At 71.0% G+C, this 55,490-nt stretch carries 55 protein-coding genes and 1 pseudogene (2 of these 56 cut by a window edge); 30 read left to right on the top strand and 26 right to left on the bottom strand.

From position 1 onward, the window contains the following. From trpS to ABT123_RS15605, 3 genes are all read left to right on the top strand, one after another. Positions 1-540, top strand: partial view of a tryptophan--tRNA ligase gene (gene trpS / locus ABT123_RS15615; protein WP_351313710.1) — the 3' portion only. Its footprint begins 474 nt before the window's first position; the window shows 540 of its 1,014 coding nt (coding positions 475-1,014); its start codon lies off the left edge, out of view; the stop codon is at positions 538-540. A gap of 105 nt (positions 541-645) precedes the next feature. Further along, the gene (locus tag ABT123_RS15610; RefSeq protein WP_351313707.1) at positions 646-1,233 is read left to right on the top strand and encodes a 2'-5' RNA ligase family protein; all 588 of its coding nucleotides are present in this window, start codon (positions 646-648) and stop codon (positions 1,231-1,233) included. A 137-nt stretch (positions 1,234-1,370) separates the two neighbouring features. After that, entirely contained in the window at positions 1,371-2,303 is a 933-nt protein-coding gene (locus ABT123_RS15605; RefSeq protein WP_351313704.1) for a YihY/virulence factor BrkB family protein, read from the top strand. Here the strand turns inward: ABT123_RS15605 and ABT123_RS15600 are convergent. Continuing rightward, positions 2,254-3,456: a D-alanyl-D-alanine carboxypeptidase family protein gene (locus ABT123_RS15600; RefSeq protein ID WP_502970964.1), complete on the bottom strand. Its 1,203-nt coding sequence runs from the start codon at positions 3,454-3,456 to the stop codon at positions 2,254-2,256. The two genes, ABT123_RS15605 and ABT123_RS15600, sit on opposite strands and share 50 nt — an antisense overlap. A gap of 121 nt (positions 3,457-3,577) precedes the next feature. Here ABT123_RS15600 and ABT123_RS15595 point away from each other — a divergent pair, with 121 nt between their 5' ends. The 3 genes from ABT123_RS15595 to ABT123_RS15585 all read left to right on the top strand — a co-directional run bounded on the left by ABT123_RS15595 (position 3,578) and on the right by ABT123_RS15585 (position 6,807). Continuing rightward, the gene (locus ABT123_RS15595; protein WP_351313701.1) at positions 3,578-3,832 is read left to right on the top strand and encodes an SCO4848 family membrane protein; all 255 of its coding nucleotides are present in this window, start codon (positions 3,578-3,580) and stop codon (positions 3,830-3,832) included. Further along, complete coding sequence (locus tag ABT123_RS15590) at positions 3,829-5,160, top strand: metallophosphoesterase (protein ID WP_351313698.1); 1,332 nt, start codon at positions 3,829-3,831, stop codon at positions 5,158-5,160. The genes ABT123_RS15595 and ABT123_RS15590 overlap by 4 nt, the downstream gene beginning before the upstream one ends. A gap of 90 nt (positions 5,161-5,250) precedes the next feature. Further along, complete coding sequence (locus tag ABT123_RS15585; RefSeq protein ID WP_351313695.1) at positions 5,251-6,807, top strand: ABC transporter substrate-binding protein; 1,557 nt, start codon at positions 5,251-5,253, stop codon at positions 6,805-6,807. An 18-nt stretch (positions 6,808-6,825) separates the two neighbouring features. Here ABT123_RS15585 and ABT123_RS15580 read toward each other — a convergent pair whose 3' ends face one another. From ABT123_RS15580 to ABT123_RS15520, 13 genes are all read right to left on the bottom strand, one after another. Next, the gene (locus ABT123_RS15580) at positions 6,826-8,004 is read right to left on the bottom strand and encodes a hypothetical protein (RefSeq protein WP_351313692.1); all 1,179 of its coding nucleotides are present in this window, start codon (positions 8,002-8,004) and stop codon (positions 6,826-6,828) included. Positions 8,005-8,065: 61 nt separating this feature from the next. Beyond that, positions 8,066-8,767 carry a TetR/AcrR family transcriptional regulator gene (locus ABT123_RS15575; protein WP_351313689.1) on the bottom strand — a complete coding sequence of 234 codons (702 nt, stop codon included), beginning with the start codon at positions 8,765-8,767 and terminating at the stop codon, positions 8,066-8,068. A gap of 11 nt (positions 8,768-8,778) precedes the next feature. Then, entirely contained in the window at positions 8,779-9,192 is a 414-nt protein-coding gene (locus ABT123_RS15570; protein ID WP_351313920.1) for a thiol-disulfide oxidoreductase DCC family protein, read from the bottom strand. Positions 9,193-9,201: 9 nt separating this feature from the next. Further along, a complete protein-coding gene (locus ABT123_RS15565) occupies positions 9,202-9,624 on the bottom strand; it encodes a hypothetical protein (RefSeq protein WP_351313686.1) in 423 nt (140 codons plus the stop codon). Positions 9,625-9,706: 82 nt separating this feature from the next. After that, positions 9,707-11,938 (bottom strand): hypothetical protein, encoded by a 2,232-nt coding sequence (locus ABT123_RS15560; protein WP_351313683.1) that lies wholly within the window; start codon positions 11,936-11,938, stop codon positions 9,707-9,709. 40 nt (positions 11,939-11,978) lie between these two features. Beyond that, positions 11,979-12,731 (bottom strand): alpha/beta fold hydrolase, encoded by a 753-nt coding sequence (locus ABT123_RS15555; RefSeq protein ID WP_351313680.1) that lies wholly within the window; start codon positions 12,729-12,731, stop codon positions 11,979-11,981. Between the two features lie 57 nt (positions 12,732-12,788). Continuing rightward, positions 12,789-13,349, bottom strand: coding sequence for a hypothetical protein (locus ABT123_RS15550; protein ID WP_351313677.1), 561 nt, complete (start codon positions 13,347-13,349; stop codon positions 12,789-12,791). A 50-nt stretch (positions 13,350-13,399) separates the two neighbouring features. Next, positions 13,400-14,014 (bottom strand): Uma2 family endonuclease, encoded by a 615-nt coding sequence (locus tag ABT123_RS15545; RefSeq protein ID WP_351313674.1) that lies wholly within the window; start codon positions 14,012-14,014, stop codon positions 13,400-13,402. A gap of 156 nt (positions 14,015-14,170) precedes the next feature. After that, the gene (locus tag ABT123_RS15540) at positions 14,171-14,938 is read right to left on the bottom strand and encodes a succinate dehydrogenase iron-sulfur subunit (protein WP_351313671.1); all 768 of its coding nucleotides are present in this window, start codon (positions 14,936-14,938) and stop codon (positions 14,171-14,173) included. Beyond that, positions 14,938-16,692, bottom strand: a complete 1,755-nt coding sequence (gene sdhA, locus ABT123_RS15535) for a succinate dehydrogenase flavoprotein subunit (protein WP_351313668.1) — start codon at positions 16,690-16,692, stop codon at positions 14,938-14,940. Before sdhA ends, ABT123_RS15540 begins: the two co-directional genes overlap by 1 nt. Before the next feature lie 26 nt (positions 16,693-16,718). Next, on the bottom strand, positions 16,719-17,201 hold the full coding sequence (locus ABT123_RS15530) for a succinate dehydrogenase hydrophobic membrane anchor subunit (RefSeq protein WP_351313665.1): 483 nt from the start codon (positions 17,199-17,201) through the stop codon (positions 16,719-16,721). A 5-nt stretch (positions 17,202-17,206) separates the two neighbouring features. Continuing rightward, on the bottom strand, positions 17,207-17,587 hold the full coding sequence (gene sdhC, locus ABT123_RS15525; RefSeq protein WP_351313662.1) for a succinate dehydrogenase, cytochrome b556 subunit: 381 nt from the start codon (positions 17,585-17,587) through the stop codon (positions 17,207-17,209). Positions 17,588-17,720: 133 nt separating this feature from the next. Next, positions 17,721-18,350: a 2-oxo-4-hydroxy-4-carboxy-5-ureidoimidazoline decarboxylase gene (locus tag ABT123_RS15520; RefSeq protein WP_502970963.1), complete on the bottom strand. Its 630-nt coding sequence runs from the start codon at positions 18,348-18,350 to the stop codon at positions 17,721-17,723. Positions 18,351-18,639: 289 nt separating this feature from the next. Here ABT123_RS15520 and ABT123_RS15515 point away from each other — a divergent pair, with 289 nt between their 5' ends. Beyond that, positions 18,640-19,368 (top strand): RNA polymerase sigma factor, encoded by a 729-nt coding sequence (locus ABT123_RS15515; RefSeq protein ID WP_351313914.1) that lies wholly within the window; start codon positions 18,640-18,642, stop codon positions 19,366-19,368. After that, positions 19,368-20,423: a hypothetical protein gene (locus tag ABT123_RS15510; RefSeq protein ID WP_351313659.1), complete on the top strand. Its 1,056-nt coding sequence runs from the start codon at positions 19,368-19,370 to the stop codon at positions 20,421-20,423. Before ABT123_RS15515 ends, ABT123_RS15510 begins: the two co-directional genes overlap by 1 nt. Positions 20,424-20,566: 143 nt before the next feature. Here the strand turns inward: ABT123_RS15510 and ABT123_RS15505 are convergent, their stop codons facing one another. Further along, positions 20,567-21,481, bottom strand: a complete 915-nt coding sequence (locus ABT123_RS15505) for a L,D-transpeptidase family protein (RefSeq protein ID WP_351313657.1) — start codon at positions 21,479-21,481, stop codon at positions 20,567-20,569. Between the two features lie 195 nt (positions 21,482-21,676). On the opposite strand from ABT123_RS15505, the gene ABT123_RS15500 reads away from it, so the two are divergent. After that, the gene (locus ABT123_RS15500) at positions 21,677-23,257 is read left to right on the top strand and encodes an acyl-CoA mutase large subunit family protein (RefSeq protein WP_351313654.1); all 1,581 of its coding nucleotides are present in this window, start codon (positions 21,677-21,679) and stop codon (positions 23,255-23,257) included. 43 nt (positions 23,258-23,300) lie between these two features. After that, a complete protein-coding gene (gene leuE, locus ABT123_RS15495) occupies positions 23,301-23,954 on the top strand; it encodes a leucine efflux protein LeuE (protein WP_351313651.1) in 654 nt (217 codons plus the stop codon). Here leuE and ABT123_RS15490 read toward each other — a convergent pair. The 3 genes from ABT123_RS15490 to ABT123_RS15480 are packed head-to-tail and all read right to left on the bottom strand — an operon-like array spanning position 23,947 to position 27,433. After that, the gene (locus ABT123_RS15490; RefSeq protein ID WP_351313648.1) at positions 23,947-25,092 is read right to left on the bottom strand and encodes an acyltransferase family protein; all 1,146 of its coding nucleotides are present in this window, start codon (positions 25,090-25,092) and stop codon (positions 23,947-23,949) included. The genes leuE and ABT123_RS15490 overlap by 8 nt on opposite strands. Beyond that, positions 25,089-26,459: a polysialyltransferase family glycosyltransferase gene (locus ABT123_RS15485; protein ID WP_351313645.1), complete on the bottom strand. Its 1,371-nt coding sequence runs from the start codon at positions 26,457-26,459 to the stop codon at positions 25,089-25,091. Before ABT123_RS15485 ends, ABT123_RS15490 begins: the two co-directional genes overlap by 4 nt. Then, positions 26,459-27,433, bottom strand: a complete 975-nt coding sequence (locus ABT123_RS15480) for a glycosyltransferase family 2 protein (protein WP_351313642.1) — start codon at positions 27,431-27,433, stop codon at positions 26,459-26,461. The genes ABT123_RS15485 and ABT123_RS15480 overlap by 1 nt, the downstream gene beginning before the upstream one ends. A 198-nt stretch (positions 27,434-27,631) precedes the next feature. Between ABT123_RS15480 and ABT123_RS15475 the strand changes: the two genes are divergently transcribed. The 12 genes and pseudogenes from ABT123_RS15475 (at position 27,632) to ABT123_RS15420 (ending at position 40,929) form a co-directional block, all read left to right on the top strand. Further along, positions 27,632-28,945 carry a DUF6716 putative glycosyltransferase gene (locus ABT123_RS15475; RefSeq protein ID WP_351313639.1) on the top strand — a complete coding sequence of 438 codons (1,314 nt, stop codon included), beginning with the start codon at positions 27,632-27,634 and terminating at the stop codon, positions 28,943-28,945. Beyond that, a pseudogene (locus tag ABT123_RS15470) lies at positions 28,942-29,676 on the top strand (acylneuraminate cytidylyltransferase family protein); the annotation flags it as partial. The gene ABT123_RS15475 and the pseudogene ABT123_RS15470, both read left to right, overlap by 4 nt. Positions 29,677-29,702: 26 nt before the next feature. Continuing rightward, positions 29,703-30,611, top strand: coding sequence for an N-acetylneuraminate synthase family protein (locus tag ABT123_RS15465; RefSeq protein WP_351313636.1), 909 nt, complete (start codon positions 29,703-29,705; stop codon positions 30,609-30,611). Positions 30,612-30,650: 39 nt separating this feature from the next. Beyond that, positions 30,651-31,853, top strand: a complete 1,203-nt coding sequence (locus tag ABT123_RS15460; RefSeq protein WP_351313633.1) for a hypothetical protein — start codon at positions 30,651-30,653, stop codon at positions 31,851-31,853. Between the two features lie 137 nt (positions 31,854-31,990). After that, the gene (locus tag ABT123_RS15455; protein WP_351313911.1) at positions 31,991-33,235 is read left to right on the top strand and encodes an amidohydrolase; all 1,245 of its coding nucleotides are present in this window, start codon (positions 31,991-31,993) and stop codon (positions 33,233-33,235) included. Positions 33,236-33,465: 230 nt separating this feature from the next. Then, a complete protein-coding gene (locus ABT123_RS15450; protein ID WP_351313630.1) occupies positions 33,466-34,518 on the top strand; it encodes a BMP family lipoprotein in 1,053 nt (350 codons plus the stop codon). A gap of 124 nt (positions 34,519-34,642) precedes the next feature. Then, complete coding sequence (locus tag ABT123_RS15445) at positions 34,643-36,361, top strand: ABC transporter ATP-binding protein (protein ID WP_502970967.1); 1,719 nt, start codon at positions 34,643-34,645, stop codon at positions 36,359-36,361. Further along, positions 36,358-37,473 (top strand): ABC transporter permease, encoded by a 1,116-nt coding sequence (locus tag ABT123_RS15440; RefSeq protein WP_351313627.1) that lies wholly within the window; start codon positions 36,358-36,360, stop codon positions 37,471-37,473. Before ABT123_RS15445 ends, ABT123_RS15440 begins: the two co-directional genes overlap by 4 nt. Continuing rightward, the gene (locus ABT123_RS15435) at positions 37,470-38,726 is read left to right on the top strand and encodes an ABC transporter permease (protein WP_351313624.1); all 1,257 of its coding nucleotides are present in this window, start codon (positions 37,470-37,472) and stop codon (positions 38,724-38,726) included. Before ABT123_RS15440 ends, ABT123_RS15435 begins: the two co-directional genes overlap by 4 nt. A 5-nt stretch (positions 38,727-38,731) precedes the next feature. Continuing rightward, positions 38,732-39,121, top strand: coding sequence for a cytidine deaminase (locus ABT123_RS15430; RefSeq protein ID WP_351313905.1), 390 nt, complete (start codon positions 38,732-38,734; stop codon positions 39,119-39,121). 110 nt (positions 39,122-39,231) lie between these two features. Next, on the top strand, positions 39,232-40,509 hold the full coding sequence (locus ABT123_RS15425) for a thymidine phosphorylase (protein ID WP_351313621.1): 1,278 nt from the start codon (positions 39,232-39,234) through the stop codon (positions 40,507-40,509). Between the two features lie 75 nt (positions 40,510-40,584). Further along, positions 40,585-40,929: a hypothetical protein gene (locus tag ABT123_RS15420; RefSeq protein ID WP_351313619.1), complete on the top strand. Its 345-nt coding sequence runs from the start codon at positions 40,585-40,587 to the stop codon at positions 40,927-40,929. Here ABT123_RS15420 and ABT123_RS15415 read toward each other — a convergent pair. The 3 genes from ABT123_RS15415 to ABT123_RS15405 all read right to left on the bottom strand — a co-directional run bounded on the left by ABT123_RS15415 (position 40,840) and on the right by ABT123_RS15405 (position 44,041). Beyond that, positions 40,840-41,829 carry a sigma-70 family RNA polymerase sigma factor gene (locus ABT123_RS15415; protein ID WP_351313616.1) on the bottom strand — a complete coding sequence of 330 codons (990 nt, stop codon included), beginning with the start codon at positions 41,827-41,829 and terminating at the stop codon, positions 40,840-40,842. The genes ABT123_RS15420 and ABT123_RS15415 overlap by 90 nt on opposite strands. 83 nt (positions 41,830-41,912) lie before the next feature. Further along, positions 41,913-42,596, bottom strand: a complete 684-nt coding sequence (locus ABT123_RS15410; protein ID WP_502970966.1) for a L,D-transpeptidase family protein — start codon at positions 42,594-42,596, stop codon at positions 41,913-41,915. Between the two features lie 137 nt (positions 42,597-42,733). Beyond that, positions 42,734-44,041: an MFS transporter gene (locus ABT123_RS15405; protein WP_351313613.1), complete on the bottom strand. Its 1,308-nt coding sequence runs from the start codon at positions 44,039-44,041 to the stop codon at positions 42,734-42,736. A 100-nt stretch (positions 44,042-44,141) separates the two neighbouring features. Between ABT123_RS15405 and ABT123_RS15400 the strand changes: the two genes are divergently transcribed. Then, on the top strand, positions 44,142-45,068 hold the full coding sequence (locus ABT123_RS15400) for a LysR family transcriptional regulator (RefSeq protein WP_351313611.1): 927 nt from the start codon (positions 44,142-44,144) through the stop codon (positions 45,066-45,068). Between the two features lie 308 nt (positions 45,069-45,376). After that, complete coding sequence (locus tag ABT123_RS15395) at positions 45,377-46,912, top strand: CehA/McbA family metallohydrolase (RefSeq protein WP_351313608.1); 1,536 nt, start codon at positions 45,377-45,379, stop codon at positions 46,910-46,912. On the opposite strand, the gene ABT123_RS15390 is transcribed toward ABT123_RS15395, so the two are convergent. Both ABT123_RS15390 and ABT123_RS15385 read right to left on the bottom strand, forming a co-directional pair. Continuing rightward, positions 46,863-47,600 (bottom strand): carbonic anhydrase, encoded by a 738-nt coding sequence (locus ABT123_RS15390; RefSeq protein WP_351313605.1) that lies wholly within the window; start codon positions 47,598-47,600, stop codon positions 46,863-46,865. The genes ABT123_RS15395 and ABT123_RS15390 overlap by 50 nt on opposite strands. A gap of 111 nt (positions 47,601-47,711) precedes the next feature. Further along, on the bottom strand, positions 47,712-48,446 hold the full coding sequence (locus ABT123_RS15385) for an alpha/beta hydrolase (protein WP_351313601.1): 735 nt from the start codon (positions 48,444-48,446) through the stop codon (positions 47,712-47,714). 113 nt (positions 48,447-48,559) lie between these two features. Here ABT123_RS15385 and ABT123_RS15380 point away from each other — a divergent pair, with 113 nt between their 5' ends. The 3 genes from ABT123_RS15380 to ABT123_RS15370 all read left to right on the top strand — a co-directional run bounded on the left by ABT123_RS15380 (position 48,560) and on the right by ABT123_RS15370 (position 50,986). Further along, positions 48,560-49,708, top strand: coding sequence for an adenosine deaminase (locus ABT123_RS15380; RefSeq protein ID WP_351313598.1), 1,149 nt, complete (start codon positions 48,560-48,562; stop codon positions 49,706-49,708). A 140-nt stretch (positions 49,709-49,848) separates the two neighbouring features. After that, on the top strand, positions 49,849-50,115 hold the full coding sequence (locus ABT123_RS15375; protein WP_351313596.1) for a hypothetical protein: 267 nt from the start codon (positions 49,849-49,851) through the stop codon (positions 50,113-50,115). 124 nt (positions 50,116-50,239) lie between these two features. After that, positions 50,240-50,986, top strand: coding sequence for a hypothetical protein (locus ABT123_RS15370; protein ID WP_351313593.1), 747 nt, complete (start codon positions 50,240-50,242; stop codon positions 50,984-50,986). Positions 50,987-50,996: 10 nt separating this feature from the next. On the opposite strand, the gene ABT123_RS15365 is transcribed toward ABT123_RS15370, so the two are convergent. The 3 genes from ABT123_RS15365 to ABT123_RS15355 are packed head-to-tail and all read right to left on the bottom strand — an operon-like array spanning position 50,997 to position 52,557. Then, positions 50,997-51,197: a PspC domain-containing protein gene (locus tag ABT123_RS15365; RefSeq protein WP_150209377.1), complete on the bottom strand. Its 201-nt coding sequence runs from the start codon at positions 51,195-51,197 to the stop codon at positions 50,997-50,999. A gap of 37 nt (positions 51,198-51,234) precedes the next feature. Then, on the bottom strand, positions 51,235-51,861 hold the full coding sequence (locus tag ABT123_RS15360) for a VanZ family protein (protein WP_351313589.1): 627 nt from the start codon (positions 51,859-51,861) through the stop codon (positions 51,235-51,237). A 60-nt stretch (positions 51,862-51,921) separates the two neighbouring features. Beyond that, positions 51,922-52,557, bottom strand: coding sequence for a PH domain-containing protein (locus tag ABT123_RS15355; RefSeq protein ID WP_351313586.1), 636 nt, complete (start codon positions 52,555-52,557; stop codon positions 51,922-51,924). Positions 52,558-52,678: 121 nt separating this feature from the next. Here ABT123_RS15355 and deoC point away from each other — a divergent pair, with 121 nt between their 5' ends. The 3 genes in view from deoC to ABT123_RS15340 are tightly spaced (at most 5 nt apart) and all read left to right on the top strand, a layout consistent with a single transcriptional unit that may run on beyond the window. Further along, positions 52,679-53,641 carry a deoxyribose-phosphate aldolase gene (gene deoC / locus ABT123_RS15350; RefSeq protein ID WP_351313899.1) on the top strand — a complete coding sequence of 321 codons (963 nt, stop codon included), beginning with the start codon at positions 52,679-52,681 and terminating at the stop codon, positions 53,639-53,641. 5 nt (positions 53,642-53,646) lie between these two features. Beyond that, entirely contained in the window at positions 53,647-55,083 is a 1,437-nt protein-coding gene (locus ABT123_RS15345; protein ID WP_351313583.1) for an aldehyde dehydrogenase family protein, read from the top strand. Continuing rightward, positions 55,076-55,490, top strand: the beginning of a protein-coding gene (locus tag ABT123_RS15340) for an aldehyde dehydrogenase family protein (protein WP_351313580.1). 485 nt of this gene lie beyond the right edge of the window; 415 of the gene's 900 nt are visible here — the first part of the coding sequence; the start codon lies at positions 55,076-55,078; the stop codon falls past the right edge of the window. The genes ABT123_RS15345 and ABT123_RS15340 overlap by 8 nt, the downstream gene beginning before the upstream one ends.

Below are 55,490 nucleotides of genomic sequence, written 5' to 3'. Positions count from 1 at the left end.
GAGCTGACCCGGGACCTCGCCGAGCGCTTCAACCAGCGCTTCGGCCAGACCTTCACCCTCCCCGCGCCGTACATCGTCAAGGAGGTCGCGAAGATCTACGACCTCCAGGACCCGGCGATCAAGATGTCGAAGTCGGCGTCCTCGCCCAAGGGCCTGGTCAACCTCCTCGACGAGCCCAAGGTCACCGAGAAGAAGATCAAGAGCGCGGTCACCGACACCGACACCGTGATCCGCTTCGACACGGAGAACAAGCCCGGCGTCAGCAACCTGCTCACCATCTACTCCACCCTCACCGGCACCGCCATCCCGGTCCTGGAGGAGAAGTACGAGGGCAAGGGCTACGGCGCGCTGAAGACCGACCTCGCCGCCGTGATGGTCGATTTCGTCACACCCTTCAAGCAGCGCACCCAGGAGTACCTGGACGACCCGGCGGAGCTGGACGCCGTGCTGGCCAGGGGCGCGGAGAAGGCGCGGGCGGTCGCCGCCGAGACCCTCGCCCAGGCCTACGACCACCTGGGCTTCCTCCCCGCCAAGCACTGACGATCCGAGGACCCTGGCAGGAACGGGGGTGCTGCCCCCACACTGGAGGGCGGCACACTCGGCACACTCGGGCCACAGCCGACACACAGACACGAGGAGACATACGTGGGGACCGTAACGCTCGGCGTTTCGATCGCGGTCCCGGAGCCGTACGGCAGCCAGCTCCAGCAGCGGCGGGCCGGCTTCGGGGACGCCGCCGCGTACGGCATCCCCACGCATGTCACCCTGCTGCCGCCCACCGAGGTGGAGGCGGACCGGCTCCCGGAGATCCGGGCCCACCTCACCGAGGTCGCCGCGGCCTTCCGGGCCTTCCCGATGCGGCTGGCCGGCACCGGCAGCTTCCGCCCGCTCTCCCCGGTGGTCTTCGTCCAGGTGGTCGAGGGCGGCGCGGGCTGCACCCGGCTCCAGGGCCAGGTCCGCGACCCCGAGGGGCCGCTCCGCCGCGAGCTGGCGTTCCCGTACCACCCGCACGTCACCGTCGCCCACGGGATCTCCGAGGAAGCGATGGACCTGGCCTTCGCCGAGCTGGCCGACTATGCGGCCGACTGGGTCTGCGAGGGCTTCGCGCTCTACGAGCAGGGCTCCGACGGGGTCTGGCGCAAGCTGCGCGAGTACCCGTTCGGGCGCGGCCCGGCCGGCGTCCCGGCGCAGCTCGGCTCCCCGGTCGACGAGCCGACCATACGACGCTCCTGAGGGAGCACACGCAGGGTCAGGAAGCGGAGTCGGCGCAGCACGAGCACGTGCATCGGGCGAAAAGTCACAGTGGACGACCGTAGCGCCCAAAAGCGGCAATCCCGGCTATTTCCGGCGTCTCACATTACGGTGCCCGCATGGACTGGCTGAAGAAGCTCCCCGTGATCGGCCCACTGGTGACCCGTGTGATGCGGTCCCGCCCGTGGCACGCGTACGAGCGTCTCGAACGGACGCACTGGAACCGGCTCGCCGCCGCCATCACCTTCATCAGCTTCCTCGCGCTCTTCCCGCTGATCGCCGTGGCCGCGGCGGTCGGCGCGGCGCTGCTCACCCCGGGCCAGCTGCAGAAGCTGGAGGACAGCCTCGCCGAGCAGGTGCCCGGGATCTCCGAACAGCTCAACCTCTCGGGCCTGGTCGACAACGCGGCCACCATCGGACTGGTGGCCGGCGCCCTCCTCCTCCTCACCGGCATCAGCTGGGTCGGCTCCATGCGGGAATGCCTGCGCGCGGTCTGGGAGAAGGACGACGAGGACGAGGGGAACCCGGTGGTCCGCAAGGGCAAGGACGCCCTGGTGCTGCTCGGCCTCGGTGCCGCCGCCCTGGCCTCCGCGCTCGCCTCGATCCTCGGTTCCACCGCCGTCGGCCGGTTCGGCGACTGGCTGGGCATCCCCGAGCGCGGCACCGGCGGGGTCGTGCTGCGGGCCGGCGCCTTCGGGGTCGGGGTGATCGCCGCCTTCCTGCTCCTGCTGTACCTGCTCACCCTGCTGCCCGGGGTGCACCCGCCGCGCCGCCGGCTGATCGAGGCGGCACTGATCGGCGCGGCGGGCTTTGAACTGCTGAAGCTGCTGCTCAGCGGCTATATGCGGGAGGTCGCGACGAAGAGCATGTACGGCGCCTTCGGCGTGCCCATCGCCCTGCTGCTGTGGATCAACTTCACGGCGAAGCTGCTGCTGTTCTGCGCGGCCTGGACCGCCACCGACGAGGGGCCGGTCGACGGGTCGGACGACGGGTCGGCGGAATTCACTCCTGAGGGCGACGGGTCCCCCGGCCGCGCGGCCAGCGCCGGTTGACCACGAGGACCCCGCCGGCCAGCGCCACCAGCGCGCCGCCGGTCACGGCCAGGGCGATACCGAAACCTCCCGACTCCTTCTCGGCCGCCGCCGGGGTGTTGTCGTGGGACTGGGCGGGCGAGCCGAGCGGGCCGGTGTCCGCGCTCTTCGGCGGCACCAGCTCGCCGACCGGCTTGACCTTGCCGATCGCATCGAAGCCCCAGTTCAGCAGCGCGGCCGTCTCGTGGTAAACGGCATTGCCGCCGCCCGCGCTCGGGTTCATCACGGTGACCAGCAGCTTCCGGTCCCCGCGCTGGGCGATCCCGGTGAAGGTGGACCCGGCCATGGTGGTGGTGCCGTTCTTCACCCCGGCAATGCCCTTGTACGGGGCGAGCCCGACCGCGCCGGTCATCAGCCGGTTGGTGTTCTGGATCTCGAAGGTCTCGCGCGGCTTGCCCGGCACCTGCATGCCGGGGAACTTCGCGCTCGCGGTGCCGGCGTACTCCCGGAAGTCCTTCTTCTGCATGCCCGAGCGGGCGAACAGCGTGAGGTCGTACGCGCTGGACACCTGGCCGGGCGCGTCGTACCCGTCCGGGGTCACCACATGGGTGTCGAGGGCCTGGAGCTCCTCGGCGTGCGCCTGCATGTCCTTGACGGTCTTGTCGATGCCGCCGTTCATCGCGGCCAGGACGTGTACGGCGTCGTTGCCGGAGCGGAGGAACACCCCGAGCCACAGGTCGTGGACGGAGTAGTCGAAGCCCTCCTTGATGCCGACCGTGCTGCTGCCCGCGCCGACCCCTTCGGTGTCCTCGTAGCCGACCTTGCGCACCTTGTCCTTGGGCAGCGTGGGGAGCACCGTGTCCGCGAAGAGCATCTTGAGGGTGGAGGCCGGGGGCAGCCGCCAGTGCGCGTTGTGTGAGGCCAGCACCTCACCCGACTCGGCGTCCGCGATGATCCACGACCGGCCGGTCAGGCTGGTGGGCAGCGCGGGCGCCCCGGGCAGCAGGTTGACCTGCGTACCGGGCTGGCCGAGCCGGGCCCCGCCGAGGGTGGACATCTGGGCCGGCGGCACCGGCCCCTTCTTGGGGTCGTCGGCGTGCGCGGGGGCCGCGAGCACACCGGGGAGCAGCAGCGCGGCGGACATGACCATCACTACGGTCTTTTTGGCAGACACGATGGTGAAATTACCTTCCTTTTGTCGGTCTGCCTTCGCGGTTGGGCCAACAAGCCGCAAGCCCCGTCGGGACAGCCCACCCCGGCGCGTCCGTCCCGGGGACCCGCCGGATACTGGAGGTATGAAACTCGGCCGCGCCGCCTCCTGGTTCCTGCTCGCCTTCGGCGTGTGGAGCTGGTTCATCTGGGTGTCCTTCGTCCGGAACCTCTGGAAGGACGGCAGTGGCCTGGCCTTCGACGACGCGGGTGACCCGACCGCGTATTTCTGGGTCCATCTGATCCTGGCGATCACGTCCTTTCTTCTGGGGACGGCGGTCGGCTGGATCGGGTTGCGCGGGGTGCGGGCGCTGCGTCGAGAATCACGTGACGCCACATGACCGTCCTGATCTTCGCCCTGGTCGCGCTGGCCGTCTTCGCGCTGCTGTTCCTGGTCCACCGCTGGCTGTGGATCCGGCTGGTCCGTGACACCACGACGGCCGGCTCCCGGGCCCGCCGCGTCCTGACCGTGACCGCGTGGGCGCTGCCGCTGCTCGCGGTGGCCGCGCTGGTGTCGGAGCGGGCCGGGGCGCCCTTCTGGTTCCAGCAGGCGGTGGCCTGGCCGGGCTTCCTCTGGCTGGCGGTCCTGCTGTACCTGACGCTGGCGATGCTGGTGGCCGAACCGGTCCGGGCGGTGTGGCTGCGCCGGTCCGGAGTCACGACCGCTCCGGCCAAGACCCCGGCGGAGATCCCTGCGGAGGTTCCGGCGGAGATCCGGGCGGAGGTCCCGGTCGAGGTCCCCGCCCCGGCCGTGGGCGCCGGCCCCGGTGCGGCGGAGCGGTCCGGAGCGGCGGAGGCCGCCGCCCCGGCCGAGGAGCCCGGCGAGGAGCCCGGCGGGCCCGGGGTCAGCCGGCGGGTCTTCGTCGCCCGGAGCATCGCCGCCGCCGCGGTCGTGGCCGCCGGCGGAACCGTCGGCTACGGCACCCACGGTGTCCTCCGCGGCCCCCGGGTCAAGCGCGTCACCGTCCCCCTCGCCAAGCTCCCCCGCGCGGCGCACGGCTTCCGGGTGGCCGTGGTCAGCGACATCCACCTCGGCCCGATCCTCGGCCGCGCCCACACCGAGCGCATCGTCGCGACGATCAACCGCACCCAGCCCGACCTGATCGCCGTCGTCGGCGACCTCGTCGACGGCTCCGTCGAGAACCTCGGGCCGGCCGCCGAGCCGCTGGCCCGCCTCCGGGCCCGGCACGGCGCCTTCTTCGTCACCGGCAACCACGAGTACTTCTCCGGCGCCGAGGAGTGGGTCGACCACGTCCGGGAACTCGGCCTGCACCCCCTGGAGAACGCCCGCCGCGAACTGCCGTACTTCGACCTTGCCGGGGTCAACGACGTCGCCGGCGAGAGCGAGGGCCAGGGGCCGGACTTCGCCCGGGCGCTCGGCGACCGGGACCGCACCCGGACCGCCGTACTCCTCGCCCACCAGCCCGTGGTCATCGACCAGGCCGTCGCCCACGGCGTCGACCTCCAGCTGTCCGGCCACACCCACGGCGGCCAGCTCTGGCCCGGGAACTACCTTGCCGACCTGGCCAATCCCACCCTCGCCGGTCTCGAACGCCACGGGGACACCCAGCTGTACGTGTCCCGTGGCGCGGGTGCCTGGGGACCGCCCGTGAGGGTCGGGGCACCGTCCGACATCACGGTGGTAGAACTCGCCTCATATCAGGCGTGACACCGCCGATTCGGTGGCGAATCGACCTTCCGCCGCGGAATTTTCCGTGATTGGGTGACCGGTATTCGGACAACGGGGGGAGAGTTCAGCGTGGGGTCGGTCGGTAGAAAGGTGATCGCCGGAGGCTTGGTGCTGGCCGCCGCCGGCGTCGCGGGCTGGCAGTTGCTGCCGTCCGACGACGAGAAGAAGGACGCGATCAAGGTCGGCACCACCGATGTCGCCTCCTCGCTGGACCCGGCCGGCGCCTACGACGCCGGCTCGTGGGCGCTGTACAGCAACGTCTACCAGTCGCTGATGACCGTCAAGGCGGGCTCGGAGACCCCGGTTCCGGACGCCGCGAGCTCCTGCGCGTTCATCGGCCAGAAACTCACCACCTACCGGTGCGAGCTGCGCCCCGGCCTGAAATTCGCCGGCGGGCGCGAGATCACCGCCGAGGACGTGAAGTTCTCCTTCGACCGGATCAAGGTGATCAGGTCCGAGCAGGGCCCGGTGTCCCTGCTCAGCACCCTGGAATCGGTCAAGGCCGAGGGCCGGACGGTCACCTTCAACCTGTCCGCCCGGGACGCCACCTTCCCCTTCAAGATCGCGACGGGTGCGGGCTCGATCGTCGACAAGGACAAGTACCCGGCGAACACCCTCCGCAAGGGCAACACGCTCGACGGCTCAGGCCCGTACACCCTGAAGTCGTTCAAGCCCGGCATCAGCGCCGAGCTCACCCCGAATCCCTCGTACACGGGCGAGGCCAAGCCGGCCCATGTCCCGGTCACCGTCCGGTACTACGAGAGTTCCGACGAGCTGAACCGGGCCTGGGAGACCCGCCAAGTCCACGTCGCCCACCGGGATCTGCCCCCAGCCGTGCTGGCCGGCCTCAACCCGAGCCTGAAGGACGTCCGGTACCAGCAGTCCGGCGGCACCGAGACCCGCAACATGGTCTTCAACGTCCGGCCCGGCAAGCCCATGGCCCAGCCGGCCGTCCGCAAGGCGGTGGCCGCCGTGCTGGACCGCGGCAAGCTGGCGAAGGGGACGTACAGCGGCACGGTCGCCCCGCTCTACTCGCTGATCCCGAAGGGCATCAACGGCCACAGCACGCCGTTCTTCGACGCCTACCAGCAGCCGAACGCCGAGGTCGCCCAGCAGATCCTCAAGGACGCCAAGATCACCACCCCGGTCTCCTTCACCCTCGGCTTCAATGTGCGCGGCGCGAACGTCGCCGAGGCGGCCGAGATCAAGAAGCAGCTGGAGGCCACCGGCCTGTTCCGGGTGACGACCGAGGCCGTGAAGGAGTGGCAGGACTTCCAGGCGGGCTATGCGGCCGGCGCCTACGACGCCTACACCATCGGCTGGATCGCCGACTTCCCGGACGCGGACAACTTCACCGCCCCGCTGGTCGGCGCCGGCTCCAGCATGAACAACGGCTTCTCCGACAAGGCCATCGACGAACTCATCACCCGGACCCAGTCGTTCGGCAACCGGGCCGAGGCCGCCGCCGACTTCCGCGAGGTACAGCGCCTGGTCGCGGACCGGGTCCCGATCCTGCCGATCTGGCAGAAGAAGGACTACGTCCTCAGCCGCGACGCCGTCACCGGCGGCCAGCACCTCTCGGACGGCACCGGTGTCTGGCGCCTGTGGGAACTCAACTGGCTCTGACCCGCCCCGGGATCCGGGTCAGGGCTTGCCCTCGTAGTTGGTGAGCACGCAGCCCTCGACCTTGGACCGCTCCAGCCGGTAGCCGCTCGGGGCGCTGAATCCGGGCCGGCATTCCAGCATCAGGAACTGGAGCTGGTAGAGGCCGTAGCGGACGCTCTCGTCGTTGGTCTCCACCGCGATGTTCTCGCCGACGAGCAGCCGGCTGGTGGTGGCCGACCGCCGGCCGTCCTTCAGGTCCTCCTGCTGGGCGGCCTTCGTCTGCCGCTGCAGGGTGGTCATATCGCCGACCACATCGAGCCAGTTCAGGTTGCCGGCGCGCTGCGCCCCGCCGGTGTTGCCGCAGATCGCGCGCTGCGTGATGCCCAGGGTCCGCGGGTCACCGGTCACGGCCGGCCGGTAGTCGATGGATTCGACGGCGACCTCGTCGGACGCCGTGGACATGGTCGTGCAGTCGACGGTGTGCGGATGGACGAGCTTCTTCAGCTCCGCCATCGTGGCCGCGCTGGGCAGGCCCAGGCTGCCGTGTGCCGGCTGGCCGGGCTTCTCCGGTCCGCCGGTGCCGGCCCCCGGGTCCGTCGGGGTTTCGAAGTTCGGGCTGCCCGTGCCGTCATCGGCGTGCACGAAGTCGCTGAGGGTGCAGTGCTCCACCAGGGCCTTCTCCTTCTTGTAGCCCTTGGGCGGGCCGAAGCTGGGATGGCAGGTGAGGATCCTCAGGTCCGAGCGGGAGAGGGCGAGGGCCGTCTTCGGCCCGGTCGGGGTGACGGCGAAGTTCTTGCCGACGAACACCCGGCTGAACAGGCCGTACGTCTCGTCCCCGGCGGCCCTCTTCTCCATGACGCGCTTCTTGTAGCCCGCCTGGAACTCCTTCATGTCCGAGACCATGTAGAAGACGAGCTCGGCGCGCTCGGTGCGGTCGCTGCACACGCCGCGCTCGGTCACGGACCACTTGCCGACCGTCGTCAGATCGGTCGATGGCAGCCGGCGGTCGCGGGGGTCGGTGCTCATGTCCTCGCAGGAGGCGTACTTCTGTACGTACCGCTGCGCCTCGGCCAGGCCGGTCGGTGCCGCCGCGGGTGCACTCGCCGCCGGGGAGGCAGCGGCACCGGCCGGCGCGGGTTTCTTGGTGTCCTCGCACGCGGACAGCGTGGCGAGACAGAGCAGGGAGGCCAGGACGGCGGAGAACCGCTTGATATGCATGTGTCGCTTTCGCCGGGTGACGGAAGTGGGGAGTGACATGCCCATGCTACGGCTGTGATCGTCAGGCCTTGCGGGCGCTTGCCGCCTGGGCCATGCCCGGGAGGAAGTCGGTGAACAGCTCGTGCACCTCGCGGACCAGCGGGCGCAGCACCCGGAAGCGGGCCAGCACGATGCCGCGGGTGGTCAGCTGGGCGCCGCGCTGGGCGAGCCTGCGGGTCTTCTCGCTGTTCTCGGAGCGGTCGAAGACCCAGTACAGGACCAGGCCCATCTGCGAGAGCCACATCAGCTCGGGGAGCAGGTCCGCCAGTTCGGCCGGCACCTTGGTCTTCGCTCCCGCCAGTACTTCCCGGTGCATGTCGATCGCCTGCTTGCGGGCGGGCTCCGACTCGGGGGAGAAGGGGCTGAGCGGGCTCTCCGGGTCCGCCGCGTTCTTGAAGAACTGGGCCGCGAACTCGTGGTAGGGCGCGGCGATGTCCAGCCAGGCGGTCAGGACTCCGGCGAGCCGGGTCTGCAGGTCGGTCTCCTGGTCCAGGATGGGGCGGACGGCTGCCTGGTGGGCCACGCCGATCCGGTCGTAGAAGCCCTGGACCAGGTGTTCCTTGGACTCGAAGTAGTAGTAGGCGTTGCCTACCGAGACCCCGGCCTCCTTGGCGATGGCCCGCATGGTCGTCTTGTCGTAACCGCGCTCCTGGAAGAGCCGGAGCGCGGTTTCGAGGATGAGCGTCCGGGTCTGTTCGCTCTTGGGGGCCTTCTGTTCCGTCACGGTATCCGAGCCTATCCGGGGATCTCGCACTGCTCGTCACAGGCTGCCGATCCGCCGCGGGTGGCCCCGCGCCAGGCGGCGGCGGCCAGCATCGTGGCCCGGGCGAAGGGCCGGCCCGCCGCGGTGGCCAGCCAGTTGGCCTTCGGCCGGTGTTCGGCCAGGGCCCACAGGCAGACGATGAACGCGTCGGTGCCGGTCCAGATCTGCCCGCGGTTGCCGATCACGGTGATCTCGCGGAGGGTCGCCGCATGGTCCAGCCCCGGATACGCCTGCCGGGCCGCGACCGACCCGGCCGGGATCAGCCGGAGCGGGACCAGCCACCGCTGCCCGAGCAGCCAGTGCCGGATGTGCACGCAGAGCGAGCAGTCGGCGTCGTAGAGGACGGTCAGCCGGTGGACGGCTCCCGTTGCCGCGGCCGTTGCCATGGCCATGGCCTAGGCACCGACCGGAGTGGCCCAGCCCTGCGGGGCGACCGGCGGGATCGGCGGGACCGGCGGGGTCTGCATGCGTTCCGCGATGCTCCGGCGGCGGATCTTGTTGAGCACCCAGACGTTGCCGAGGTGCATCACCCCGAGGACCAGCAGGACGACCCCGAGCTTGACCGAGAGCGCCTCGAACAGCGAGCGGGTGTCGGCCACGGCTTCCGCGGCCTTCAGGTAGAGGGCCACGAAGCCCAGGTTGACCAGGTAGAAGCCGACCAGCAGCAGGTGGTTGACGGCGTCCGCGAGCTTCTCGTCCCCCTGCAGGACGCTGGAGATGAAGATCCGCCCGTTGCGGCTCAGGGTCCGTGCCACCCAGACGGTGAGACCGATGCTGACGAGCAGGTAGATGACGTACGCGACCACGGTGAGGTCCATGCCCCCCGCCTCCTTGAACGTGTTCAAACGCTTGGCATGACTGACTGTAGGGCGGTTTTTGAACAAGTTCAAGCTTCTGTTGTCAGGGCCGGCGGAGCCGGTCCAGCAGCTCCTCCCGGACCGGCTCGATCCGCGGGTCCACCCGGTAGAAGTCGTGCCGCTGCAGCGGTACGAAGACCGGCTGGGCCGGAGCCCGGGGGCCGGCCGGAGTCCCCGCCGGAGCCGCCGGATCCACCCCGTCCGGCCACTCCGGCAGGTCCAGCCCGTGCCCGACCGGCCCTGCCAGCACATCCGTGTCCCGCCGTACGTTGGCCCAGCCGGCCAGCCCCTCCGGACCGCCCGCCCCGGCCCCGGCCGCCAGCTCCGCCACCGACTCCTCGGTCAGGTACGCCGGGTAGTGCCGCCGGAAGAAGCTCGTCAGCGGGCAGCCGGTGGTCAGCAGGGCGATCTGCGGCCGGTAGCCGGCCTTCGCCTGCAGCAGCGCCAGCACCGAGATCATCGACCCCATCGAGTGCCCGTGCAGCAGCACCCGCGCCTCCGGCCGCCCCTCCAGCAGCACCCCCAGCCGGTGCGTCAACTCCGGCACCCCGCGCCCGGTCCAGGTCGCGGGGGTGAACGGATGCCCCGACCGCGGCCAGAACGCCCCGAACGCCCACACCATCCCCGGATACCGGCGGGACTCGGCCCGCAGCACGATCGTCCGCGCCGCCAGCAGCACGGCCACGATCAGCGCCACCAGCATGAACGAGCCCAGCGAGGTCAGCAGCCGCAGCCCGTCGGCCATCAGCTCCTGGTACCGCAGCGACAGATAGTCCGGGCTGTCCAAGGCCAGCGACCCGAACACGCAGAGGACGAGCGTGACCAGCACGGCCGCCGCCGCCAGCCCCTGGTCCACATGGGTCAGCAGCTTCGGCGGATCCCCGGCCGCCCCCGCCCGGGCCTGCGCCAGCGCGAGGAGGTGCCGCCGCTCCTCGTACTCCTCCCTCTCCGCGTCCGACCGCGGCCCCGGCCGGCTCGCCCACCACCGCCGGGCCGCGAGCAGCGACATCAGCAGCGCGGTCAGCCCGGCCGCCGAGACGGTGACGATCGGCAGCGCAGCGGCGTTCGCCTGCACCGCGGCCGGCAACTGCACCCGCTGCCGCTCCGGTTCGGCGGTCAGCCAGTCCTGGGTCCACAGCAGGACGGCCGTCGAGCACAGCCAGGCACTGAAGCAGGCCAGCACGCCCATCGCCACCCCGGCCAGCCCGCGCAGCGGCACCCGGTCCGCCGGATTCCCCGGGGTCCACAGGCACAGCACGGCCAGCGCCAGCAGCAGCACCCCCTGCCCGAGGAGCAGCAGCGCGGTCAGCATGCCAATCCCCGGCAGCATGGCCTGGTTGGTCCGCGCCCCGCCCGAGCTGCCGTAGTACGCCGCCGCGCCCACGAGGGCGAGCAGGCAGCAGATACCCACGGCCCGCTCCCCGAGCCGCCCCGGCCACCACCAGGACCCGGCCGAGACCAGCACGGCCCCCGCGCCGATCACCGTGAACAGCAGCCAGGCCGTCCCGTCCCCGGCCCCGCTCTGGTACGCGGGCACGGTCAGCAGCATGGCCAGGGTCAGCACCCCCGCGCACAGGTGCCGGGCCGTCAGCCCCCGGGCCCGCCAGTTGTATTCCCAGAACAGGGGCGTGGCGAGCGGCCGGTCCGCCTTCTCCTCGTGTTTGACGGCCTTCCAGGGATCACCCGTCACCTCGGCCGTGCGCCGCACCGACCGGTACTCCTGCCGTTCGTCCCGGGCGCTGAACGACATCGACCCCAGGCCGATCACCGGAACCAGCGCGGCCAGCAGCATCCCCGTCACGGTGCCGTGCTGCCGGACGAAGTGCACCAGCGGATTGGCCTCCTTGCACACGCCCCCGGCCGACCCGCCCGTCCCGCACTGCCAGACCAGCTGGTCCATCGCCCCCTGCGCGAACGCGGCGACCGCCAGCATCGTCAGCGACAGCCCCAGCATCTGCGCCACCCACCGGTGCAGGGCGCTGGCCTTCCTCCGGTCCAGCCGGAAGGGCTGCATCCAGGCCACCTGATTGACCAGCAGGAAGGGCAGCAGGAACAGCCACAGGGCCCGGGTCGCCCCGCCGATGGTCAGCCGCGCCCAGTCGTAGACCTCCCGTATCACCCCGGGCCCGTGCTCCCGCACTCCGGCCGTCCGGTACACCCCCGCGCGTTCGTCCCCGCTGACCCGCTGGAGGCCGGAGGGTTGTAACGCCTCCTGCCGGTCCACGATCCCCATCCCCGGAACGACCACTTCGACTATGCCCACCCGCTGGTCCATCGGACCAGGCTGACAGCACGGGTCGCGGGCCCGCCATGCGTTATCGCAACTGACTCAGGATCAATTGCGTGGTCTCATTCTGGCGTTCGAGTGCAGGCAGGTGGCCGGCCCAGGAGAGTTCGGTGTACGTGGCCGCCGGCAGCCGTTCGGCCAGGGTGCGGGAGATCTCCCGGAACCCGGGCAGGTCGTGCGCGCCGCCGAACACCGCGGCCGGGACGCGAACGGCGCCCAGGTCGATCTCGGGCTCCGGCAGTTCGAGCTCCCCGTCGGCTTCCGCACCGGCCTCGAAGTTGTGCAGCTGCATGTCCCGGACCAGCGCCCGGGTCGCGTCGTCCGCCTCCGGCCCCAGCCAGGTCCGGGCGTTCAGCTCGGCCGCTCCGCGCAGGTCCCCGGCCTCCAGCAGGGCATCCTCGGCGTCCCCGAACTCCCGCACGTCCGGCGACGGTTCGTACCCCGGGACGGCGGAGCAGAGCAGTACCAGCCGGGTCACCCGGTCGGGGTGGGCCGCGGCGACCCGCAGGGCGACCGCCCCGCCGTACGAGGAGCCGACGAGCGCGGCCCGCTCGATCCCGAGCGTGTCCAACAGGGCGAGTACGTCGCCCCCGTCGCTGTACGGGGCGGTCGCCGCGGGGGAGTTCCCGCAGGTCCGGAAGTCGAGCCGGACCACCCGGTGTCCGGCCTCGGCCAGGGGCGCCCACTGGGCGTCCCACATCCGGCGGTCGCAGACGGAGGAGTGCAGCAGGACCACGGCGGGGCCGTCGGCCGGCCCGTCCACATCATGAGAAACGATCATCCGGCGATGATGCCACCGGTCGGCCGGCGGTGGCCCTCCGATTTCGGGCCCGCCGTCTCAGATGCTCAGCGAGCGCGCGTAGTTGAGCTGGTTCATCACCCACGGGAAGACGGCCTGGTTGGTCGCCGGGATCATCGTCGAGTGGTGCCGGCCGCCGCTGCTCACCGTCACCTGCACGTATCCGGTGGTGACCCGCTCCTTCATCAGCAGGAAGAACAGGCCGATCAGGCAGAACCAGGCGAAGATGATGGCCAGCACGATCGCATGGGTGGGGATCTTCTCCTCGGTGCGGGAGAAGTCCGTGGCGTTCCACATCGCGCCCTTGAGCGGCATGGCACCCGAAGGGGTGATGATCTGGTCCCCGGCGATGGTGATGTCGCCGAGGGAGAACCCCGGTCCGCCCGCGTACGCGGCCGGGCTCGCCCCGTACCCAGCCGCCGGCAGGGTCAGGCCGCCCCCGGCCATCGTCGGCGGGTGCTGCGGGGCGGCCGGATACGGCTCCGGATACGGCTGCGGATATCCGTAACTGGGGTTGCCGGGCCCCCACTTGTAGGCATCCTGGCCACTGCCGGCCGGCCCCGGGTCGCTCGCGTACGGATTCGGCTGCTGCTCACTCATGCCGCAGATCCTACGACCGTCCTGGAACGCGGCAGCACGCCGCTGGTCGGCTACTCGGCCTCCGGCTTGCGCCGGGCCGCCGCGAGGACCGCCTCGACGTCCAGGGTCACCTTGGCCCCGATGGACTCGGGCAGGGTGACGAGCTCGCCGGGGGCGTGGACGCGGTGGGTGTCGTACCCGTCGGCGACCGGGTCGGTCAGGAGGTGCAGGCGGTTGTGCTTGCGGTCGACGATCACGTAGACGGGGATCTTGGCGTTACCGTAGGCGACGACCTTGCTGCGCAGGTCGTTCTGGTAGTTACTCGACGTCACTTCGAGGACGAGCCGGAAGATCGAGGGGTCGTAGCAGTTGTTCTCGATGAGGTACTCGTCGCAGTCGGCATCCACGATGCAGAGATCGGGGATGGCGTAGTCCGACGGGCCGGCGGGCAGCCACAGACCGATGCCCTGATGCACCTCGGTCTCGCCTTCGTCCAAGCCTGCGGTCACGAAGGGACGGTCGATGCTTTTGATACCCCGGGAATGAGCCATGTCCGCTGGTGGAGTCACGACGATGACGCCTCCGATGATTTCGACGCGGTAGCCAGGGTTTCGCTCCATGAGCCGGTTGGCCTCGTCGAGTAGAGACCGGTCGCCAAGGGGCTGCTCAGCGGGTGCTGCGGACATCACGTGCCTCCCGTGGGCTGCTGTCGAGAGCATCATCGTAGGACGGGAACGGGCCCCGCGGCCCGATGCCGCGCGGTCACCCGAACAGGCGAAGGCCCCGCCCCCGGGTCCGTAGATCCGGGGGCGGGGCCTTCGTACAGCCTGCGACCGGCAGGGTCAGAAGCGGCGCGTGATCAGGGCGCGCTTTACTTCCTGGATCGCCTTGGTGACCTCGATGCCACGCGGGCACGCGTCGGTGCAGTTGAACGTCGTGCGGCAGCGCCACACGCCGTCCTTGTCGTTCAGGATCTCCAGGCGCTGCTCGCCCGCCTCGTCACGCGAGTCGAAGATGAAGCGGTGCGCGTTGACGATCGCCGCCGGGCCGAAGTACTGGCCGTCGTTCCAGAACACCGGGCACGAGGACGTGCACGCGGCGCACAGGATGCACTTCGTCGTGTCGTCGAAGCGCTCGCGGTCCTCGGCCGACTGCAGACGCTCGCGCGTCGGCTCGTTGCCCTTGGTGACCAGGAACGGCATGACATCGCGGTACGCCTGGAAGAAGGGCTCCATGTCGACCACGAGGTCCTTCATCACCGTGAGGCCCTTGATGGCCTCGACGGTGATCGGCTTCTCCGGGTTGATGTCCTTGATCAGCGTCTTGCAGGCGAGCCTGTTCTTGCCGTTGATCCGCATCGCGTCGGAGCCGCAGATGCCGTGCGCGCACGAGCGGCGGAAGGTCAGCGTGCCGTCCAGGTCCCACTTGATCTTGTGGAGACCGTCGAGCACGCGCTCCTTCGGGTCGATCTCGATCTGGAAGTCCTGCCACTCCGACTGGTCCGAGACCTCGGGGTTGAAACGGCGGATCCGGAAGGTGACCGTGATGTACGGGGAGGCCGCAGCCGCCGCCTCCATCTCGTCCATCTTGGACAGGGTGGGGGTTGCCATCAGTACTTACGCTCCATCGGCTGGTAGCGGGTCGTGACGACCGGCTTGTAGTCGAGCCGGACCGAGTCCGAGCCGTCGGCTCCGACCTCGCGGTACGCCATGGTGTGGCGCATGAAGTTGACGTCGTCGCGGTTGGGGTAGTCCTCGCGGTAGTGACCGCCGCGGGACTCCTTGCGGGCCAGTGCGGACACGGCCATGACCTCGGCCAGGTCGAGCAGGTTGCCCAGCTCGATGGCCTCCAGCAGGTCCGTGTTGAAGCGCTTGCCCTTGTCCTGCACGGACACGTTCTTGTAGCGCTCGCGCAGCTCCGCGATCTTCTCGACCGCCGTCTTGATGGTCTGCTCGGTACGGAACACCATCACGTTGGCGTCCATCGTCTCCTGCAGCTCCAGGCGCAGCTCGGCGACCCGCTCGTTGCCGGTGGAGTTGCGGAGCTGCTCGACCTGGTCGACCACCAGCTGGGCCGGGTTCTCCGGCAGCTCGACGTAGTCGTTCTCGGCCGCGTACTTCGCCGCCGCGATACCGGAGCGCTTGCCGAAGACGTTGATGTCCAGCAGCGAGTTGGTGCCCAGGCGGTTCGCGCCGTGCACCGACACGCACGCGACCTCGCCGGCCGCGTAAAGGCCCGGGACGACGGTGGTGTTGTCGCTGAGGACCTCACCCTCGACGTTGGTCGGGATGCCGCCCATGGCGTAGTGCGCGGTGGGCTGGATCGGGATCGGGTCCGTGTACGGCTCGATGCCCAGGTAGGTGCGCGCGAACTCGGTGATGTCCGGGAGCTTGGCGTCCAGCTGCTCCGGCGGCAGGTGCGTCAGGTCCAGGTACACGTGGTCCCCGGCCGGACCGCAGCCGCGGCCCTCGCGGATCTCGGTGTAGATGGAGCGCGAGACGACGTCACGGGACGCGAGGTCCTTCATGACCGGCGCGTACTTCTCCATGAAGCGCTCGCCGTCCTTGTTGCGGAGGATGCCGCCCTCACCGCGGGCGCCCTCCGTCAGCAGGATGCCCATGCGCCAGATGCCCGTCGGGTGGAACTGGAAGAACTCCATGTCCTCCAGCGGCAGACCGCGCCGGTAGCAGGCCGCCTGGCCGTCACCGGTCAGGGTGTGCGCGTTGGAGGTCACCTTGAAGAACTTGCCGGTGCCGCCGGAGGCGTAGATGACGGACTTCGCCTGGAAGACGTGGATCTCGCCGGTGGCGAGCTCGTACGCGACCACACCCGCCGACTTCTTGACGCCGTCGACCTCGGTGATGAGCTGGTCCAGGACGTAGAACTCGTTGAAGAACTCCACGCCCTCCTTGACGCAGTTCTGGTACAGCGTCTGGAGGATCATGTGGCCGGTGCGGTCCGCGGCGTAGCAGGACCGGCGGACCGGCGCCTCGCCGTGGTTGCGCGAGTGGCCGCCGAAGCGGCGCTGGTCGATGGTGCCGTCCGGGGTGCGGTTGAACGGCAGGCCCATCTTCTCCAGGTCGAGGACGGCGTCGATGGCCTCCTTCGCCAGGATCTCGGCGGCGTCCTGGTCGACCAGGTAGTCACCGCCCTTGACCGTGTCGAAGGTGTGCCACTCCCAGTTGTCCTCTTCCACGTTCGCCAGCGCGGCGGCCATGCCGCCCTGCGCGGCACCCGTGTGGGAGCGGGTGGGGTACAGCTTCGTCAGCACGGCGGTGCGGCTGCGCTTCGTCGCCTCGATGGCGGCGCGCATGCCGGCGCCGCCGGCGCCGACGATGACGGTGTCGTACTTGTGGATCTTCATGAGATTTGTCGCCTCAGCCCCGTTGCCTAGCGGATGTTCGGGTCGAAGGTGAAGATCACCAGCGTGCCCAGAAGGATGGTGAACACCGTGGCGGTGTAGAGCAGGCCCTTCAGCCACAGCCGCGTGTTGGCGCGCTCCGCGTAGTCGTTGATGACGGTACGCAGGCCGTTGGCGCCGTGCAGCATGGCCAGCCACAGCATCAGCAGGTCCCAGCCCTGCCAGAACGGGGACGCCCAGCGGCCGGCCACGAAGGCGAAGCCGATCTTGGAGACGCCGCCGTCGAGCACCAGCTGGATGATCAGGTGGCCGATGACCAGGACGACCAGGACGATGCCCGAGAGGCGCATGAAGAGCCACGCGGCCATCTCGAAGTTGCCGCGGGTCGACTTGGGCGTCTTGCTGGTGCGCTTGCGCGGGGCCTCGATGTACGGGGCCGGGTTGTCGACGTCATAGAGGGAGACCCCCTCCACGTCGCCGATCGCCTGGGCGGAAGAAGTGTCAGAAGACATGCGCGTCACTTCCCGAACAGTTCTTCGGCAGCGTGACCCAGGACGGGGAACACGGAATAGATCATGGTCACGGCCCAGAGCGCCACGACGGTCCAGAGCATCTGCTTCTGGTAGCGCGGGCCCTTGGACCAGAAGTCCACGGCGATGACCCGGAGACCGTTGAGCGCGTGGAAGATGATGGCGGCCACGAGGCCGTACTCCAGCAGCGCGACGATCGGAGTCTTGTAGGTAGCCACGACATCGTCGTACGCCTCAGGGGAGACGCGGACGAGAGCGGTGTCGAGGACGTGTACGAACAGGAAGAAGAAGATGAGGACGCCGGTGACTCGATGAGCCACCCAGGACCACATTCCTTCCCGGCCGCGGTACAACGTTCCAGCCGGCACGGAAAACCCTCCGGAAGCGGGGCGGGGGCCAGCCGGCTTCGTTGTCGGTCGGGCCCGGCCGGGTACGGTCCTCCGGCCCCGGACATCGTAGCGACGAGTTGTCGGTTCCTTCGCGCGGGGTCCATCGGTGTGATCAAACAGGCACGGACGGGCTATCCCACAAGGGCGAACAGGGTGATTCCGGGCGTACGGCGCCCAGGCATTCGGGCATTCGGGCCAGTTCGGACAACCGGGCTTGGGCGAGTCGCCGCAGCTCGTCGGCCGAGATGGCCCGCTCCTCGTCCTCCTCGTGCCCCATCCGGCGCCGGATCCCGGCCAGCACCTGGTCCGGATGCTCCTCCGCGGGGTGCCCGTCCAGGCAGATGACGAACGCGTGCCCGAACTTCCGTTCGTATTCGGCGTGGGCCGCGTCGAGCGCCAGGTGCGCGGCGTACGGGGCGTCCTCGTGCAGCTCCGTCGAGCACTCGACGGCCAGCGCCTCGGTCAGATCCGACTGGGCCATGTCGTACGAGGCTTCGTCCGCGGCGGCCAGCAGCGTGGCCAGATCCGGGTACGGTCGGTGCGCCGCCACCCGGTGGGCCCAGCGGTGGCTGCCGCAGCAGTGCAGCAGGACTCTCTCGGCGGCCTCGGTCGGCATCGCGTTGAACCGGGCGAGCGCGCTGCCGCGGACCTGGGCCGGGAGGGGGCTGGACAGCGGGGGGCTCCTCGGGACGTGTCTGGGGTGTGCCGCAACGCTATCGACGCGGGGGCGGGAGTGCCGCACGCGGAGGCGGATTTCACCCGGACGAGAAGAGCGGGGAAGGTGTAGGGAGACAGGAAGTCGGAGAAGGCGACCGAGGCCGCCACCCCCCACAGGAGAGGCCCCGGCCGCCGTCCGACACGGACTCGTGCGACAAGCCCGTATCCCTGTCAGCGTCGCGAGTGCGTTTTGTGTCACACCCCGCTTCGCACATGGATGGTTGCAGGTTGTACAACTCGTGGACGTGGGTGCGGGAAAGCCGTAACGTGCTGATTTGCGCAGGACGTACAGGACAGTGAACGGGTTGGGGACTTTGCTGGGGGACGACGCGGAGCTGACCGCCGCGGTGCTCGCGGCACAGCACGGCGACGAAAGCGCGTTCCGTACTGTGTACCGCGCCGTGCACCCGCGCCTGCTCGGGTACGTACGGACGCTCGTCGGCGACGCCGACGCCGAGGACGTGACCTCCGAGGCATGGCTGCAGATCGCCCGGGACCTGGCCTCCTTCTCCGGAGACGCCGACCGGTTCCGCGGCTGGGCCGCCCGGATCGCCCGCAACCGGGCCCTCGACCACATGCGCATGCGCGGCCGTCGGCCCGCCATCGGCGGCGACGAGACCGAACTCACCAGCCGCGCCGCGGACTGCGACACCGCCGGCGAGGCCATGGAGGCCCTCGCCACCGGCCGCACCATGGCCCTCATCGCCCGGCTCCCACAGGACCAGGCCGAAGCCGTGGTGCTGCGAGTGGTGGTCGGCCTCGATGCCAAGAGCGCCGCGCAGACCCTCGGCAAGCGGCCCGGGGCGGTCCGCACAGCCGCCCACCGTGGCCTGAAAAAGCTGGCCGAACTTCTCGAAACGGAGTTCGGAGCGGAGCCGGGAACGGAAGTCGGCCATAATGCCGGAGGCCACGCCGGGGGAGGCGGCGGCTCCGGGGGTGCGCGCGATCTCGACGCCGTGCCGGCGCAGCGCGGCCCCGGTGGGGACCTCGTACGGCGAACCGGTGTGACGGATTCACGTTGGCGGACGCAGAAGGACATGTGATGGCCGACGATCGCAACAGCTGGCTGGACGAGGCCGCGGCGGAGAAACTCCTGCGCGGCGAACCGGTCGGGCTCGTCGCCGATCACCCCGAGCAGGACGAGGCCGCCCGGCTGCGCCAGGCCCTGGAGGACCTCGCGCCGCGCCCGCTCGCGCCCGGCCCCGAACTGCCCGGCGAGGCCGCCGCCCTGGCCGCCTTCCGGGCCGCGCACCACCCCGCCGGCACCGCACCGGAAGCCGAAGCGGAATCCCCGCTGGGCCCCGCCGTGGAAGCGGAGCCGCTGGTGGCCCTCGGCATGCCCACGGTGGCCCGGCCCGCCCGGAACCGCACGTTCAGGTTTGGGCTGGCCGCCGCGGTGGCCAGTGTGGCGATCGGCGGGGTCGCCGCCGTGGCCGGCGGTGGACTGCTGGACCGCACCCTGCACGCGAGCGCGAGCCCGGCACCCGCGGTCTCGCTCACCACCGGCCCCACCCCGCTCCCGACCCCGGACCCGGCCGACGGTGCCGCCCGGCCCGGGACCACCGCGGGCGGCGGCCCCACCCCGTTCCGCGACGGCGCCGGCAGCCCCGGCGCCACGCCGTCCCCCGGCGGGGACGGCGCGGCCACCCCGGGCAGCGGCGGAGCCGCGAGCATCGGCGGCACCACCGGCGGCACCACCGGGGAGGACGGCCGCGGCCGGACGGGCGGCACCGACGGCACCCGCAAGGACCCGGACGGCTCGGCAACCACCGGCCCGGACGGGCACGGCGAGACCAAGGACCGGGACCGGAACCTCCGCATCGCCGACCTGTGCCGGGACTTCCGGGCGAACCGGCTCAACGACGACCAGCGGGATCGGCTGACCCGCGCCGCCAAGGGCGCCCAGCGGGTCAAGCAGTTCTGCGACCGGCTGCTGGACGGCGGCTCGGGCGGCACCGGGGGCGACCGCGACACGGGCTCGGACGGCTCGGCCGGGGGCGGCGAGATCCTGGAGGCGCCGACGCGGATGCCGGCCGATCCGGTCCCGCCGGCTGCGGCGGAGAACTCCCTGGGGCTGATCCAGGACACCCGGCTGTAACACTTTTCGAACCGGCGGCGCAGTACATATCGAGCCGACTGGTCATCGGCCGCGCATGAGCCGGGGTTCCCCCCGTACCTCTGGGCTCTGCGCACCCGGCGCGGGCGGGGCACGTTCCCCCGGCCCTGCCCGCGCCCCCTACGTCACCAGTAGACGACGACCTTGTCGCCGACGGTCACCTGGTCGAACAGCGCCGCGAGCTTGCCCTTGTCCCGGACGTTCACGCAGCCGTGCGAGGCGCCGTTGTAGCCGCGCGCCGCGAAGTCCGAGGAGTAGTGCACGGCCTGGCCGCCGCTGAAGAACATCGCGTACGGCATCGGCGTGTGGTAGATCGTCGACGTCCACTCCTTGGCCTTCCAGCCCACGTTGAACACGCCCTCACGGGTCGGGGTGTTCTCCGAGCCGAAGCGCACGTCCATCGTGGAGACGACCTTGCCGTCGATCATCCAGGCCAGGGTGCGGCTCTCCTTGCTGATGCACATCACCCGTCCCGTCATACAGCGCGGGTCCGGCGCGGCCACCTCGTTGGTGGTCGGCGGACGCAGCTCGTCCGCGGTGGGCTGGCGGGTGACGCTCTGCACCTTCTTCCAGGTGGCCTGGTCGACCCCGCCCGAGACGGTCAGAGCGTGCTTGCCCTGGAAGGACTTGACCGCGGCCGTGGTCTTGGAGCCGTAGAACGCGGTGGGCGCCGTCTTCAGGAGGCCGATCTGCCGGAGCCGGGCCTGGAGTTCGCGGACCTTCTCGCTCTCGTCGCCGTTCGCCATCACATACGTGACGGTGGGCGAGGCGGAGGCGGAGGGCGAGGCGGACTTCGACGCGGACGGCGACGGCGAGGAGGATGCACCGGACTTGTCGTCCGTGGAGGCCGAAGGCGAGGGCACCGGGGCCTCGGAGGAGGAGCCGCCGCCCGACGGGGACGGGGCGAGCGCCGCGGGCGCGGCCGGCTTGCTCTTGCTCTCCTGCGGGCCGCAGGCGGTGGCACCGGCGGCGAGCGCGACGGCGGTGGCGCCGGCGGCGAGCGTACGGGCTATGACTCTCTGGCGGTTGTGGCGGTGCATTCTTCATCCCCCGTTTTCTGCGGCTTCTACTGAGACGATGCTCGGCGGGCGTGGTTAGTTGCAGACAGTCCCGGGATGTTGCGCCATTGTGACCGACGGCCGTGGCCCGGCGGCCGGCGGACAAGGCTGTCGCGGGACGGCGCGGAGACGTTTTACCAGTGCCGGACCCGTCGGCACTACGGAGGTTTCTGTCGGATGTCACACACCGAAAGCGGACTGCCACTGCAACCGGTCTACGGGCCCGAGGCCCTGACGGGCTGGGACCCGGCCGTCAAACTGGGCGAACCCGGGAGCTATCCCTACACCCGGGGGGTCTACCCGTCCATGTACACCGGGCGGCCCTGGACCATGCGCCAGTACGCCGGATTCGGCACCGCCGCCGAATCCAACGCCCGCTACCGCCAGCTCATCGAGGCCGGCACCACCGGCCTGTCCGTGGCCTTCGACCTGCCCACCCAGATGGGACACGACTCGGACGCGCCGCTCGCCCACGGCGAGGTCGGCAAGGTCGGGGTGGCCGTGGACTCCGTCGAGGACATGCGCGTGCTGTTCGACGGGATCCCGCTCGACCGGGTCTCGACCTCCATGACCATCAACGCTCCGGCCGCCCTCCTGCTGCTGCTCTACCAGCTGGTCGCGGAGGAACAGGGCATCGGGGCCGACCGCCTGACGGGCACGGTCCAGAACGACGTACTGAAGGAGTACATCGCCCGAGGGACCTACATCTTCCCGCCCGGCCCCTCGCTGCGGCTGGTCGCCGACACCTTCCGGTACTGCCGGGCCGAGATCCCCCGCTGGAACACCATCTCCATCTCCGGCTACCACATGGCGGAGGCCGGGGCCTCGCCCGTGCAGGAAGTCGCCTTCACCCTCGCCGACGGCATCGAGTACGTCCGTACGGCCATCGGCGCCGGCATGGACGTGGACGAGTTCGCGCCCCGGCTGTCCTTCTTCTTCGTGGCCCGCACCACCCTGCTGGAAGAGGTGGCGAAGTTCCGGGCGGCCCGGCGGATCTGGGCCCGGGTGATGCGGGAGGAGTTCGGGGCCCGCGACCCGAAGTCACTGATGCTGCGCTTCCACACGCAGACCGCCGGGGTCCAGCTGACGGCCCAGCAGCCCGAGGTCAACCTGGTCAGGGTGGCGGTCCAGGGCCTCGCCGCGGTGCTCGGCGGCACCCAGTCGCTGCACACCAACTCCTTCGACGAGGCCATCGCGCTGCCGACGGAGAAGTCCGCCCGGCTGGCGCTGCGCACCCAGCAGGTGCTCGCGTACGAGACGGACGTGCCGCACACCGTCGACCCGTTCGCCGGGTCGTACGCGGTGGAGGCGATGACGGACGCGCTGGAGGCGGCGGCCGTGGAGCTGATGGACCGGGTCGAGGCCATGGGCGGGGCGGTCGCGGCGATCGAGCAGGGCTTCCAGAAGGGCGAGATCGAACGCAACGCCTACCGGATCGCCCAGCAGACGGACAGCGGCGAGCGGGTGGTGGTCGGGGTCAACCGGTACGCGCTCGAGGAGGAGGAGCCGTACGAGCCGCTGCGGGTGGACCCGGCGATCGAGATCCGGCAGCGGGAGCGGCTGGCCCGGCTGCGGTCGGACCGGGACGGGGCGGCGGTGGACGCGGCCCTGGCCGGGCTGCGGGCGGCTGCGGCGGGGACGGAGAACGTGCTCTACCCGATGCGGGAGGCGTTGCGCGCCCGGGCCACGGTGGGGGAGGTCTGCAATGCACTGCGGGAGGTCTGGGGGGCGTACGTACCGGCCGATTCCACATGGTGAAACGGGTGGCGCGACAGGTGCGTAGTCGGGGACACTCCTGCACATGCTGGGTGTCATCGACCTTCCGACTTACCTCGCCGCCCTGGTGCTGATCATCGTGCTGCCCGGGCCGAACTCCCTCTATGTGCTGTCCGTCGCCGCCCGGCGCGGAGTGCGCGAGGGATACCGGGCCGCCGCCGGCGTGTTCACCGGGGACGCCGTGCTGATGCTGCTGACCGCGGTCGGCGCCGGAGCGCTGCTCCAGACCAGCCCGGTGCTGTTCGGCATCGTGAAGCTGGTCGGCGCCGGGTACCTGGGCTGGATGGCCTTCGGGCTGCTGCGGGCCGCGGTGGCCATGTGGCGGGACCGCCGGGCCCGGCAGGAGGAGCTGCTGGCGGAACCGCAGCCGGCGGCCTCCGCCGCGGAGCGGCCGTACCGGCGGGCCCTGGTGGTCAGCCTGCTCAACCCGAAGGCGATCCTGTTCCTGCTGTCCTTCTTCGTGCAGTTCGTGGACCCCGGGTACGCCTACCCGGCGCTGTCCTTCCTGCTGCTCGGGACGCTCATGCAGCTGGGCAGCTTCCTCTACCTGAGCACGCTGATCTTCACCGGCACCCGGCTCTCGGCCGCCTTTCGGCGGCGCAAGCGGCTCTCCGCGGGCGCCACCTCCGCCGCCGGGGTGGTCTTCCTCGGCTTCGCGGCCAAGCTCGCCGTCAGCTGATTTCGCGATTCAGCGCGCGCCGCAGTTTCGGGGTGAGAGGGCGTTCCACCAGCCGGTGGATCAGCCAGGCCAGTACCAGCATGATCCCGATGGTCGCGGCGAAGGTGGCGACCGCCGGCACCTCCAGCCTCTTGTGCAGGGTGTGGATGACCACCCAGCCCAGGTGCTCGTGCACCAGGTAGAAGGGGTAGGTGAGGGCGCCGGCCACGGTCAGCCAGCTCCAGTTCATCCAGTCGAACAGGCCGACCGCCACCATGGCGATCAGTGCGAACGCCAGCGTGACGATCGCGATGATCACCCAGGACTCGCGGTACGAGAAGAACTTCGGGTTGGGCGCGTGCCACAGGCCAGCCACCGCGTAGTGCTGGCCCATCAGCCAGCCGAGTGCCGCGATGCCCCAGCCCGCCATGTCCCGGCGGTCCCGGTACACCAGGTAGAGGCCGATGCCGCCGATGAAGAACGGCGCGTACTCGGGCATCAGCGCCAGGCTGAGGAACTCGTTCTTCGAGGCGTCCGCGACCACCGCCGCAACGGCCCAGACCGCGCAGAACACCAGGGTGCGCTGCCGGCCCCCGCCGGGCAGGATCACAAAGAGCGCGAAGAGCACGTAGAAGCGCATCTCGGCCCACAGGGTCCAGCAGACCCCGAGCACCCGCTCCGCGCCCATCGGCTGCTGGAGCATGGTGAGATTGGCCAGGAAGTCCGTCGGCGAAACGGTCCGCCAGGCCACCATCGGCAGTGCGAACACGACCGTGACCAGCACGACCGCCACCCAGTAGGCCGGGTAGAGGCGGGCCACCCGGGAGGCCAGGAAGGACCGCAGCGGCCTGCCCCAGGCGCTCATGCAGATGACGAAGCCGCTGATGACGAAGAAGAACTGGACCCCCAGCGGGCCGTACGCGAACCAGGGCGCGGCATCGGGGAACAGGTCCCGGGGCGAGTCCCCCCACGCCTTGGACACATCCCCGTTGCGCCCGCCGAAGTGGTAGAGCGCGACCATCAACGCCGCCAGCAGCCGCAGTCCGTCCAGGGCCCGGAGCCGGGTGTGGGCAGGGGCGGGGGCGGCGGAATCGGTGGCACTGCCGCCCGCCCGGGAAGCCTTGCGGTCCTGAGCGGGTATGGCGGTCGTACTGCTCACTTGGTCTTCCCCCACGAGTGCTTCTGCAGCCGGCGGATCCGGCGCACGGCGCGCCGCAGGGCCGGACTCTTGGGGAGGAAGGACAGCTGTGCGGGAATCCCGCCGGGCAGTCCGAGCGTGGTCAGGCGGCGCCGTTTGAAGTACCGCCAGGTGTGGTCGTTCAGATGCTCCGCCAGGTAGCGCTCGGCCTCCGCGCGGCGGGCGGCGAGCACCTGGGACTGCATGGCGTACCCGACGGCGGTCAGCAGGCCGGAGAGCTCCGTGCGCACCTGCTCCGGGCCGGGCACGGTCCAGGAGCGCACCGCCGCGGCATCGGCCAGGTCGGGCAGCAGGGCGTCGACCACGGTCATCGGGACCCGGTTGCTGTTCTGGTACGGGGCGACCCGGTCCAGGAGCCGGCCGGTGCCGGTGCGGGCGACCGGGAGGCCGTACAGGGTGGCGGCGGTGAGCAGTCCGGTGGAGAAGCAGCCGACGACCAGGGCCGGGCGCAGCCGCTGGTAGACCACCTCGGCCAGGACCGGGGCGGTCAGTATGGTCAGCCGGGCGCCGAGCCGGGCGGCCTCCTCCTCCACGGTGCGGGAGTAGCGGGCGGGCGCGCTGGGGTGCGGCTTGAAGACGATCTCGGTGTGGCCGAGGGCGTGCGCCCCGCGGACCATCGCCAGGTGCAGCTCGTCCTCCTCCTCGGTGGTGAGGAGTTCGAGGGCGGACAGGTACTGCCCGAGCAGCAGGGCGGGCGCCTCGGGGAGGTCCGGCACGTCGGCGTCGGTGGTCTCGGCGGAGAGTTCGGCGAGCACCTTCAGGAAGGCGTCGCCGGGCACCAGCTCGGCCGGCACCCCGAACTCGGTGAGCAGCAGAGGCTCCAGGCCGGGCACCAGGTCGAGGTGGAGCACCCGCCGGATGCGCATGCCGAGCTGGGCGTCGAGCTTGAACCGGGTGGGCCCGTAGCTCATCAGCCCGTCGGCGTACACCTCGACGGAGGCGCCCGGGAAGAGCTGGCACAGCGCCTGCGCGGGGGAGACCTGGATGGACTCGACGATCAGCTCGATCCGGTCCTCGCCCAGCCCCCACACGGTGCGCAGCTGCCGCTCCCACAGCGGGACGTCCTCCGGGCGGGGGGACCAGGCGCTGGGGTGGAAGGGCTCGATGGTCCGGTTCCAGTCGAGGTGATCGTCGAACCGGGTGCGCAGGGCGCCGAAGCCGGGCATCGCGTCGAGCCCGGGGGCGACCTCCGGGATCACGGCGTTGTTGCTGGTCAGCAGGACCCGCCGGGAGGCCGGGCCGAAGCTGCCGGCGTCGATGGCGGCGGCGAGGGTGGCCATTCCGTACAGGGTGGAGGCCACAAAGATCTGAGTGGTGCGGCCGTTCATCAGGCGGCCGTCCCGTCGCCGGCCCGCCGGCGGAGCCGGCGCAGCAGCACCGACCGTTCGGTGTCCATTGCGTCGAGGGCGGCGTCGAGCACATCCTGCGGCATTCGTCCGAGCGCGGCCGCACTCATCGAACGGAGTTTTTTGGCCACGGCCGGTTCGAACCTTTCGATGGACCCGATGTGGTGCGAGATAATTGCACAATATGTGCGAACGGCTTTCGGGAGCAGCGTGTCGGCATCCCGGTCGGCCGCGGTTTCCGAGATCACCTGGTCGAATGCCCGGATGAAATCGAGCTGCCGGATGTCGCCGATCTGTGTCAAGGAGGTCGAAACCCCGCGTCGGTAGAAGATACCGGGCATTCCGACCGAGGCGAAGGACTCCGCCTCCCGGTGGAGCCGCCAGATCCAGGGCCGGTCCTCGGCCGTCCGCAGCCCGTCCGTGAAGTGCAGCAGCCCCCGGTCCAGCAGCCGCCGGTGGTACATCCCGGCCCAGGCGTACGGATAGTCCACCGAGGTGGGCCGCTCGGCGGGCAGGATTGCCGTCCGCGGATCCGCCGGCACCCCCTGCGGGCCGTACGGAATGCGCTGCACGGTCCGGGTCTTCCCGGTCACCTGGACATGGTCGTTGCGGACGAAATCACAGTTCAGCGCCTCGATGGCGGCCAGAACCCGGTCCAGGTGGCCGGCCGCCAGCCAGTCGTCCCCGTCCATGAAGGTCAGGTATTCGCCGGAGGCCGCGTCCAGTCCGGTGTTCCGGGCGGTGGCCAGACCGCCGTTCTTCTCGTGTCTGAGGTGCACCGCCCCGGGCAGCTCGCGCGCCGCCCGCTCGAGCAGCTCGGGCGTCCCGTCCGTCGAGCAGTCGTCGACGAGGAGGAACTCGAAGTCGTCCCGCGCGTTGAGTTCGAGGCTTTTCAGGGCATCCGGTGCGTATGTCTGCACGTTGTAGAACGGCACGACAACAGAGAGCTTGACCACCCCGGAGACATTAGGGCGTGGTGCGGCATTCATCATGGACCATGCGAAGATTTTACGTGAACGACGCATGGCGGAGGCGTTAACCTGCCCCACCATTTCGCCGAACCAGCCCGGATTCTCATTTCGTCGACGGGTTGTTAACCCTCCGTTGTGCGTTCGTTGGGCCGATCACCGGAATTCCGGCATAGCTTCTGGGCCGTGCCAGTAAGCAAGCGGGTAGCAGTGCTCGCCGATTCCGATACGCGATGGAAATGGGGCGCACTCACCGCGCACCGCATCGCTCCCGACTGCGCCGCGGAAGACGGCAGCCTGACCGGCTTCCTGCTCCGCGGCCGGGCCACCCCCACCGCCCGCCAGCTCGGCGAGGTGGGCGTGCAGGCCGACCGGCTGGACGAGGTCACCTGCGCGGAGTTCCTCGCCGAACTGCGCCGCGAACACTACGACGTGGTCGTCCTCGCCCTGGTCGGCGGGGCCGTCCAGGCCGTGCTGCACGGCATCCGCGCCCTCTGGCCCGACCCTGCCCGCCGGCCCGTCCTCGTCACCGGCTACGTGGGTGTGGTCTACGAGAAGCTTGCCGACGGCCTGCTGCTGCGCCACGGCGCCGATGTGGTCCTCGCCAACTCCCGCCACGACGCGGACCGGTTCCGCGCCGTCTACGAGGGAGCGGGCGCCGACGCCGGCGCCGTCACCGAAACCGCCCTGCCCTTCCTCGACGGCCCGCCCTACGCCCCGGCCGGCAGCCGCGCCCACACCGTGGTCTTCGCCGCCCAGCCCTCCGTACCCGCCGGCCCCGCCGAGCGCACATACCTGCTGCGCCGGGCCGCCGAGCACGCCCGGCTGCACCCGGACCGCGAGGTCCTGATCAAGCTGCGCAGCAAGCCGGGCGAACACACCACGCACATCGAGGAGCAGCCCTACCAGCGGCTCGCCGAAAAGCTGCCGAACGGACTGCCCCCCAACTGCCGACTGGTGTACGGGAACATGGGCGAGGTCCTGGACCGCACCGATCTGCTGGTGACCGTCTCCTCCACGGCCGCGCTGGAGTCCCTGGCCCGCGGCATCCCGACCGCGGTCCTCACCGACCTCGGCATCCGCGAGGCCCTCGGCAACCACCACTTCCTCGGCTCCGGCTGCCTGGTCTCCTGGGACGGGCTCGACGCGGGCCTGCGGCCCACCGGGGACCCGGCCTGGCTGGCCGCCCAGGGCGTCACCTCCGACGCCCCGTACGAGGCCGCCCGCGCCCGGATCGCGGCCCTGGCCGCGCTGCCCGAGCTCCCGCCGGTCGCCCCGTACTACACGGCCGCCACCGCCCCCGGCTACCTCCCCGGCATCCTGGCCCGCCACCACCTCGCCCCCGACGGCACCGTGCTGCCGGGCGCCGGCAAACCCCTCTCCGAGCGGTCCCGGCTGCGCCGCTACCTCCGCACCTACCTGCGCGAGGCGGCCCGCGGCACCTACCGCCACGGGGTCCAGCGGGTGGCCCCGGTGATCCGCCGGCTGGGGGAGCTGTGACCGCGCCCGCCGCAGTGCCGCCCGCGGTGCCGCGCGTGGTGGCCGTCATCCCGGCCCGCGGCGGCTCCAAGGGCGTCCCCGGAAAGAACCTGGCCGAGGTGGCCGGCATCCCGCTGGTGATCCGCGCGGTCCGGGCCGCCCAGGCCGCGCCCACGGTCACCGAGGTGCTGGTCTCCACCGACTCCGAGGACATCGCCGCCGCCGCCCGCGCCGCCTCCGCCGGCGTGGTCCGCCGTCCGGCCGCCCTCGCCGGGGACACCGCCACCAGCGAATCGGCCCTGCTGCACGCCCTGGACGCGTACGAGGAACTCCACTCCGTCCAGGTGGACGTGGTCCTGCTGGTCCAGTGCACCAGCCCGTTCCTCACCAGCTCCGACATCGAGTCGGTCGCCGCGGCCGTCGCCACCGGCCCGGCCGACTCGGCCCTCACCGTCGCCCCCTTCCACGGCTTCCTCTGGCGCACGACTCCCGAGGACGGCGGCGCCGGCGTCAACCACGACAAGGCCACCCGCCCCCGCCGCCAGGACCGCCCACAGGACCTGCTGGAGACCGGCGCCGCCTACGCCATGGACGCGGCCGGCTTCCGCCGCGCCCGGCACCGCTTCTTCGGGCACACCGTGCCCGTCCTCACCGATCCCGCCCGCGTGCTGGAGATCGACGACCCCCACGACCTGGCCCGGGCCCGTGCCCTGGCCCCGCTGCTCGACCCGAGCGCACCCGCACACGCACCCGTACCGACCGAAGGACGTCCCCTGTCATGACCGCCATCCCGAACGCCCGCCTCCGCCCCCTCGGATCGCGCACCGCCGGCCCCGGTCAGCCCGTCTACGTCGTCGGCGAGATCGGCATCAACCACAACGGCGACCTGGCCAACGCCATCGCCCTGATCGACGCCGCCGCCGAGGCCGGCTGCGACGCCGTGAAGTTCCAGAAGCGCACCCCGGAGATCTGCACCCCGCGCGACCAGTGGGACATCGAGCGCGACACCCCCTGGGGCCGGATGACGTACATCGACTACCGCCACCGCGTGGAGTTCGGCGAGGACGAGTACCGCGCCATCGACGAGCACTGCCGCACCCGCGGCATCGACTGGTTCGCCTCCCCGTGGGACACCGAGGCCGTCGCCTTCCTGGAGAAGTTCGACGTCCCGTGCCACAAGGTGGCCTCGGCCTCCCTGACGGACGACGAGCTGCTGCGCGCCCTGCGCGCCACCGGCCGGACCGTGATCCTGTCCACCGGCATGTCCACCCCGCAGCAGATCCGGCACGCCGTCGAGGTCCTCGGCAGCGCCAACATCCTGCTCTGCCACGCCACCTCCACCTACCCGGCCAAGGCGGAGGAGCTCAACCTGCGGGTGATCAACACCCTGCAGGAGGAGTACCCGAACGTCCCGATCGGCTACTCCGGCCACGAGACCGGCCTCCAGACCACCCTGGCCGCGGTCGCCCTCGGCGCCACCTTCGTCGAGCGCCACATCACCCTCGACCGCGCCATGTGGGGCTCCGACCAGGCCGCCTCCGTGGAGCCGGGCGGCCTCGCCCGCCTGGTCCGCGACATCCGCACCATCGAGACCGCCCTCGGCGACGGCGTCAAGAAGGTCTACGAGTCCGAGCTCGGCCCCATGAAGAAGCTCCGCCGCGTCCAGGGCGACATCGCCGCCGTCTGACCCGCCGGCCCCGACCTCCCCGGAATCAGGAGTCACGTGGTGAACGCTGTTGCTTCCACTCTGGCTTTCGTCGAGAGCCCGGTCCAGCTCCTCAACGTGCTGGAGTGGGCCCACGCCGATGCGGCTGCCGCGGCCGACGCCGTGCCGGACCCCGAGCAGGTGCTGGCCGGGGTGCCGCGGCAGCCCGAACGCCGGGTTGTGGCGGCCGGGGAGGCCGGGCTGCTGCCCGGGGAGACCGCGGCCGGCGACGGGGACGGTTCCGCCGCCGTGCCGCCGCTCCGGATCGTCGTACTGCCGCCCACCGACCCGATGTCGCGCGGCCAGCTGCGCCGGATCGCCGGGATCGCCCGGGACCAGGGGCACACCGTGCAGTGGCAGGAGGCCCGAGGCGGCTCCGGCGCACCCTTCAAGGCGCTGGCCTCCCTCGCCGGGGAGGTCCGGCGGGCCGACCGGATAGTGGTCGGCGACCCCTTCTCCCGGTTCGTCCAGCTGCTGCTGGTGCCGGCCCGCGCCAAGGAGCTGGTGGTGGTCGACGACGGCACCGCCACCATGGAGTTCCTGGCCCAGCTCGGCCGCGGCGAGCGACTGCGCCGCTGGCACCGCACCGGCACCGGCACCGTGGCCCGGATCAAGGAGCTGGTGTACGCGCCGGTCTCCGGCCGGGCCCGGCGCCGGCTGACGCCCGGACCGGGCCGCCGGGTGGAGGTGTTCACCTCCATGCCCGTCACCCCGCTGCCCGGCATGGACCTCCGGGTCAACGACTTCGCCTGGACCCGCTCCCGGTTCGGCCCGCCCCGCCTGACCAAGGGCACCGACCTGGTCGGGACCTCCCTGGTGGAGACCGGAGTGGTCGACGCGGACCGGTACCTGGAGGCGGTCGCCCGGCTGACCCGGGTGCACGGGGCGACCCGCTACTTCGCCCACCGCCGCGAGTCCCCGGAGAAGCTGCGCTCGCTGAGCGAGGCGACCGGGCTGGAGATCGTCCGGCCGGACCTGCCGCTGGAGCTCATCGCCCGCAGGGGGCCCATCGGCCGCACGATCGTGAGCTTCCCGTCCACGGTCGTCCACACCCTGCCCTATGCACTTGACGGAACCGGGGTCAAGGTCGCCGTCTGCGAGATCGACCCGTCCTGGCTGACCGCAACCGCCTCCTCCAGGGCCCGCGGCTTCCTGGCCGGGGTCGCCGACACGGCCCGGGACGTGCACAGACTCCCCTCACAGGCGGCGCCCGCGGCCGGATGAGCGGCGGAGTGTACCCCCGGCCATACGAGGTCATGCGTCCGGAGGACGGGATTTCTTCCACGAACGGGTTGAACTTTTGCTGATCTCCACCCAGTTGGCGGTTGGGTGCGCCTAACCTTCAACAGGTGAACCAGTTGATGTCCCGCGAGTCCCAGACCGCCATGCCCGGAGAGCCCGCCCAGCCCGAGCTGCCCGGCAAACTCCCGGAACACCTGCGCACCGAACTGATCGCGTTCCGCCGGGACTTGCACATGCACCCCGAGCTCGGTCACCAGGAGTTCCGGACCACCGCCGTGATCAAGGCACGGCTGGAGAAAGCCGGCCTCCGGCCACGGGTGCTGGATTCCGGTACCGGCTTGATCTGTGACGTGGGCAGCTGGGACGGCCTACGGCCCATGCTGGCCCTGCGCGCGGACATCGACGCCCTGCCCATTCCCGATGCGAAGACCCACGCTCCGTACCGGTCCACCGTCCCCGACCGGGCCCACGCCTGCGGGCACGACGTGCACACCGCCGCGGTGCTCGGTGCCGGCCTGGTGCTGGCCGAGCTGGACCGGCAGGGACTGCTGCCCCGGCCGGTCCGGCTGCTGTTCCAGCCCGCCGAGGAGGTGCTGCCGGGCGGCGCCACCGAGGCGATCGAGTCCGGAGTGCTGGACGGCGTAGGGAAGATCATCGCGGTGCACTGCGATCCGCGGGTGGACGCCGGGCGGATCGGCCTGCGGGTCGGCCCGATCACCTCGGCCTGCGACCGGCTGGAGGTCAACCTCAACGGGGCCGGCGGCCACACCGCCCGGCCGCACCTGACCACCGACCTGGTGACGGCCGCGGCCCGGGTGGCCATCGACGTGCCGGCCCTGCTGGCCCGCCGGATGGACGCCCGCGCGGGCATGTCCGTCACCTGGGGCCGGATCGAGGCCGGGCACGCCTGCAATGTCATCCCGATGCACGCGGAGCTGTCCGGAACCGTGCGCTGCCTGGACCTGAACGCCTGGCACGAGGCGCCGGACCAGATCCATGCGGCGATCGACGAGGTCGCCACCATGCACGGGGCCAAGTTCGAGATCAACCATGTGCGCGGAGTGCCGCCGGTGGTCAACGACCCGGTGGTCACCGAGCTGCTCCGGGAGGCGATGGCGGCCCGCAACGGCGCCGACTCGATCGAGGACACCGAGCAGAGCCTGGGCGGCGAGGACTTCTCCTGGTACCTGGAGCACGTCCCCGGTGCCATGGCCCGCCTCGGGGTCCGCACCCCGGGGGACACCGCCAAGCGGGACCTGCACCGCGGGGACTTCGACGTGGACGAGTCCGCGATCACTGTCGGCGTGGAGTTCTTCACCGCCGCCGCACTGCTCGACGGGCACCGTGCGAGGCCGCTCGGGTAAAGATCCGCACAAAGCTCTGTACAACATCGGCGCGTCGGCTGCCGGACGTGTCCAGCCCTTGGTACACCTGGGCGGCGCATGTCCGGCGTCACCGTTCGGTCACTGTCCGGTTCGCGACGATCCGATAACGACTCATGAACGGGCCTTTAACTGACATCTACGCGCGTTACGATCGCGGCAAAACCAGCGCCGGTCGTGGCGCTTCGGTCAGGTTTTGAAGGAGCCTCCCCTTGCGCCGCATCACCAGGATCGCAACCGTGGGCATTGCGTCTGCGGCCCTCGCACTCTCCGCCACCGCGTGTGGTGGCAAGCAGTCCGGGGACACCGGGTCTTCGGACTCGAAGGAAGCCACCGCTGCCATCGCGTACGACATCGGCGGCCGTGGCGACCAGTCGTTCAACGACGCCGCCTACGCGGGTCTTCAGATGGCCGAAAAGGACCTGAAGATCAAGGGCAAGGAGGCCGAGCCGACCGAGGGTGAGTCCGAGGCCGACAAGGTCCAGCGCCTCACCGAGCTGGCCCGCAACGGCTCGAACCCGGTCATCGGTGTCGGCTTCGCCTACGCCCCGGCCATCAAGAAGGTCGCGCCGAAGTTCCCGAAGACCACCTTCGGCATCATCGACGACACCTCGGTGACCGGCGCGAACGTCGCCAACATGGTCTTCAACGAGGAGCAGGGCTCCTACCTGGCCGGCGTCGCCGCCGCCAAGGCCTCCAAGACCGGCACGGTCGGCTTCATCGGCGGTGTCGAGGTTCCGCTGATCAAGAAGTTCGAGGCGGGCTTCACTCAGGGCGTCAAGGACACCAACCCGAACGCCAAGGTCCTCAGCAAGTACCTGACCCAGCCGCCGAACTTCGACGGTTTCGCCAAGCCCGACCTCGGCAAGGCCGCCGCGGAGGGCCAGCTGGCCAACGGCGCCGACGTGATCTACTCGGCTGCCGGTCTGGCCGGTTCCGGTGCCATCGAGGCCGCCGCCACCAAGGGTGCGTGGGCCATCGGTGTCGACTCCGACCAGTACAACCAGGCGGGTCTGGCCAAGTTCAAGGACAAGATCCTGACCTCGGTCACCAAGGACGTCTCCGACTCGGTCTTCAACCTGATCAAGTCGGTCAAGGACGGCAAGCCGCAGACCGGTGAGGTCCGTTACGGTCTGGACAAGGACGGCGTCGGCCTGGCCGACTCCAACCCCGAGTACAAGAAGATGACGGAGCTGACCGCGGCCGTCGAGAAGGCGAAGAAGGACATCATCGCCGGCACCATCACGGTCAAGACCGCTCCGTAAGGACGCGGTCGGGCCGGGGCCCGGTGAGACTGCCGAGAGCAGCCTCCCGGGCCCCGGACCGCTTTTGCTTCGCCGATCTTTTCCTTTCTGACAGTGCTACGCGCGTAGAGATGCCGCGGACGCGATAGCGTCACCCACCGCCCTGTCTCCCCTGCCTTCGACTCCTTCCGGCCAAGGAGAGTGCGTCATCAACGCGTCCAGCCCGCCCCCCGCCGTAGAACTGCACGGCATTACCAAGCGCTTCCCCGGCGTCGTCGCCAACAAGGACATCGCGATCACCGTCCGCAAGGGCACCGTGCATGCCCTGATCGGTGAGAACGGTGCCGGCAAGTCGACTCTGATGAAGATCCTCTACGGCATGCAGAAGCCGGACGAGGGAACCATCGCCATCGACGGGGAGCAGGTCTCCTTCAATACCCCCGGTGAGGCCATCGCCCGCGGTATCGGCATGGTGCACCAGCACTTCATGCTGGCCGACAACCTCACCGTCCTGGAGAACGTGGTTCTCGGCGGCGAGAAGCTCTACGGCATCGGTGCCAAGGCCCGCAAGAAGATCATGGAGATCTCGGACGCGTACGGCCTCGGTGTCCGCCCGGACGCCCTCGTCGAGGACCTCGGCGTCGCCGAGCGGCAGCGCGTGGAGATCCTCAAGGTCCTCTTCCGCGGCGCCCGCATCCTCATCCTCGACGAGCCGACCGCCGTGCTCGTGCCGCAGGAAGTGGACGCGCTCTTCGACAACCTCCGCGAGCTCAAGGCCGAGGGCCTGACCGTCATCTTCATCTCGCACAAGCTGGGCGAGGTCCTGAAGGTCGCCGACGACATCACCGTCATCCGCCGCGGCACCACCGTCGGCACCGCCGACCCGAAGACCGCCACCACCAAGCAGCTCGCCGAGCTGATGGTCGGCAGCGAACTCCCCACCCCGGAGACCCGCGAGTCCACGGTGACGGACGTCGCCATGCTGACCGTCCGCAACCTGGTCCTCGCCGACTCCGGCACGATCACCATGCCCGAGAGCATGGCCGCTCCGGAGCTGATCCCGGGCGACGAGAACCTCCACGAGCCCTCCGTGGCCGGCCGACTGCTGCTCGACAACGTCAGCTTCACCATCCACAAGGGCGAGGTCCTCGGCATCGCCGGTGTGGAGGGCAACGGCCAGACCGAGCTGATCGAAGCCCTGATGGGCATGAACACCCCCGACGCGGGCGTGATCATGCTGGACGGCGAGGACATCACCAAGGCTCCGGTCCGCAAGCGCCGCGTCGACGGCATCGGCTACATCCCCGAGGACCGGCACCGGCACGGCCTGCTGCTGGAGTCCCCGCTGTGGGAGAACCGCATCCTCGGCCACGTCACCGAGGCGCCCAACTCCAAGCGCGGCATCCTCGACCCGAAGGCCGCCCGCAAGGACACCGAGCGGATCGTGCGCGAGTACGACGTCCGGACGCCCGGCATCGACGTCACCGCGGCCTCGCTCTCCGGCGGCAACCAGCAGAAGCTGATCGTCGGCCGCGAGATGAGCCACAACCCCAAGTTCCTGATCGCCGCGCACCCCACCCGTGGTGTGGACGTCGGCGCGCAGGCGCAGATCTGGGACGCGATCCGCGAGGCCCGCCGCGAGGGTCTCGCCGTGCTGCTGATCTCCGCCGACCTGGACGAGCTGATCGGCCTGTCCGACACGCTCCGGGTCATCTACCGCGGCCGGCTGGTCGCGGACGCCGATCCGGCGACCATCACCCCCGAAGAGCTGGGCACCGCCATGACGGGCGCGGCGTCGGGGCACCTGGAAGCCACTGACAATCACTCCGCCGACGGCGATGCGACGGAGGACGAGGCCCGATGAAGAAATTCGACAAGGACCGGCTGCTCCTCGGCATTGCCGGGCCCGCGCTGGCCCTGGTCAGCGCCTTCCTGCTGACCATGCTGGTGCTGGCCGCGACGGGTGTGAACCCGATCGACCCGCTCCGGATCATGGTGGAGAACGCCGGCTACGAGGACATCCAGGTCCTCATCCTGAACCAGACCGGCACGTACTACCTGGCGGCGCTGGCGGTGGCCATCGGCTTCCGGATGAACCTCTTCAACATCGGTGTCGACGGCCAGTACCGGCTCGCCGCGATGGTCTCCGCCGTGGTCGGCGCGGCCATCTCGCTGCCCGGCCCGCTGCACATCCTGCTCATCGTGCTCGTCGCCATGCTGACCGGCGCCTTCTGGGCCGGTATCGCGGGTGTGCTGAAGGCCAAGCGCGGGGTGAGCGAGGTCGTCTCCACGATCATGCTCAACGCCATCGCCACCAGCGTGATCGCCTGGATGATCCTGCCGAAGAACTTCGGCGTCCAGCCGCCCGGCTCCAACGACCTGAACACCGGCGAGATCGCCGAGTCCGGCTGGTTCCCGGCCGTGGACATGGGTGACAGCGGGCAGATCTACGGCTTCACCTTCGTCGCCTTCGCGCTCGGCATCGTCTACTGGTTCATCCTCAACCGGACCCGGTTCGGCTTCGACCTGCGCGCCACCGGCGCCAGCGAGTCCGCCGCCCAGGCCTCCGGTGTGGACGCCAAGCGGATGATCCTCACCTCGATGCTGATCTCGGGCGCCGTCGCGGGCCTGGCCGGCATGCCGATCCTGCTCGGCGAGAGCCACACGTACAGCCTGAACTTCCCGCTCGGCATCGGCTTCACCGGCATCACCATCGCGCTGCTGGGCCGCAACAGCCCGGTCGGCATCTTCTTCGCGGCCCTGCTGATCGCGTTCATCGACAAGGCGTCCGCCGGCCTGGACACGGCCGGCTACGCCAAGGAGATCGGCACGATCATGAAGGGCCTGATCGTGATCGCGGTGGTCGTCTCCTACGAGCTCGTACGCCGCTACGGGATCCGCCGACAGCAGCAGAAGGTCGGCGAGGAACTGGCCGCAGGCCACGCCATCAAGACCGACAAGGAGGTCGCGGCGTGAGCACCAAAACCGTTTCCGCCACGAGCGCCGCGCCCAAGAGCGGCCGACGCAAGCTCACTCTGCCCTGGATCCTGCTGATCGTCGCGGCCGGCATCGTGCTGATCTCCCTGGTCCGCACCGTCTCCGGCGCGGAGGACCTGACCTCCATCGGCCAGATCTCCGGTGCCCTGGAGCTGGCCATCCCGATCGGCCTGGCCGGGCTCGGCGGTCTGTGGGCCGAGCGCGCGGGTGTGGTCAACATCGGCCTCGAAGGCATGATGATCCTGGGCACCTGGTTCGGTGCCTGGGCCGGCTACCAGTGGGGTCCGTGGACCGGTGTCCTGGTGGGCATCCTCGGCGGCGCCCTCGGCGGCCTGCTGCACGCGATCATCACGGTGACCTTCAACGTCAACCACATCGTCTCCGGTGTGGCTGTGAACATCCTGGCGCTGGGCTTCACCCAGTACCTGTCGAACTTCACCTTCGCCGAGGCCGAGGGCGGCTCCTCCAAGCAGTCCCCGCGCATCGACGAGATCAAAGAGATCACCCTGCCCGGGGCCGACTGGCTGGCGGAGATCCAGGAGAAGCACTGGTTCCTGGTCTCCGACCTCGCCGGCATCGTCGGCGGCCTGGTCACCGAGCTGTCGCTGCTGACCATCGTGGCGCTGCTGCTGATCCCCGGCACCTGGTGGGTGCTGTGGCGGACCGCGTTCGGCCTGCGGCTGCGGTCCTGTGGTGAGAACCCGATCGCCGCCGAGTCCCTCGGCGTCAACGTCTACAAGTACAAGTACATCGCCGTGATCGTCTCCGGCGGCCTGGCCGGCCTCGGCGGCGCCTTCCTGGCGATCGTCTCCACCGGCATCTACCAGGAGGGCCAGACCGGCGGGCGCGGCTACATCGGTCTCGCCGCGATGATCTTCGGTAACTGGATGCCCGGCGGTATGGCCCTGGGCGCCGGCCTGTTCGGCTTCACCGACAGCCTCAAGCTGCGCGGCGGCGCCGAGAACGTGCTCGCCATGGTGCTGCTGATCGCGATCCTGCTGGCGCTGTTCGCCGGCTGGCAGCTGTACAAGAAGAAGTACCTGCAGGCGGGCATCTCGGCGGTCTGCGCGGCCGTGCTGTTCCTCGGCTACGTGCTGATCGACGAGATCCCCAGCCAGTTCGTGGACGCGGCCCCGTACGTCACCACCCTGCTGGTGCTCGCGCTCTCCGCGCAGCGGCTGCGGATGCCCAAGGCCGACGGCATGCCGTACCAAAAGGGCCAGGGCAAGTGACCACTGTGACCGTGCCCGACTGGGAGGCCCTGCGGGAGGCCGCCCGGGACGCCATGTCCCGGGCGTACGCCCCCTACTCGGGCTTCCCGGTCGGGGTGGCCGCCCTGGTCGACGACGGCCGGGTGGTGATCGGCTGCAACGTCGAGAACGCCAGCTACGGGCTCGGTCTGTGCGCCGAGTGCGGCCTGGTGTCCGCCCTGCAGGCCTCGGGCGGCGGCCGGCTGACCCACTTCACCTGCGTGGACGGCAAGGGGAACCTGCTCGTCCCGTGCGGTCGCTGCCGGCAGCTGCTGTTCGAGTTCGGCGGCCCCGAGCTCCAGGTGGACACCCCGGAGGGCATCCTGCCGCTCTCCGCGATGCTCCCGCAGGCCTTCGGCCCGGATCACCTGCGCTAGTGCTTCACCCGCGGCCCCCGCACCGTCGTGCGGGGGCCGCACCCGTTTCCCCCCCCTCAACGCGCGTAGAGTCGCGCACGTACCGAACTTGTCCGGAAGGATGAACTGCCATGGACGTCATTTCCGTCATCCGCACCAAGCGTGACCGCGGCGAGCTGAGCCCCGAGCAGATCGACTGGGTCATCGACGCGTACACCCGCGGTGTCGTCGCCGACGAGCAGATGTCCGCGCTGGCGATGGCCATCCTGCTCAACGGCATGAACCGGGCCGAGATCGCCCGCTGGACCGCGGCGATGATCGCCTCCGGCGAGCGGATGAACTTCGACTCCCTCTCCCGCCCGACCGCCGACAAGCACTCCACCGGCGGCGTCGGCGACAAGATCACCCTGCCGCTGGCCCCGCTGGTCGCGGCCTGCGGCGCGGCCGTGCCGCAGCTGTCCGGCCGCGGCCTCGGCCACACCGGCGGCACCCTGGACAAGCTGGAGTCCATCCCCGGCTGGCGGGCCCTGCTCTCCAACGAGGAGATGCTGCACGTCCTGGACACCACCGGCGCGGTGATCTGCGCGGCCGGTGACGGCCTCGCCCCGGCCGACAAGAAGCTGTACGCGCTCCGCGATGTCACCGGCACCGTCGAGGCCATCCCGCTCATCGCCTCCTCGATCATGTCGAAGAAGATCGCCGAGGGCACCGGCTCGCTGGTCCTGGACGTGAAGGTCGGCTCCGGCGCCTTCATGAAGAACATCGAGGACGCCCGCGAGCTGGCCCGCACCATGGTGGGCCTGGGCACCGACAGCGGGGTCAAGACGGTCGCCCTGCTGACCGACATGTCCACCCCGCTCGGCCTCACCGCGGGCAACGCCCTGGAGGTCCGCGAGTCGGTGGAGGTGCTGGCCGGCGGCGGCCCGGCCGACGTGGTGGAACTGACCATCGCGCTGGCCAAGGAGATGCTGGACGCGGCGGGCATCAAGGACGCGGACCCGGCGAAGGCGCTGGCCGACGGCTCGGCGATGGACGTGTGGCGCCGCATGATCGCCGCGCAGGGCGGCGACCCGGACGCGAAGCTGCCGGTGGCCCGCGAGCAGCACGTGGTGACCGCGCCGGAGTCGGGCGTCCTGACCCGCCTGGACGCGTACGGCGTCGGCGTCGGCGCCTGGCGCCTGGGCGCCGGCCGGGCGCGCAAGGAGGACCCGGTGCAGGCGGGCGCGGGCATCGAGCTGCACGCGAAGCCGGGCGAGACCGTCACGGCCGGCCAGCCGCTGATGACGCTGCACACGGACACCCCGGAGAAGTTCGAGTACGCGCTCGCCTCCCTGGAGGGCACCTTCGACATCGCCCCGGCGGGCACGGCCTTCACCGCCACGCCGATCGTCCTGGACCGCATCGCCTGACCTGCGGCTTCCCCCGCCCGTAGCTGACCCCTGGCCCCACCGATGAGTTTCGGCGGGGCCGGGGGTCATCCTCGTGTGGACATCAGAACCCTGGCCCTTCAGGGCCGCGAGCCCGACGCCGCCGAGCTGTGCGCACGCGTGAGCGACCTGTGCCGGGACGGGCCCGCGCTGCTGGTCTGCGATGCGACCGCCGTCACCCGGCCGACCCTCGCCACCGCGCACGCCCTCGCCCGCGCCGCGCTCACCGCCCGCCGCCTCGGCGTCCCCTTCCGGGTACGGGCCGCGCCCCCCTTGCGCGGCCTGCTGGACCTCGTAGGACTGCGGCAGCCGCTAGCCGAGCCGCTCCGGCAGTCCGAACAGCGGGAACCACCGGGCCGTGTCCAGGAAGGCGTTGAGCCCGACGATCCGGCCGTCCGCTGATATCTCCAGCACCTGCAGCGCCCACGGGGTGTGCCCCGCACCGTCCTCCGCGGGCCGGTACTGGCCGAAGGCCGGCAGGCCGTTCGCCGTGGTCGGGATCAGGCGCGAGCCCTTGCAGCCGATGCCCTGGTTCAGGTGCCAGGCGGCAATGTCGGCCGGGCCCTGCAGCCACAGGTCGAACGGCGGCATGGACAGCACCGCGTCCTCGTGCAGCAGCGCGGTCAGCGAAGTGATGTCGTACGCCTCGAAGGCCGCCAGGTACCGCTCCAGCAGGGCCACCTGGTCCGCGTCCAGCGGATCCGCCGGCCGGCTGTCCCGCGGCGGGTGCGCGGCCATCGTGGCCCGCGCCCGCTGCAGCGCGCTGTTCACCGAGGCCACGGTGGTGTCCAGCAGCTCCGCGACCTCGTTCGCCTTCCAGGCCAGCACCTCCCGCAGGATCAGCACGGCCCGCTGTTTCGCCGGCAGGTGCTGGAGCGCCGCCACGAACGCCAGCCGCACGGACTCCTTGGCGAGGGCCATCTCCGCCGGGTCGGCGGTCTGCGGCAGCACCCGCCCGTCCGGCACCGGCTCCAGCCAGGTGACCTCCGGCCGCTCGCTGAGCACGGCGGAGGCCTGGGCCTGCGGAGCGGTGAGGTCCATCGGGCGGGCCCGCTTGTTCCCCGCGTTCAGCAGGTCCAGGCACACATTGGTGGCGATCCGGTACAGCCAGGAGCGCAGCGAGGAACGCCCCTCGAACCGGTCGTAACTGCGCCACGCCCGGATATAGGTGTCCTGGACCGCGTCCTCCGCGTCGAAGGACGAACCGAGCATCCGGTAGCAGTACCCGGTGAGCTCGACCCGGTACCGGTCCATCGCGGAGTCCAGCTCCGGTGGTGTTGCAAGGCTGCCGAGGTCACCCATGTGCGCCGTCCCCCTGGTAGTTCCCGATACCTCGGAAACTACCGGAGGGCACTGACAACGGCAGCCCGAATCCCGCTCGCCGCTCAGGTGCCGGGCTTGCGGCCGTAGACGTACACGTCCTCGCCCTTGGTGAGGAGGTTCCAGTAGGCCTTGGCGTCGGTGGAGGTCATGTTCACGCAGCCGCCGGAGCCCGGCGGGTTCCACATGCTCTTCGTCGTCGAATGGAAAGCGATGCCGCCGTCGAAGAACTGCGAGTACGGCATCGAGACGTTGTAGATCGTCGACCAGTGGTTGATGCTGCGGTAGTAGATCTTCTTCAGGCCGGTCCGGGTCTCGGTGCCGTCCTTGCCCGTGCGGACCGCCACCGGGCCGTAGACCAGCTTGCTGCCGTCCTGGATCCAGCTCAGCTGCCGGGTCAGGTCGACGCAGGCGATCCGCCCCTTGTCGGTGGGGCAGCTGCCGGCCTTGTTGGGGTTGTTGCCGGCCGCCCGCTGGGCCAGCATCGTGCTCATCGTCCGCCAGGTCAGCGGCCCCGCGTAGCCCTGGGTGGGTGTGATGCCGTGCTTGGCCTGGAACGCCTTGATCGCGTTGCAGTCCGCGGCGGACTGCTTGCCGTCCACCGGGCGGCCGAGGAACTGTTCCACCTGCCGCTGGTGCGGGCCGGTGGTGAGGTTGCAGGACGCGGCCTGCGCGGTGCCGCTCCCCAGGACCACCAGCGGTGCCGCAAGGGCCAGTGCCCCGCCGACGACCGCCGCTCGGGTGCGCAGGGTTCTGCCTATCGTGATCACGCCGGCCTCCCGCCTCGTATTGCTTCGCCTGTCGGCCGGGGGACGCACGAAGGCCCGGGCGCGGTTGCGCCCGGGCCTTCGTACATCGCTTCATACGGAAGGCGTACGAGTCACTGCTACGCCGAGGCGAGCCGGCGCTCCGCCCGCGCCACCCGGGAGCCGTAGAGGGTGATGGCGACGACGCCCAGTACGGCGGCCAGGGCGAGCGCGGCCGTGGCCTGCCAGCCGCCGGAGTGCCAGGCCAGCGCCCCCAGCGTGCCGCCCGCGCTGGAACCCAGGTAGTACGCCGACTGGTAGAGCGCCGAGGCCTGCGCGCGGCCGGTCTTTGCGGTACGGCTCACCGAGGAGGAGGCCACCGCGTGCCCGGCGAAGAAGCCCGCGGTGATCAGGACCAGGCCGGCCAGGATCATGCCCAGCGAGTCCGACAGCGAGGCCAGCAGCCCGAGCGCGGTGGTGGTGACGGCGAGGTAGAGGGCGCCGCGCCGGCCGAGCCGGGCCACCAGCTGCCCGGCCGCCGCCGAGGCGGCCGTACCCACCAGGTAGATCAGGAAGATGGAGCCGACCACGCCCTGGCCGAGCGAGAACGGCTCTTCGACCAGCCGGTAGCCGATCACCGTGTAGACCGCGCCGAAGACGGTCATGAACAGGGCGCCGATCCCGTACAGCCGGAGCAGCAGCGGGTCCCGCAGGTGCCCGGCGACGGTACGGCCCACCGCCCGCGGGTTCAGCGAGGCGGGGCGGAAGAACCGGGCCCGGGGGAGGAGTGCCAGGAAGACCAGTGCGCAGCCCAGCGACATCAGGCCGACGGCCAGCAGGCCCGCCCGCCAGCCCCACAGCTCGGCGGCCCAGCCGGTGACCACGCGACCGCTCATGCCGCCGATCGAGTTGCCCGCCACGAACAGGCCGATGGCCGCGACCAGAGCCTTGGGCTTGACCTCCTCCGCGAGGTAGGCCATCGCGGAGGCCGGGATGCCGGCGATCGCCGCGCCCTGCACCACCCGCAGCGCGATCAGCCACTCCAGGCTGGGCGCGAACGGCACCAGCAGGCCGACCGCCACGGCCACCGCCATCGACCAGATCATCATCCGGGTCCGCCCGAACCGCTCGGACAGGGCGCTGAGCGGCAGCACGAACAGCGCGAGCGCGCCGGTCGCCGCCGACACCGTCCAGCTGGCCTGGTCCGCGGTCACGCCGAAACCGGCGGATACGGCGGGCAGCAGGGCCTGCGTGGAGTAGAGGAGGGCGAAGGTGGCCAGTCCGGCGGCGAAGAGCGCGAAGCTCATCCGGCGGTAGCCGGGGGTGCCGGGGGAGAGGGGCTCGTGAGGCGCGTGGGGCTCGTGCGGCTCGGGGTGCGCGGCGGTCTCGTGGGACGGCGAGGCAGAGGCGACCACGGTGGTGGACGCCCCGGTATGAGCGGGAGACATACCAGCGACGGTAGGCCTGATTCCCTTCATGCGTCCAATGCATGGAATCATCAAAATCGATCCACCCCTGCATCAGCACAGCTCACAGAGGTGCCTGTCAATGAGCCGTTACGAACAAGACATGAGCGTGACACGTCTGCTGGCCCCTCGCCTCAGCTGGTTCGTGACGGTCGCCCGGCACGAGCACGTCACCCGGGCCGCCCATGAGCTGGGCATTCCGCAGTCCACCCTGTCCCGGGCCGTCGTCCGGCTCGAACAGGACCTGGGAGTCGCGCTGTTCGCCCGGATCGGCCGGACCGTCGCCCTCACCACCGCCGGCCGGACCTTCCTCGCCTCCGCCGAGCGGGCGCTCGCCGAGATCGGCCGGGCCGCCGAATCCGTCCAGGCGGACGCCGACCCGGCGGGCGGCAAGGTCGCCTTCGGCTTCCTGCACACCCTGGGCTCGGAAACCGTCCCCGAACTGATCCGCGCCTTCCGGGTGGACCATCCCGGGGTCCGGTTCTCCCTCGTCCAGAACTACGGCGAGGCCATGCTGGAGCGGCTGCGCGCCGGGGAGCTCGACCTGTGCCTGACCTCGCCGGTGCCGGACGCGCCCGACCTGGTCACCCGCCGCCTCGACGAGCAGCGGCTGCGGCTGGTGGTGCCGGACGACCACCGGCTCGCGGTCCGCAAGCGGATCCGGCTGGCGGAGGCCGCCGAGGAAACCTTCGTCACCCTCGAACCCGGCTACGGGCTCCGCCGGATCACCGACGACCTGTGCGCCGAGGCGGGGTTCACCCCGCGGGTGGCCTTCGAGGGCGAGGAGGCCGAGACCCTGCGGGGGCTGGTCGCCGCCGGGCTGGGGGTGGCCCTGCTACCGCCGCCCGCGGTGGCCCGCCCGGGCGTGGTCGAACTGACCGTCACCGCCCCGCGCGCGGTCCGCGAGATCGGCGTCGCCTGGCTCGACGGCCACCCGGACACCCCGCCGGTGGCGGCCTTCAAGCGCTTCCTCCTGTCCCGCCGGGGGCGACTGCTCCCGGAACTGTGAGGGACGGCGCGGCGTTACGGGTCGCCGCCGGGCGAAGTCATCACCCGCGCCCCGGCCCGGCCCGCCCCGCCCCGGCCCGGCCCGGCCGGGCCTCGGCCGCGCAGCGCTCCGGCCGGGCCCGGCCCGGTGCACCTGGGGCCGGGCCCCGCTCAGGCGGTGCGGGGAGCTCGGCGCCGCGGGCCGCCGCGGTGGAGTCCGGCGGAACCGGTCGGGCAGGCGGTGGCTGCCGCCGGGTCCTCACCGGTACGGTGCCGGCCCTCCACAGCTGATTCACCGTCAGGACATCTGCCGGTGCCAGCCTGTGGCGCATGGCCCTCAGCAGGCGCGACCTCCTGTCCACGGGCGCGGCTGCGGCTGCAGCCGCCCCGCTGACGCCCGCCCCGGCCGGCCAAGGCCAAGGCCAAGGCCAAGGCCAAGGCCAAGGCCAAGGCCATGGTCGGACCGAGGCCCGCACCCTGCGTGGCACCATCCCGCCCGGTGCCCCGGACTTCGTCTATCTCCCCCTCGACATCCCGCCCGGGATACGCGAGATACGGATCGCCTACCGCTACGAGAAGCCGCCGGTGCCCCCCGGCACCGCCGGGAACGCCCTGGACATCGGCATCTTCGACCAGCACGGCACCGCCCTCGGCGGCCGTGGCTTCCGTGGCTGGTCGGGTGGCGCCCGCAGTGAGTTCTTCCTGCGCGCGGACGAAGCCACGCCCGGCTACCTGCCCGGCCCCATCACCCCCGGCCGCTGGCACCTCGCCCTCGGCCCGTACACGGTGGCCCCCGCCGGCCTCCCGTACGAGATCACAGCAACCCTGGAGTACGGCGAGCCCGCCCCGGCCGCCGCCGCCACCCCCTCCTACCCACCGCTGCGCGCCCGCGGCCGGGGCCGCGCCTGGTACCGGGGCGACTGCCACGTCCACTCCGTGCACTCCGACGGGCGCCGCACCCCGGCCGAGATCGCCGCCCTCGCCCGCGCGGCCGGCCTGGACTTCATCAACTCCGCCGAGCACAACACCACCTCCGCGCACGCGGCCTGGGGCCCGTCGGCCGGCCCCGACCTGCTGGTCCTCACCGGCGAGGAGGTCACCACCCGGACCGGCCACGTCCTGGCCGTCGGCACCGATCCCGGCACCTTCGTCGACTGGCGCTACCGGGCCCGGGACAACCGGTTCGGCCGGTTCGCGCGGACCGTCCGCGACGCGGGCGGCCTGGTCGTACCGGCCCACCCGCACGCCACCTGCCTCGGCTGCAGCTGGAAGTTCGGCTTCGCCGACGCGGACGCGGTCGAAGTCTGGAACGGCCCCTACACCCCCGACGACGAGGTCTCCCTCGCCTCCTGGGACGCCCTGCTGCGCGGCGGTGGCGGCCACCGGCCGCTGCCCGCGCTCGCGGGCAGCGACTACCACCGCGACCCGGACCGGATCGGCACCCCGCAGACGGTGGTCCTGGCCGAGGACCTGACCCGGGACGCGATCCTGGCGGGCCTGCGCGCCGGCCGCGCCTACGCCGCGGAATCCGCCGCCGTCTCCCTCTCCTTCACCGCGGTGACCCCGCGCGGCGGCCACGCCGGCATCGGCGAGCGGCTGTCGTGCCCGCCGGACACCGAGGTACTGGTGCAGCTGGCGGTGACCGGCGCACCGGGCTGCGAGCTGCGGCTGGTCACCGACCAGGGCCTGGTCCACACGGTCCCGGCCGCCGCCGAGTCGCTGGAGTGGCGCACGACCCCGGCCCGCTCGGCCTACGTCCGGGCCGAGGTCCGCCACCCCGCCGTCGCCCCGCCCCTGCCGGGGGCCCTGGCCGCCTTCACCAACCCGATCCGGCTGGGTGCGTCGGATGGACGCGCTGATCGGTGAGTTCGTAGCGGGCGCCGATGACGGACAGTCGGCCGGTGGCGATCCTGGCCGCCAGCTCGGGCTCCGCCGCCAGCAGCGACCGGACCCGCAGCACGTTCGCGTCGATGGCCGCCTCCACCCGGGCGGCCCCCTGCAGCCTGTGGTCGATGGCCGGCCGGATCTGGTCGACCAGGTACTGCATGTGGGCCGGCAGCCGGGTGCCGCCCTCGTCGGCGTGGACGGCGGCGGCGACGGCTCCGCAGGACTGGTGCCCGAGGACCACGATCAGCGGAATGCCGAGCTCCAGGACCCCGTACGCGATGCTGCCGAGGACCGCCTCGTCCAGTACCTCGCCCGCCGACCGTACGGTCAGCAGATCGCCCAGGCCCTGGTCGAAGACCAGTTCCGGGGGGACCCGGGAGTCGACGCAGCCGAGGACCACCGCGAACGGGTGCTGCCCGCCGACCAGCGCCCGGCGCACCGTACGGGCCTCGTCCGGATGCCGCTCGTGCAGCAGCCGCCAACGGCGGTTGCCCGCCGCGAGTTCCCGCAGCGCAGCGTCCGGGGTGGTGGGCCGCTCCTTGAGGATGGCCGTCCCGGCCCGGGCCGAGGGCGTATGGGACCCGGCCGCCAGCCCGGCGGCCAGCCCCGCCGCACCGGTGAGTGCCGCTCGTACCAGCCCGCGCCGCCGTTCCGCATCCGCCGTCATACACCGAGAAGCTAGGCACATCAGGGCCCTGAGGACACCGTCCCCACCGGCGGCCCGCCCGTCCTTGGCGAATTCTCGGCCATCCGGCGTACCCGCCGCGCAGGCGCCCGGTCAGCCCCGCAGGGAGCGGCCGAAACCGGAGGCCAGGGGCATCCGCAGGCCCAGCGGCGGTGGCGCCGCCAGCGCGTCCGTGACCGGGCGGGACCACCGGCTGCCCAGCACCGCGCCGAGGACGAAATCCACCCCCAGCGCGACCACTTCGGCCCGGTGCTCGCGCAGCGCATGGCCGTCCGAGTGGACCTCGAACCGACAGGTCGAACGATTCGCCTTCTTCGCCCGCGCCGCCAGCCGGAACGACAGCTCCGGGTCCGTACAGGCATCGTTCGTGCCGTGCACGATCAGCACCTGCCGTCCGGCCAGCTGCTTCACCGGTTCCGGTGACCCGTCCGCCGCCGCCTCCGGCAGGCAAGGGGCGATCGCCAGCACCGAGTTGACCGCCGGATGACCGGCGCCGCGGAGCGCGGTCAGGCCGCCGGGCCCGTAGCCGGCGAGGCAGACCGGGACGTCGCCGTACCGGCGCACCACCTCGTCCGCCGCCCCGCCGACGCCGCCGGCACTGCCCGCGCTCGCGTCCGCGCCCTGTACGAGATGGGTGACCAGGCCCGCAGCGCCGCCCGCACGGGCCAGGGCCCGGGCCAGCGGGCGTACCGGCCCGGGGGATAAGGGTGACAATCCGGGGCGTCCCGGGAGCAGGAGCACCACGCCGCTGACCGCCCCGCCGGAGCCATCCGCGCCGCCCGCCCGCCCCAGGTGCGCCCCGCGGTCCGGCTTCGCATGCTGTGCCATGGCGGAACAGTCTCAGACCCTGAGGTGTATGCCACCCGTCCGCACGGTCACTGTTACGTATCGACGGCCCGTATCGCACTGGTGCTCTACGCGCGTAGGAGTAGAGTGCGCAGATGACGAGCGACACCCCCAACCTGCCCACCCCGGATCAGATCCGCCGCTCCCCGAAGGTGCTGCTGCACGACCACCTCGACGGCGGTCTGCGGCCCGGGACCATCATCGAGCTGGCCGCGGCGGTCGGTTACGAGAACCTCCCCGAGACCGATGCCGACAAGCTGGGCATCTGGTTCCGCGAAGCCGCCGACTCCGGATCCCTCCCGCGCTACCTGGAGACGTTCGCGCACACCTGCGCCGTCATGCAGACCAAGGAGGCGCTGTTCCGGGTCGCCGCCGAGTGCGCCGAGGACCTGGCCGAGGACGGCGTCGTGTACGCCGAGATCCGCTACGCCCCCGAGCAGCACCTGGAAGCCGGCCTGACCCTCGAAGAGGTCGTCGAGGCGGTCAACGACGGCTTCCGCGAGGGCGAGCGGCGCGCCAAGGCCAACGGCCACCGGATCCGGGTCGGCGCGCTGCTGACCGCGATGCGGCACGCGGCCCGGGCGCTGGAGATCGCGGAGCTCGCCAACCGCTACCGCGACAACGGCGTGGTCGGCTTCGACATCGCCGGCGCCGAGGCCGGGTTCCCTCCCACCCGCCACCTCGACGCCTTCGAGTACCTCAAGCGCGAGAACAACCACTTCACCATCCACGCGGGCGAGGCCTTCGGCCTTCCGTCGATCTGGCAGGCCCTGCAGTGGTGCGGCGCCGACCGGCTCGGCCACGGTGTGAAGATCATCGACGACATCGAGGTCGCCGCCGACGGCAGCGTGACGCTGGGCCGGCTGGCCTCGTACGTCCGGGACAAGCGCATCCCGCTGGAGATGTGCCCCACCTCGAACCTGCAGACGGGCGCGGCGGCCTCCTACGGCGAGCACCCGATCGGCCTGCTGCGCAAGCTGCACTTCCGGCTGACGGTCAACACCGACAACCGGCTGATGAGCGGCACCAGCATGAGCCGCGAGTTCGAGCACCTGGTCGACACCTTCGGCTACACGCTCGACGACATGCAGTGGTTCACCGTCAATGCGATGAAGTCCGCGTTCATTCCTTTCGATGAACGACTGGCGATGATCAACGACGTGATCAAGCCGGGCTATGCGGAGCTGAAGTCCGAGTGGCTGTTCCGGCAGACCGTCTCCACCAGCGGTTCCGTCTCGGCCTAGGCCTGAGCGTCACCATTCGAGAGCGCCCGGGAGTGGCATATCCCGGGCGCTTTCTCATATCAACTGATGTTTGCGGGACGGCGTTTGGTCTGGCTAGCTTGCGGAGCCGCTCACATTCCCTGTCGCAAGGACGATCCTTCATGAAGCAGTCAGCTGCCAAGACCCTCGGTGTCGCCGTCCTCGGTGCTGCCTTCGCCGCTTCCGCCGCCGGTGCCGCCTCGGCGAGCGCCGCCCTGCCCCAGCTGGGTGCCGCCGACGCGCTGAGCGTGGTGACCAACACTGCGGAGGCGGTCACCAACAAGCAGGCCGGCCAGGAGGGGCAGGCGACCGACGCGGCCGGGCCGCTGAACTCGCTGACCGGCTCCCTGGGCGGGCTGCCCCTGGGCGGTCTGCCGATCGGCGGCTGATTCGCGACTCGCACGTCCGCACGGTGGGCGTACGGCTGTTCGCGCAGCTGCGCGTCCCACCGTGCCGTGTGCCACGATCACCCCCCCAACCACCGCTCTCCACACGGGGTACGAGGTCTCGGTCATGCGTGTGAAGTCATCCGCGGCGAGCGCCGCCCTGCTGCCCGTTCTGCTTCCTGTCCTGATGCTCGGCGCCGTCGGCTGCAGCGGCGACCCGGACGGCGGCACGGCCGCGGACAAGAGCCCCGACCCCAAGGGGTCCGCCGCGCCCGCGGCCCCCGGCGCGCCCCCGGCCGCCCGTACCCCGCTGGAGCGGGCCGCCCTGGTCCAGGGCGATCTCGCCGGGTACCAGATCTCCGCGCAGGGCAAGAACCCGAACGCCCCCGACGGCCAGCCGCAGGCGGACAAGAAGGCCTGCCAGCCGCTCGCCGACATCATGGGCGACAAGCCCGACCCGGCGGCCGAAGAGACCGTGAACCGGGGCATCGGCTCGCAGAAGCAGCTCGGCCTGGCCGTCTCCGCATCCCTCAGCGAGTACTCCGAGTCGGACGCCAAGCGGCTGATCGCGCGGCTCCGGGACGCCGTGGCCGCCTGCGGGGCCGGGTTCACCGCGACGGTGGAGAAGCAGTCCGGCAGCTACAGCCAGGTCAAGCCGGCCGCGTACAAGACGGGCGGCGACGAGAGCGTCAGCTGGACCACCGTCGCCGCGGCCGAGGGCGTCTCGGCGCAGGTCCACCTGGTGGTGGTCCGCGAGGGGGCGACCGTCGTACGGCTCATGGGCCTCAACGTGGCCGGCGCCAAGACCACCGCCGAGGTCCCGCACGAGGTCGCGGACAAGCAGCTGGAAAAGGTAAAGCAGCACATCCGCTGATTACCAGTGATTACCAGGCGGTCGAGGCGGACTTCTCGTTCGGCAGCAGCACCCACAGGGCCAGATAGATCAGGAACTGCGGACCGGGCAGCAGGCACGAGACCACGAATATGAGACGCATGGTGTTCGCGGACATTCCGAAGCGTCGCGCGAGACCGGCACAGACTCCGCCGATCCATCGTCCGTCACGGGGGCGGGCAAGGGCGCTCATGGTTTCTCCTTATTGAGGTACCGCTTTCTGCGGTACCTCAATACTCCCGCGGCACCGCGGACAAAACCTCGGCCCAAGGTTCCAGCCCGACCCTGGGAATTCTCGGGGTCCGTCCCTGAGGAACCGGCCCGTCCATGCGCGCCGCAACGTCCCGGACCTCCCGGGACTCCTGGGTGTCCCGGACCGTGCGGGTCCGCCGCAGCCGCGCCCGCCCGGCCGGCACCACGGCCAGGTGTGCGAGCACCACGCCCGTCGTGTTCAGCAGCACCGAGTCCACGTCCACCACCTGGCCCGGCACGGCCGTCTGCAGCATTTCGATCACCAGGGAGACCAGCGCGCCCGCGGCGGCGGTCCGGGTCAGCGAGGACCAGGCGGCCAGCGGCGAGGGTGCGAGCCGGCCGCTGACCAGCGGAAGCAGCACCCCGAGCGGGGCCAGCAGGGCCAGCGAGGAGCCGATCCGCCGGGCCGCCTCCAGCACCCCGTACGCCAGATCGGCCCGGATCCCGGCCAGCGGTGTCAGATTGGGCGCGGCAGCCCACGGCACGTCCAGGGGCCGCAGAGTCAGCCAGCCGACGAGCACCAGATGGGCGGCCAGGAGTACGCCGCCCAGCACCCGGAGCCGGAGTGGTATGGCGGCACTGCCGCCGGCCTCATGACGCTGCACACCTGCGAGGACGCGGCCCGCGGTGGCCGCGGTTCCGCCCGGCGGGCCGCCCGGCTCCCCCTAACGGGTGATGAGCAGCACAATCAGCAGGATCGCGCCCGCCACGGCCGGGGCGAGGATCTCGTACGCCCAGCGGACGCTCACCGGCCCCTGCGCGGTCTCCCGCTTCGCGCCCTGCTCGGCGAGCTCGCGCAGCTCGTCGATGTGCTGGTCGGCCTGCGCGCGCGGGTTCTCGGTGCCCAGCACCGCCGGATCGGTCTCGCCCCGGCGGGTCAGCGCCTCACGGCGGGCGATCTGCCGGTTGGCCTTCTTGCGGTCCCGCAGCGAGACCGGGATGGCCCACAGCTGGTACTTCGCGTCCTCGGTCAGCACCTCGGCGGAGTACCCGGACCGCAGGGAGTCCACGGCCCCCCAGGGCAGCTCGATGCTGCGGAAGGGGTTGCGCACCCGCAGCCGGTCGGCGCCCGCGAACACGGCGGGCCGCAGGGTGAAGGCCACCGTCAGCGGCATCGCGACCAGCGCCCCGGCCACCCCGAACCAGGGCGCGTTCCCCTTGCCCCGCACGATGGCGTCCCCGCACAGCCAGACCAGCAGAGCGAGCAGCAGCACCCCGCCGACGATGGCCATCGGGGAGCGGTACACGCGGTCCTGGTACACCGGCTCGTCGGAGGGGGACGCGGGGGAGGGGCTCGTCATGCCGCCGATTCTGCCGTACGCCTCCAGGGCGGGCTCGCGCGGATGCGACGTACGCCGCACAGATGTGCACCCGAGGGGGGTGACAGGTCGCTACGCGCGTAGATATGCTCATCTGGTGACCATGCCCACCACCCTCACCGCATTCGCTGACGTGACGACGTCCGACAGTGCGCTGCGCCGCTTCCTGCACGGGTTGCCCGGCGTGGACGCCGTCGGCCTGGAGGCCCGCGCGGCCGGCCTCGGTACGCGTTCGATCAAGACCACGGCCAAGGCGTACGCCATCGACCTGGCCATTTCGATGATCGACCTGACCACGCTGGAAGGCGCAGACACCCCGGGCAAGGTCCGGGCGCTCGCCGCCAAGGCCGTTCATCCCGACCCGACCGACCGCACCACCCCGATGACCGCCGCCGTGTGCGTCTACCCGGACATGGTGGCCACCGCGAAGGCCGCCCTGCACGGCGCCGACGTGAAGGTCGCCTCCGTAGCCACCGCCTTCCCGGCGGGCCGCGCGGCCCTGCCCGTGAAGCTGGCCGACACCCGGGACGCCGTCGCCGCCGGCGCCGACGAGATCGACATGGTCATCGACCGTGGCGCCTTCCTCGCCGGCCGCTACCTGGAGACGTACGAGCTGATCAAGGCCGTCAAGGAGGCCTGCGTCCGCGAGGACGGCAGCGCCGCCCGCCTGAAGGTCATCTTCGAGACCGGCGAGCTGTCGACCTACGACAACATCCGCCGCGCCTCCTGGATCGGCATGCTCGCGGGCGCCGACTTCATCAAGACCTCCACCGGCAAGGTCGGGGTCAACGCGACCCCCGCCAACACCCTGCTGATGCTCGAAGCCGTCCGCGACTTCAAGGCGCAGACTGGAATCCAGATCGGTGTAAAGCCGGCCGGCGGCATCCGGACCACCAAGGACGCGATCAAGTTCCTGGTCCTGGTCAACGAGACCGCGGGCGAGGACTGGCTGACCAACGAATGGTTCCGGTTCGGCGCCTCCAGCCTGCTGAACGACCTGCTCATGCAGCGCCAGAAGCTCGCCACCGGCCGCTACTCCGGTCCTGACTACGTGACGGTGGACTGATCACCATGGCTTCCCTTTTCGAGTACGCACCGGCTCCCGAGTCCCGCTCGGTCGTCGACATCGCCCCCTCCTACGGCCTGTTCATCGACGGTGAGTTCACCGACGCGGCCGACGGCAAGGTCTTCAAGACCGTCAGCCCCTCCAGCGAGGAGGTGCTGGCCGAGGTCGCCCAGGCGGGCACCGCGGACGTCGACCGTGCCGTGAAGGCCGCCCGCAAGGCCTTCGAGAAGTGGTCCGCGCTGCCCGGATCCGAGCGCGCCAAGTACCTCTTCCGGATCGCCCGGATCATCCAGGAGCGCAGCCGCGAGCTGGCCGTCCTGGAGACCCTGGACAACGGCAAGCCGATCAAGGAGACCCGCGACGCGGACCTCCCGCTGGTCGCCGCGCACTTCTTCTACTACGCGGGCTGGGCCGACAAGCTCGACCACGCCGGCTACGGCGCGAACCCGCGCCCGCTCGGCGTGGCCGGCCAGGTCATCCCGTGGAACTTCCCGCTGCTGATGCTGGCGTGGAAGATCGCCCCGGCGCTCGCCGCCGGCAACACGGTGGTGCTGAAGCCCGCCGAGACCACCCCGCTGTCGGCGCTGTTCTTCGCGGACATCTGCCGCCAGGCCGGCCTGCCCAAGGGCGTCGTCAACATCATCCCCGGGTACGGGGACGCGGGCGCCGAGCTGGTTGCCCACCCCGACGTCAACAAGGTCGCCTTCACCGGCTCCACCGCGGTCGGCAAGGCCATCGCCCGCCAGGTCGCCGGCACCGACAAGAAGGTCACCCTGGAGCTGGGCGGCAAGGGCGCCAACATCGTCTTCGACGATGCGCCCATCGACCAGGCGGTCGAGGGCATCGTCGGCGGCATCTTCTTCAACCAGGGCCAGGTCTGCTGCGCGGGCTCCCGGCTGCTGGTCCAGGAGTCGATCCACGACGAGCTGCTGGACTCCCTCAAGCGCCGCCTGTCCACGCTGCGCCTCGGCGACCCGCTGGACAAGAACACCGACATCGGTGCGATCAACTCGGCCGAGCAGCTGGCCCGGATCACCGCACTCGCCGAGCAGGGCGAGGCCGAGGGCGCCGAGCGCTGGTCCCCGGCCTGCGAGATTCCGTCCGCCGGCTACTGGTTCGCCCCGACGCTCTTCACGAACGTCACCCAGGCGCACACCATCGCCCGCGACGAGATCTTCGGTCCGGTGCTGTCCGTGCTGACGTTCCGCACCCCGGACGAGGCCGTGGCCAAGGCCAACAACAGCCAGTACGGCCTGTCCGCCGGCATCTGGACGGAGAAGGGCTCGCGGATCCTCGCGGTCGCGAGCAAGCTCCGCGCGGGTGTGGTGTGGGCCAACACGTTCAACAAGTTCGACCCGACCTCGCCCTTCGGCGGCTACAAGGAGTCGGGCTTCGGCCGCGAGGGCGGCCGTCACGGTCTGGAGGCCTACCTCGATGTCTGAGAAGTCCGAGCAGCGTCTGAGCGTCTTCAAGACCTACAAGCTGTACGTGGGGGGCAAGTTCCCGCGTTCCGAGAGCGGCCGGGTGTACGAGGTGACCGACTCCAAGGGAAACTGGCTGGCCAACGCTCCGCTGTCGTCCCGCAAGGACGCCCGTGACGCGGTGGTCGCGGCCCGCAAGGCCTTCGGCGGCTGGTCGGGCGCCACCGCGTACAACCGCGGCCAGATCCTCTACCGCATTGCCGAAATGCTGGAGGGCCGCCGGGACCAGTTCGTCCGCGAGGTCGGCGAGGCCGAGGGGCTGTCGAAGTCGAAGGCGGCGGCGGTCGTGGACGCGGCCATCGACCGCTGGGTCTGGTACGCGGGCTGGACCGACAAGATCGCCCAGATCGTGGGCGGGGCCAACCCAG

Source organism: Streptomyces sp. NPDC002054 (assembly GCF_040296685.1).
In the GTDB taxonomy this organism is placed as follows: Bacteria; Actinomycetota; Actinomycetes; order Streptomycetales; family Streptomycetaceae; genus Streptomyces.
The sequence above is the reverse complement of the archived record's forward strand: the minus strand, read 5'-3'. Positions and strand labels throughout refer to the sequence as shown.

What these genes read in the sequence shown, in the direction of transcription:
- ABT123_RS15605 (WP_351313704.1), top strand. Translation starts at nt 1,371, where the DNA reads ATGGACTGGCTGAAGAAGCTCCCCGTGATCGGCCCACTGGTGACCCGT.
- ABT123_RS15595 (WP_351313701.1), top strand. Translation starts at nt 3,578, where the DNA reads ATGAAACTCGGCCGCGCCGCCTCCTGGTTCCTGCTCGCCTTCGGCGTG.
- ABT123_RS15590 (WP_351313698.1), top strand. Translation starts at nt 3,829, where the DNA reads ATGACCGTCCTGATCTTCGCCCTGGTCGCGCTGGCCGTCTTCGCGCTG.
- ABT123_RS15580 (WP_351313692.1), bottom strand. Translation starts at nt 8,004, where the DNA reads ATGCATATCAAGCGGTTCTCCGCCGTCCTGGCCTCCCTGCTCTGTCTC.
- ABT123_RS15570 (WP_351313920.1), bottom strand. Translation starts at nt 9,192, where the DNA reads ATGGCAACGGCCGCGGCAACGGGAGCCGTCCACCGGCTGACCGTCCTC.
- ABT123_RS15565 (WP_351313686.1), bottom strand. Translation starts at nt 9,624, where the DNA reads ATGGACCTCACCGTGGTCGCGTACGTCATCTACCTGCTCGTCAGCATC.
- ABT123_RS15560 (WP_351313683.1), bottom strand. Translation starts at nt 11,938, where the DNA reads ATGGACCAGCGGGTGGGCATAGTCGAAGTGGTCGTTCCGGGGATGGGG.
- ABT123_RS15555 (WP_351313680.1), bottom strand. Translation starts at nt 12,731, where the DNA reads ATGATCGTTTCTCATGATGTGGACGGGCCGGCCGACGGCCCCGCCGTG.
- ABT123_RS15550 (WP_351313677.1), bottom strand. Translation starts at nt 13,349, where the DNA reads ATGAGTGAGCAGCAGCCGAATCCGTACGCGAGCGACCCGGGGCCGGCC.
- ABT123_RS15545 (WP_351313674.1), bottom strand. Translation starts at nt 14,014, where the DNA reads ATGTCCGCAGCACCCGCTGAGCAGCCCCTTGGCGACCGGTCTCTACTC.
- ABT123_RS15540 (WP_351313671.1), bottom strand. Translation starts at nt 14,938, where the DNA reads ATGGCAACCCCCACCCTGTCCAAGATGGACGAGATGGAGGCGGCGGCT.
- sdhA (WP_351313668.1), bottom strand. Translation starts at nt 16,692, where the DNA reads ATGAAGATCCACAAGTACGACACCGTCATCGTCGGCGCCGGCGGCGCC.
- ABT123_RS15530 (WP_351313665.1), bottom strand. Translation starts at nt 17,201, where the DNA reads ATGTCTTCTGACACTTCTTCCGCCCAGGCGATCGGCGACGTGGAGGGG.
- ABT123_RS15510 (WP_351313659.1), top strand. Translation starts at nt 19,368, where the DNA reads ATGGCCGACGATCGCAACAGCTGGCTGGACGAGGCCGCGGCGGAGAAA.
- ABT123_RS15505 (WP_351313657.1), bottom strand. Translation starts at nt 21,481, where the DNA reads ATGCACCGCCACAACCGCCAGAGAGTCATAGCCCGTACGCTCGCCGCC.
- ABT123_RS15500 (WP_351313654.1), top strand. Translation starts at nt 21,677, where the DNA reads ATGTCACACACCGAAAGCGGACTGCCACTGCAACCGGTCTACGGGCCC.
- leuE (WP_351313651.1), top strand. Translation starts at nt 23,301, where the DNA reads ATGCTGGGTGTCATCGACCTTCCGACTTACCTCGCCGCCCTGGTGCTG.
- ABT123_RS15485 (WP_351313645.1), bottom strand. Translation starts at nt 26,459, where the DNA reads ATGAACGGCCGCACCACTCAGATCTTTGTGGCCTCCACCCTGTACGGA.
- ABT123_RS15465 (WP_351313636.1), top strand. Translation starts at nt 29,703, where the DNA reads ATGACCGCCATCCCGAACGCCCGCCTCCGCCCCCTCGGATCGCGCACC.
- ABT123_RS15455 (WP_351313911.1), top strand. Translation starts at nt 31,991, where the DNA reads ATGTCCCGCGAGTCCCAGACCGCCATGCCCGGAGAGCCCGCCCAGCCC.
- ABT123_RS15440 (WP_351313627.1), top strand. Translation starts at nt 36,358, where the DNA reads ATGAAGAAATTCGACAAGGACCGGCTGCTCCTCGGCATTGCCGGGCCC.
- ABT123_RS15425 (WP_351313621.1), top strand. Translation starts at nt 39,232, where the DNA reads ATGGACGTCATTTCCGTCATCCGCACCAAGCGTGACCGCGGCGAGCTG.
- ABT123_RS15415 (WP_351313616.1), bottom strand. Translation starts at nt 41,829, where the DNA reads ATGGGTGACCTCGGCAGCCTTGCAACACCACCGGAGCTGGACTCCGCG.
- ABT123_RS15405 (WP_351313613.1), bottom strand. Translation starts at nt 44,041, where the DNA reads ATGTCTCCCGCTCATACCGGGGCGTCCACCACCGTGGTCGCCTCTGCC.
- ABT123_RS15400 (WP_351313611.1), top strand. Translation starts at nt 44,142, where the DNA reads ATGAGCCGTTACGAACAAGACATGAGCGTGACACGTCTGCTGGCCCCT.
- ABT123_RS15395 (WP_351313608.1), top strand. Translation starts at nt 45,377, where the DNA reads ATGGCCCTCAGCAGGCGCGACCTCCTGTCCACGGGCGCGGCTGCGGCT.
- ABT123_RS15390 (WP_351313605.1), bottom strand. Translation starts at nt 47,600, where the DNA reads ATGACGGCGGATGCGGAACGGCGGCGCGGGCTGGTACGAGCGGCACTC.
- ABT123_RS15385 (WP_351313601.1), bottom strand. Translation starts at nt 48,446, where the DNA reads ATGGCACAGCATGCGAAGCCGGACCGCGGGGCGCACCTGGGGCGGGCG.
- ABT123_RS15380 (WP_351313598.1), top strand. Translation starts at nt 48,560, where the DNA reads ATGACGAGCGACACCCCCAACCTGCCCACCCCGGATCAGATCCGCCGC.
- ABT123_RS15375 (WP_351313596.1), top strand. Translation starts at nt 49,849, where the DNA reads ATGAAGCAGTCAGCTGCCAAGACCCTCGGTGTCGCCGTCCTCGGTGCT.
- ABT123_RS15370 (WP_351313593.1), top strand. Translation starts at nt 50,240, where the DNA reads ATGCGTGTGAAGTCATCCGCGGCGAGCGCCGCCCTGCTGCCCGTTCTG.
- ABT123_RS15365 (WP_150209377.1), bottom strand. Translation starts at nt 51,197, where the DNA reads ATGAGCGCCCTTGCCCGCCCCCGTGACGGACGATGGATCGGCGGAGTC.
- ABT123_RS15355 (WP_351313586.1), bottom strand. Translation starts at nt 52,557, where the DNA reads ATGACGAGCCCCTCCCCCGCGTCCCCCTCCGACGAGCCGGTGTACCAG.
- deoC (WP_351313899.1), top strand. Translation starts at nt 52,679, where the DNA reads ATGCCCACCACCCTCACCGCATTCGCTGACGTGACGACGTCCGACAGT.
- ABT123_RS15345 (WP_351313583.1), top strand. Translation starts at nt 53,647, where the DNA reads ATGGCTTCCCTTTTCGAGTACGCACCGGCTCCCGAGTCCCGCTCGGTC.